This window comes from Collinsella sp. AM12-1, from assembly GCF_003472325.1.
GTDB lineage: Bacteria > Actinomycetota > Coriobacteriia > Coriobacteriales > Coriobacteriaceae > Collinsella.
Map to the genome: position 1 here is coordinate 57,672 of NZ_QRLS01000008.1, position 56,427 is coordinate 114,098.

A 56,427-nucleotide genomic window follows, 5' to 3' on the forward strand; every position below is an offset into this window, starting at 1 on the left:
CTGGAGGCCGTGAACATCCTGACCGACCGCGCCCCGGGCGCCGCACGCGAGCGCTGGGGCTTTGAGGGCTGGCAGCTGCACGATGCCGCCCTATGGGAGCAGTTGCTTGCCGAGGCACGAGAGCGCGAGGCGGCAGCGCGCGAGCGCCAGGCACGCATCGTCGCCGTGGACATTGACCCTGCCGCCCGCAAGACCGCCGAGCGTATGGCCAAGTGCGCCGGTTACAAGCGCTTTGTCGATTTTTGCGCCGCCAAGCCCGCCACCGTGCTGGACCATGCGGGCGCTGTCGCCGGCGCCGCCCTCGTCGCGGATACGACCGAGACACCGCTGTCGCTTATGCATGACGCCATGACGCTGGTCGGCGAGCTGCGCCGCGCGCCCGAGCTTGCTTCGGCACCGGTCGCCGCGCTCACCCGCGACGGCCTGCTGGCCCGCGCGCTCCATGCCGAGCCCGCGCGCTCCATTGCCGTCATGCCCAACAACGAAGAGGCGACTATCGAGGTTTGGCCCTCGCTCGACCACGCCGCCGCAGCGTTTGAGGCTGCGACCAGCGCGGATGCCGAGGCCGAGGTTGCGGATGCCAACGACGTCATCAGCGACGAAGCCGCCAGCACCCCCATGCCCGAACCTGCCGCCACGCTCGACCTGGGCGACGGCAAGCCGCTGCCCGTGCTCATCCCCGAATCCGAGCAGTTCGCCAACCGCCTGCGCAAGAACGCTCGCCTGCGCCGCAAGTGGGCCAAGCGCGAGGGCGTGAGCTGCTACCGCGTCTACGATGCCGACCTGCCCGACTACTCCGCCGCCATCGATCTGTACGAGGGTTGCCCGCAGACGCCGGGCCGCTGGCTCGTCATCGCCGAATACGCCGCGCCCAAGACCATCGACCCCGCACTGGCCCAGGCCCGCATGCTCGACATTCTGGCCATCGCGCCGCGCATCCTAGATGTTCCCGCCGAGCACGTGCACGCCAAGGCCCGCATGCGTTCGCGCGGCGGCTCGCAGTACGGTAAGCAGGGCGCCGGCAAGGGCGGCTCGGGCGAGCGCGCCAACATTGCGCGCCGTCGCCTACCGCTCATCGAGGAAGGCGGCCTCACCTTTGCCGTCAACTTTGACGACTACCTGGACGTGGGCATCTTCTTGGACCACCGCGTCACGCGCAATCTGGTGCGCGAGCACGCCAAGCAGGCGCGCCGCTTCCTCAACCTGTTTGCCTACACCGGCACTGCCACCTGCTATGCGGCAGACAGCGGCGTCGAGGAGACCGTGACGGTCGACCTCTCCAACACCTATCTGGACTGGGCCGAGCGCAACATGCGCCAGAACGGCTTTGTGGGGCCTCAGCATCATTTTGTGCGCGACGACGTGCTCGCCTGGATTCGCGACCAGCGCCAGACGCGCAACCGCTGGGACCTGATCTTTGTCGACCCGCCCACGTTCTCGAACTCGTCCAAGATGGGCCGTCGCACCTGGGATGTTCAGCGCGACCATGTTGAGCTTTTGGCCGGCGTATCGCGCCTGCTCGCGCAGGGCGGCCATGCCATCTTTAGCTGCAACCTGCGCGGTTTCCGCCCCGAGACGCGCAAGCTCGCGCGCGCAGGCGTGGTGCTGGAGGACATTACGGAGCAGACCATCCCCGAGGATTTCGCGCGCAACCAGAAGGTGCACCACTGCTACATCGTGCGCCGCCTGCCCATCGAGGACGCCATGGCCGAGGTCGGCTTTAGCGCCGAGGAAATTGCTGAGCGCGTCGAGGAACTGCGCAACCCCGGAGCCCGCAAGCCTCGCGCAGCATCGCCCGCGCACGCGCAGGCCGGCGTCCGAGGACCGCACGGCGACGACAAGCCCGCCTGCTCAGGCAAGCCCAAAAAGAAGAAGTTCTACGCCAGCAAGCCCAAGGGCAAATAAACAAAGTTGCGGTGGAATAGTCCCTAAAAATGCCTGGTAAAGGCCCAAACAGGAACTATTTCACCGCAACTCATATTGGGATGATGGTTGGCGATCTAGCCTTGGATGACCAGGCGGTAGCCGATGCCCACGTGCGTTTGGATATAGTGCGGGTGCGCGGGATCGGACTCGATCTTTTTGCGCAGCGTACCCATAAAGACGCGCAGGCTCGCCAGGTCGCTCTTGGTCGCCGTGCCCCAGATCTCGTGCAGGATAAATTGGTGCGTCAGCACCTTGTCGGCGTTGTGTGCCAGCAGGCACAAGAGCTTGTACTCGATCGGCGTCAGATGCAGTTCCTCGCCATCCATCGTGGCGATGCCGGCATCAAAATCGATATGCAACTCGCCGGTATCGAACGAGCCCTCGGAGACAACACCGCCCGCCTGCGCATACGAAAGGCGCCTGAGCGTGGTGCGAATGCGCGCGAGCAGCTCCTCGACCGAAAACGGCTTAGTCAGGTAGTCATCGGCGCCGGCATCGAGCGCTCGGATCTTGTCCGCGTCCTCGCTGCGTGCCGAGACCACGATGATCGGCATGCCCGACCACGCGCGCACCGACTCCACCACCTTGACGCCGTCCATATCGGGCAGGCCCAGATCGAGCAGCACAATGCTCGGCGCCTGCGACGAAGCGGCGGCGATGGCGGCGTGGGCGGTCTCCACAGCCATATGGCGCAAACCGTGCGCCTCGAGCGCGGCAACGATAAGGTTGCGGACGGCGGGATCGTCCTCAACGACCAAGATAAGCGGTTTCACAGCAGAGTTCGGCACAGTGTTACTCCTTATCAAACGAAACATCGGCGGCAGGAAGCTCAATCGTAAAGACAGAGCCGTGCGGGTCCGCCGCGGCAACCCCTATGCTACCGCCATGCGCCAGCGCAATGGAGCGGCAGAGCGAAAGCCCCAGACCCACACTGCGGCAGCTATCGGCTAGGCCATGGTTGGCGATATAGAACGACTCAAAGATTCGCTCGCGGTCCTCGGGCGCAATGCCCGGGCCGTCATCGGCAACCGAGCACGCCACGCATCCATCATGGACGCCAATCGAGATCACGATATGCGAGCCTGCGGGCGTATAGGTAATGGCGTTGTTCACCAGATTGACCACCAGCTGCACCATCAGGCGCGCGTCGACGTTGACGAGCGCCGGCTCATCGCACGCCACTACCTTAAGGTCGTGCTCACGTACGGCCGGGTTTACGTGGCGCAGCGCCTCCTCGACGATATCGTCCATGAGCTCGAGCGTGGTCGACAGATGCATGCCGCCGCCCTCGAGCTTGGTAATGGCGAGCAGGTTCTCGACGGTGGCGTTGAGCCATTGCGCGTCCGAGCGAATGGATAGGAGCAGGCCGCGGCGCGTCTGGTCGTCGAGCACGGCCGTGCCAGTCGAGCCCTGGTCGAGCAACACGTCGGCATTGCCCGAGATACTGGTAAGCGGCGTGCGCAGATCGTGCGAGATGGAGCGCAGCAAGTTGGCACGCAGCTGCTCGTTTTTAGCGAGCACCGCCGCCTCCTCGCGGGCCTCCATGGCGCGGGCGCGATCGAGAGCCAGCTCGCCTTCGCTCACGATGGCATCGGCAAGCGTCCGCTCCTCGGACGTCAGCGCATCGGGCTCGGCGACAATGGCGAGCACCCCCACCACCGAGGCGGGATCACCCGCGCGCACCATGGTGTCGCCCGAGTGCACGGTCAGGTATATGCCAAAGAACGCCGAGCCGCCATAGGTGGCATCGAGCGGCGTTCCCACATAGGCGGATGCCGAGAGCCGTGGCGGCATCTGCGGCGCCAGCTCGTGCACCGGCGCGGCATCGCCCACGGCCGTGTACATCGTGCGCGGCAGCAGGTCATCGTCGTCGACATCGGCGCTATACCACACGACCGGACAGTCCGAAAGACGCGCCAGTTGCGTTGCCATAGCATGCACAATCTGTTGCTGATCGCCGCACCGCTGCAGCATGCGGTTGGTCTCGAGCACCATCTGCGTGCGACGGTCGCTGGCGGCAGCCTGCGCCAAGGCGCGGCGCAGGGCCAGCGCAATCGAGCTCGACACGAGCGAGACCACAAACATGATAAAGAACATGCCGGGATAGACGCGGTCGATGAGCGACAGCGAGTAGCGCGGGTCGACAAACAAATAGTTGTAGAGCGCCACGGCGGCAGCCGAGCTCAGCAGGCAATACAGGCGGCTCCAGGTAAAGAATGCGCACAGCTGCACGGCAAACACATAGACGATCATGATGCTCGGCGCGAGACCCGGACGGTCGAGCAGCGCGCCCACAATCGTCGCCGCGACCAGCAGCCCCGCTGATACGCAGGCGTCATACAGAGGGCTGCGACGCGTCAGCGTCGTGCGCCGCCACCAAAAGTTCTCGGCAATATCGCCGTCCGTATGGACGTCCATCAGCGCACCGCCCCTCTCTCAAAAACAAAAACCACCACAAAGGGGACAGGCACCTTTGTGGTGGTGGCCTCCTTGTGGTGGTTTCAAGTGTATAGCCTTTGCAGCCCGCAGTCGCTAGACAAACAGCAGACGTCGACTACGGGCGCTCGTCGGGAGCCAGGCGCTGCATCTTGCTCACGGCCTTAAACTTGGTGAACAGCGGCACGTACTCAAAGCTCACGTTGGAGTTCTCCAGGCCGTACCAGCGCGCGGGAGTGCCGGCAGCGCGGCGGATGATGTACTTGAGCGTGATGGCCGTACGCTCGCTGGGCTCCACGTCGCTTTCGGGCGCCAGCAGCTTGCGGATCATGACGAACTTAAACGTGCCGATGTTGCCCGGATCCTTGTAGACCGAGTAGTCATGCGTCTGTGCCGGCAGCTCGCCGCTGGCAGCCAGATCCTGAACAACCTGACGCAGATAGGCATTGACGCGCTGGTTGATCTTGTAGCCCAGATACAGATGCACGCGGAACACGTAGTCGGTGCCGAACGTCTCGACCGAGTAGGCAAAGGTATGCGGCTCCTCCATGGTCTCGACATTCACGAACCACCAGGCGCGAGCGCGCTTGGGGTGCTTGTCCAAGATCGAGTAGACGATATCGCGGTCGATGTAGTCGGTATTGGTGTCCTTGGTCAGGTACACGATGTTGTCACTCATAAGCTCGTAGCGATCGTCGTCGCGCAGGCGCTTGAGCTGCGGCAGGTAGCTGCGCAGCGGCAGCAGCGTAAACTGGCGCTGCTCAACAGCCGTACCGTTGTACCAGCACACCATGATGCCCATGATGAGCGCGGCCATGAGGATGGTGAAATAGCCACCGTGGAAGAACTTGGTGAGTGAGCTCACGAAGAAGAAGCCTTCGAGCAAAAGGAAGAAGGCCGCGAAGATCCACGGAGCAACCTTGAGCTTGCGCTCCTCATGCAGGTAGAAGAAGAGCAGCAGCGTGGTGCACATCATAGTCAGCGTAATGGCAAGGCCGTAGGCGGCTTCCATATGCGCCGAGTTCTGGAACAGCAGCACCACGATGACGCAGCCGACAAGCATGACGTTGTTGACCATGGGGATGTAGAGCTGGCCCTTGGTCTCGGCAGGATAGAAGACCTGCATATGCGGCATGAGGTCCAGGCGGCTGGCCTCGGACACCAGCGAGAATGCGCCGGTGATGAGCGCCTGCGAAGCGATGATGGCCGCGACGGTGGAAAGGCCGACGGCAAAGGGACGCAGGCCCGGGGTGAGCATCTGGTAGAAGGGGTTGAGGTCGGCGATGCCCATGAGCTCCGGGTTGCCGGCGTTGTTGATAAGCCACGCGCCCTGGCCCATGTAGGACAGCAGCAGGCAGCACTTAACAAACGGCCAGGTGGCGTAGATGTTGCCGCGGCCCACATGGCCCATGTCGGAATAGAGCGCCTCGGCACCGGTGGTGGCCAGGAAGCAGCTGCCCAAGATCATGATGCCCGCATGGTTGTTGGGGCTCAGCAAAAAGCCGATGCCACGCAGCGGGTTGAGGCACAAAAGCACCGCGGGATACTGGAAGACAAAGAACAGACCCGTACCGCCCAGGAACAAAAACCACAGCGTCATGATGGGGCCAAAGGCGTGGCCAATCTTGGCCGTGCCGATGCGCTGCACCAAGAAGAGCGCGATGATGATGGCGAGCGTGATGGCGACAACGCGGCCCTGGTCGTCACCGAGCACGGCGTGGACCGCCGGAATGGTGCGCAGGCCCTCGATGGCCGTGGTCACGGTAACGGCCGGCGTCAGGATACCGTCGGCGAGCAGTGCCGCGCCGCCCAGCATGGCGGGGATGATAAGCCACTTGCCGCAGCGCTTGACCAGGCTGTACAGGGCAAAGATGCCGCCCTCGCCGTGGTTGTCGGCGCGCAGCGAGATCAGCACGTACTTGACGGTCGTCAGCAGCGTGACCGTCCACACGACAAGGGAGAGCGCGCCGAGCACGAACTCCTGCGTGACGCTTCCGATGCCGCCGTTGCCGGCAACGAGCGCCTTGGTTACATACATGGGGCTGGTGCCGATATCGCCGTACACCACGCCCAGCGTGACGAGCATCGCCGAGATGCTCACAGGAATCGCAGCGTGCGAGGCTACTTCCTTTGCCTTTTGTTCCATAAGCCAGTTTCCTCCCAATTTTAACGTTCGACGGGATTATAGGTAATCAGCCCATGTTTGAATGGTACTGTTTTCCCAGCTAAATAAACATTTATGCGGCCTTTAGGCCACCGCGGCGATATGGAATGTGACAAAGGGACAGTCCCTTTGTCACATTCGTCATTTTCCGAGCCAGTTCTTGAACCACCACTCCATGGAGCGGCTCATCTCGGCCATAAAGGGACTCGTGTGCTTACGGGTGTAGATATCGACGACGCGCTCGCCCACCTCGCGGGCGTGCGGGCGAAACATCGCGTCCATCTCGGCCACCTGCTCATCCAAGGTCGCGGCGTCGGCGCGACAATAACGCTCCTCATGCACCAGGTTCACCACGGGATGCGCGATCGCCGGGCGCTCCTTGCGGGGCGTGCCGATGATGAGCATCGACAGCGGCATGGTATAGGGAGGCAAGTCCAGCAGCGCGGCGACTTCCTCGGCGTTCTCGACGACATCGCCGATATAGCAGCTCCCCAGCCCCAGGGCCTCGGCGGCAACCACGGCGTTTTGAGCGGCGATCATGGCATCCTGTGCCGCGATGGCAAAGTCGCCCAGGCCCGGCGCACGACGGGGCGACTTGCCCGTGCGCTCGACAAACTCGGGCTCAAAGCAACCCACATGCTCAAACAGATCGATCCACTTGGCATAGTCGACTACAAATATGAGTGCCCAGGGCGCCTTGGCGATCATGGGCTGATGATCGCACAGGTCGGCCAGGCGGTCCAATGTGGCCTGCTCACGAATGCTCACGATGGAATACATCATCATGGCGCCTGCCGACGGCGCACGGCTCGCCGCATGCAGAATCGCCGCCCGCTGTTCGTCGGTCACCGCCACGGGACGGTCATCGTCATCACGCGCGAAGGCACGCGTAGACGAGCGATGCTCCAAGATGTCCAGCACCGCGTTGCCCGTAGTCTCGACCGGATAGCCGTATGTATCCACGACCGCAGCTCCGTCGCTGCCCATGTCCGCCTTGCAAACCTGCTCGCTCATCGCCCTACCCTCGCCATTTCTTTAAGAAGCCTTTACGTTTCCGTGTAATTCCCGTCCATTATCGCGCAGGTCGCCGCTACATTGCGCAACACCGCCACGCACGCGCGTTATTATGGCTGGTTGTTGTGCGCAGTCACCAAATGCAGCGCATATCTTGGTAACAATCGGGTAAACCCCCGCTTTCGTAGGTTTTAGTTTGTGAGGAGTCTCAGCATGTTCGCTGCCGCCATCTCGCTCGTCGGTCTTGCGGCGACCGTCTACCTTGTCTTGCGCGAGGCCAAGGCCATTCGCGCTCAGTCGGGCACCGTTGCCAAAAGCGCTCTTGGATGGAGCGTCGCCTTCGGCCTGTTCCAGCTCTTTTTGACCGTCTGGGGCGCCATTGGCCTCGTCGCCCAAAACGAGCCGCTCGCCTTTGTGATGCTCATCCTGACCAACGCCATCCTCACCGGCTGCGCTTGGGCCAGCATCGCCCGCGACCGTATCGCCCCGCGCGTCTTTGCGTTTGCCGCGCCCGATGCCCCCGCCCTCACCGGCAAGCTCGCCCGCCTGCGCGGCGCCTTTGTGGGCAAACCGCTCGTCGCCGCCGTCTTGTGCCTACTGCTCGCCGGCGTCTTTGCGCTGCTGGGCATGGAGGTCTCGTCCAACCACGACTTTACCTGGATCTACCCCCTGTGCATTCTGCTCGAATGGGCCATTATCACCGTGCTCATGGTCGGCTTGTTCTTCCTATTCCAGCGCCACGGCGCAGCTCCCGCGGTCCTGGCCTTCGCCCTCTTTGTCCTGGGCATTGCCGAGTTTTTCGTCATCACGTTTAAATCCATGCCCATCCAGCCGGGCGACCTTTCGGCCATCTCCACCGCCGCCGCGGTCGCCGGCAACGGCTACACCTTCTCGATCTCGCTGTTCTGCGTGCTGTCCATGGGCTTTACCGCCATCGCCATGCTGCTGTGCGAGTACGCCGGCCTGGTGGCACCGCACCGTCAGAAGGGTGCCGCCAACGCCAAGCGCATGCTGCTCACCAACCTGCTCGTGGCAGTGCTGTGCCTGGGCGGCGTAACCGCGCATGTCACGCTCATCGACTACTACAACACCCTCGGCATCACCGTCTACACCTGGCGCCCGCTCGAGAGCTACTGGCGCGAGGGCTACCTGCCCGCTTTCATTAGCGCAGCGCAGTCCATCAAGCCGCCCAAACCCGCCGACTACTCCGTCGACGATGCCAAGGCCACGCTCAAAAAGTACGCCAAGGCCTACGACAAGTCCGACGCGGCCAAGAGCGACGAGCGCGCCGCCGCAAAGGAGCAGTTCGACAGCGAGAAGCCCACGGTCATCGCCATCATGAACGAGACCTTCTCGGATCTGTCAATCTACCAGAACATGCGCGCCGGCTACGAGGGCCCGCAGTACTTTAAGAGCCTGTCCAACTGCCTCAGCCGTGGCAAGCTCTACGTGAGCGCCTACGGCGGCGGTACCGCCAATACCGAGTTTGAGTTTATGACCGGCAACTCCATGGCCAACCTGGGCTCGGGCGTGTACCCCTACACCATCTACAACATGGAAACGACCGGGAACCTGGCAGAGCAGTTCAAGTCGCTCGGATATTCCACCACGGCCATGCACCCCAACCACGCGACCAACTGGAACCGCGAGAACGTCTACAAGGACTTTGGCTTTGACCAGTTCCTGTCCATCAACGACTTCCAGGGTGCCGACACCCTGCGCGGCATGGTGACCGACCAGGCGACATACGACAAGATTCTTGAGCTGCTCGACCAGAACGCCGACCCGCAGTTCATCTTCGACGTGACCATGCAGAACCACTCGGGCTACGACACGGGCCTGCTGCCGGTCGACAAGCAGATGCACCTGAACATCGACACGACCGACCTGGATGCCAAGACCGTCGAGGATGGCACGCTGTCCGATGTCGACGAGTATGTCTCGTGCATCGAGCAGTCCGATCAGGCGCTGCGCTACTTCCTCAACGCCCTGAGCAAGCTCGACCGTAAGGTGGTCGTGGTGTTCTGGGGCGACCATCAGCCGTTCTTCCCGTCCAAGTTCAACGATAAGTGGTTTACCGGCGAGGACGACGCCACCCACCAGGAACGCTTGTGGCAGACCGACTACATCATCTGGGCTAACTACGACGTTGCCGGTTGCGACCAGACGAGTGAGGTCGACGACCTGTCCACCAACTATCTGTCCACCCAGCTGATGCAGCTGATCGGCGCACCGCTGACCGACTACCAGAAGGCGCATATGACATTGCGCGAGTCGCTGCCCGCCATCAACTCCGTCGGCTACGAGGACGCCAGCCTGCGCTGGGCGCTCTCCTCCAACGTCACCGGTGATGACGCCGTCGCCGCTGCTGCCACCAAGGCGCGCGAGGATTACGCCAAGATGCAGTATTACGAAATGTTCCGCGACGGCAAGAACGTCTACACCGAGCACTTCCAGACCGAGGCCAACGAAACCGACCCTAACTTGGCACCGGGTACGACCAAGATCAAATAGCGGCTAGCTGCGAGTTCATAACTGAAACGTCTGTCCGGGCGGAGGCATATAAGGTTCCCTGCTCGGACAGTCCTGCGCAAGACGAAGGCCACATTAAGTGGCCTTCTTTGTATTCGGAAAGTGTGTCCCGGAATCTGCCTTCGGAATGGGACGCAGTTTCCGCTTGAGGGCCTGTTGGGAAAGCGCATCCCACTTCAAGAGTAAATTCCGGGTCGCACTTTCCGCTAAGGCTCTCAACCGGAAAGTGCATCCCATTCCAAGCCTTAATTCCGGGACATAGTTTCCGGACAAGACATCAACCGGAAAGTGGGGACCACTCTGAGCGCCGATTCTGGGACACACTTTCCGAAACACCGCCCATCCGGAAAGCCCGTCCCACTCCGAATACATCCAGGCATAAAATCATCAGCTTATTAGGCCTTCTATCAATAAAGAGACACCCTCCCGAGCGGCGGGCTCGAAGTTCATCGCGAGTTCCGCACGCAAAGAAGGCCACTTAATGTGGCCTTCGTCTTGCGCAGGACTGTAGAGCAGGGAACTTCGTGCCAGCCGCCCGGGAGGGCGTTGCGTTTAGAAGATGGACCTAGTACTTATCCCTCCGGGACAAAAGTAGCGCGGCTATAAAAGCGATGCTGGCAAGAGTTAGCAAAACTAAAAGCAACGTGAGCGTGTTGTCGCCCGTTGCCGCCAGACCAAGCAAGCCGGGCTTCTTGCTGTCAGCAGACTGCACGGGAATCTTCTCGCCATCGTCCTCGGCGGTAATCTCCCAGCGAATGGTCTTGTTTGCGTCGGCAAGCTCGTTGCCCACCGACGTCGGAACGCTTAGCTGCAGATTAAGCACCGTGCTGTCATCGCTCGTAAACGTGGCGATTTGCGTGGGATAGGCGAACACGCTGCCCGGTGTTCCTGTCTGGAGCCAACCTGCAGAGGCATCGCCCACAGTCGCCGTTAAGGTGATGGGCGATAGCAGATGTGCCGTCTCGTGATCGACAACAGCCCGCACAAACACACGTACCTGGGACTTTACACCCGTGGTACGAACCCCAATCTGTTGCTCGCGTACATCGCCGGGCATTAGATCTTTAAAGGCTGGAAACAGATCGGGCTCCCCCGAGGAGTCCGTCGCTCCCGATACCGTTAGCTGGCGTGCATTTCCGTCATAGGCAATCGTGGGAACGTCAGCAAACGCACGTGCAGGAACGGCAAGCGCGATAAGGCAGACGATTGCCGCCATCACGCAGCGCAAGGAACACACAACGTCTTTACGAATCGGAGAAGCCATACCTACGCACCTCCATGCGGCGGCACCAGCACGCCATCCTTGACTGTACAGCCCCATGCCTCTGCAACTGCATCGTCGGGCGTGGATTGAATTGCTTGGGTCGAAATGTCAACGACCAGGTTCTTCCCATCTGCCTTCTGCTCAGTCACGCTCTTGATGAGCACATCGGTTTTGCCCATCGGAGCAACGGGAGACGTCCAGTAGTAGTACCCGTCGGACGCGACAACCCAAGACGAGGCGGTGTTGGAAGCAGATGCCTTGGACACACTGCCCCAGTCAATGACGTAGTCGGTGCCGGCAACTGGCTCATCCCACAGGCGTGCGCCATCCTGGTCCTGCCAGTAGATATCCACTGCAGCACGAATATAGGCGGGCGCAGTACCCGTGTTCTTCGCCTTGACATCGCTTTTCACTTTGCCGTTGAGCGTTTCCTGAACCGATGGCGTCACCGATCCGATGCCGAACTGGTTGACCAGCACGCCCGTAACCGAAAGCCAGGCCAACGTGCCTGCCGTACCGGCCAGGAGGATAACCCCCACCAGCAAGGCGATGATGCGCTTGCGCTTGGACATGCTAATCCTCCTTCTTTGCTACGTTGCCGTTGCTCCAAACGTTATGGGCACGATCGCTGCCGTCGATCCATTTGTCGTTCACACGCGTGTTCGTGCAGGTGAACGTGGCATCGTTCGCGCTCGATGCAGACGAAATCGTCAGCTCGGCAGTTTTACCGGGCGCCTTGCCCGGCGTGCTCAGCTCACCCTGGTAGCGCCATGCCCAAGCCGTATCTTCCTCGACGGTATAGATGCCAGCCGGAGCGGCGAACTGCACGCTGCCGACATAGCAAGTTTCACCGTTTTCGTCGCGCTGCTCGCTAACTTTCACCTCGACCATGCGCGTCTCGGCAGGAGAATCCTGCGACATCTTTCGCGTTACCTTAAAGCGGAACGTTTGCCCCATAGCGCTGGCATCGGTCGTCTTTTTAACGATCGTCAGCGCATGAGTCTGGGCAAAGTTGAACACGGCTTTGCCGGGGCCCTGATCGCCCTCGCCCGTCTTCTTGGACTCCAGACGGTTGGCCAGGTCGAACGAGCCGTCACCCGAACCAAGGCTGTAGAGCGAGACAAACTTGCCGTTTACGGGCTCTTCCGCCACAGAAACACCCTCTGTACCAGGCCCGTAGCTTGCCCGCATTACCGTAACGGTCAGCCGCGTTCCCATAAACGGCTTGGCAAAGCAGACCTTAAACGGCGCCTTGTCGGCACTGTCATCGACGGTGTTGGCGGCGGCGGGATCGAGCAGCCACTTAAGCTGGGCGGTCATGGTTTCGGACTTCGCGGGATCAGACGTATCTTTGGCAACCACGCGATATGTAACGGGATACAGGTCCATGTCGCCCTTAATTGGCTCGTCCTTAAACACATCCCAAGGCTTCGTATCACCATCGGCGCCCACATATCGCCACTCCAAGAAGAGCTCACGCATATCGCCATTGGCGGCCGCACGCTCATCGAGCAGCGCGACGATCTTGGAATGGGCGTCCGGGTCGTATGCCACGGACTTTTGCTCCATCATGGGATTCCCGCTGTTGTCATAGACGGGGCGGCCGTTCTCATCCATTTTGGGAACATCAACCGTATAGACGAAGCCGGACTTGCCGTCCTGCGCACGCTCGTCGCCCGAGTCGACCGTCGCCGTAAAGAGAACCGACCCGTCGACACCGTGATAGCGCACCTTATGCGGCGCAATCTTGTACACCGCAGTGTACATCGCGCTCTTAAAGGGCTCATTGCCCTCGAGGGGATACTTGTCGTCACCGGTCATCAGGGTGTACTTGTTATCGGATTCATAGTCACGCGACCAGCAGACAAAGTCGTACTTGGTGCCATCCTTGCCGACAACCTCAGTTGCAGCTTTTACCTCCAGCGAAATTTGATCACCAGAGTCGGTCCGCGAAAGATAACGCACAGAACCGGGGTCATCCAGATTGGCATCGATATTCGATTGAACACGCACCGCGCTGGCGCGGTAGACCGGATACAACTCCATGGGGGCCTTGACCACGGTGCTTTTATTCACCATGGAAACGTCGTCCGACCAAACGACATAACCGTTGCCAGCTACCGGCTTAGTTTCCGTCCAGCCCACGAAGGCATTGTATGCGTTTGTTGCAGCATCGATATCGCCGACGTTATACGTTGGCAGCGGGATGCCGTCCTTAAGGCTGCCGAGAGAATCGCCCTGCTGGGCTACCTTACCGTCCACATCCCTGGCATTGAGATGGTACACAACCGCCAACGGCGAATAGTACGCCACGAATGTATAGGCTCCGCCAGGTTCCACCGGATAAGAGCAAGTACCATGCTCCACATCGTAGGGAAGCGTCTTGATCTCGCCGTTCGGAAGCTCGATCTCAACCTTCTGCAACTTATACAGCTCACCGCCTGCTTTATAAACCGGCGTCGTAACGTCAGGGGTCACCGTTGCCGTAGCAGGATTGGTGTCCGCGTTGATAACGGGAGCGATGTTGTAGCTAGGCACATTGACCTTGTCCGTACCCTCAAAACCTGCGCGATGCAGGTTGGTGGTGTAGCTGACGTCGTACTTTGCGTAGACGGGATAGGCATCCTGCCACTGGGTGACCTTGGACTCGTCGGTCGCCAGATACGGCTCTGCCTTATCCGGATCACTCGTCACATAGGAGTCGCCGGCGACGTCGTAGATATACTTCCAGACGTCAGAATCCTTCTGAACCTCGGCGGTCGAAATCCAGCCCAGGAACTTATAGCCCGGCACGGCCATGTCGGCATCGGTCGGGGAAGCTTCGAGGGTCAGGGGGCTCTCATACGATCCCTTCTCACCATCTTCTGGCTTTTCGGCCACTTTAACCGACTTATTAACATGCGGGTAGTAATACGTGAACGTCGGATCCGCCCCGTTCACCTTGGTCTGCAGCAAGTTACTCTCATAGCGCCGCGTGGCAGTCCTCACGACATTATCGCCCTTGTTGTAGAAATTAACGTCCGTGGTAATCATCGCGCGAACGTAGTACTTCTTATCTGTACGCACCATGCTCTCGATGGGATTTTTCACATATGTCCAATATTCACCATCGCGCTCAAGCGTCCAGAAATTCAGGCGATAGCGATCATTCACCGGTTTGACCGTTACGTTCAGCGAAGCCGAAGTCCAAGTATCGCTTAGCGTTGCAGCGCCTGGAAAATCGGTATCGGCATAGAGGTTTTTTAGAGTATCGGCTCCCGTATCGTTTTTAACGTTGTGCGAGTACGCGTTAAGGGGACTCACGACAAGGGTTTCCTTCGTGAAGCGCGTGCCACACGTTTCATAACTATCCTTTATACCGTGGTCAACATGCTCCGGGCCCCAGTGGACGACGTTTTCACGCACGAAGGTACTACCGACGTTTTCCTCAAAGGGCGTTTGATAGCGATTCCAAACGGAACAAAGTAGCTTGCTGTCCGTAAACTCATGGTTGGTATAAGCCCGAACGTAATAATCCACTCGGTACTCAAAGCGGGCGATGTAGGTATGCGGCGCGGTTAAATCGACATCGGCGGGGAGCGTATAGCTGGGGTCGCGGCTTACGCGCACCTCGAGCGGGGCATCCTCGGTTCCCTTGTTTTCATACCAACCCAGGAAACGATAGCCGTCGGGCAGCTGGCCCTCCTCGGATATAGCTTTACCGGATACGTCGAGCACCTGTACGGTATACGCGCTTGTGCCATCTTCTGCAGTCTCAACCTTAACGTCAGTTTTGCCCACACCGTCGCGCCGAGTCTGATCGTCGGTTGCATCCTGCTCATTGCCCTCAAACACCGTCATGATGTTCGACACATAGTCGGTGTACACCGGATAAAAATCGGTAGGGCCAAGCACAGTGATCTCGGTGCCGGCAGGATAGAACGCACCGGCGTTTTTTAACTCGGCAAGCTCAGGCGAGGTGATGGCCGCGTAACCGCCATGCATCCCGGCCTCGCCACTCGGCTGCGTCGTCCAACCGATAAAGGTGGCGCTGGCAGAAAGAGTGCCGCGGTCCGCAGGGGCAGCCGGCGTTAAACCGACGCCATAGCGGTACCAGTCCGTCGACTTGTCGTGCTCCTCGCCGCTCTGCCACGCGAGCGTCTCGCCCTTGACGTTATAGAACAGTACCTGCGCCTCGTACGAAGCAATAAACAGGTCGTTGCCCTTAAAGGCCTCGGCCCCCTTCGCGTTATCGGCGGTATAGCTCGACGTTATCTCGTGCGCTTCGTTCTTCTGGACCTGCTTGCCAGCCTTAACGGCATCGGCATCGGTCTTGCCGTTAAACCAGGCGTTATCGGCATCGATACGGTTCACATTGACTCCGGGCTCACGGAACCAGCCCATAAAGCGGTAGCCGCCGTTGGCCTCGGTCAAACCCTCTGGCTTTGCGGAGGTATCCTGCTTAAACGTTACCGATGTATCGCCCTGGGCCAGGCCTTGGGCCGTTCCCGCCAGCACGGCGCTCACGGCAAAGGCGTACGGATCCGAGGTCGCCTGGTCTTTGCCAAGTTTGGTCTTCTCGATTGTCGCGGTGCCCGCACCGGGAAAATCGATCGTCGCCTTAACGCTTTGGCCATGCACGGGAATTTTCAGCTTGTAATCCATCGCCCACTCATTGGGGTGCGGGGCACCCAGGGCCTTGTCGTTAGCGGTCGAGCGCATGGTGCCGGCACAGAAGTCGTAGTCGTGCTCTTCCCACAGCTCGCGCGTGGTGTAGCGTTCGTCATCCCACGGACCATAGCCATCGCCCTTGATGATGCCGTCGCCGCCAAACGAGGGGATTTTCTTTTTGGCAGGGTTGCCCTGGCTGCTGCCGTTTAGGCTCACGCTCGGCTTAAAGTAGCATTCGGTAACCGTGGCGTCACCCTTGTTGGCGCGCGCAGCAATACCGCCCAGGTTCACATCGTTTTGAATGATGGGGATCACGGCGATGGGATTATACTGACGCGAGCTCAAGTCACCCGCAAAATGGCTTCGGACGAGCTCGTTGCCCTTTTCGGTTAGAATACGACCCGCCAAGCCACCCGTCCACGCGCGCGTCACGGCGACGACGCCCACGTACGACGCGGCATAGCTGTAGCACTGCGCCGTCGAGAAGCAGTCGATAATCTTGGCGTCACCCGCCATACAGCCCACAAAACCCGAGGCATACACGTTGTTGCCGCCCAGGGCGCCAATGGCCACGTCGTACTTATTGGTGACGTCGGTCATGCCCTTCTCGGCAATCGAGCCGTCGTCCTTACGCGTCGGCGTCACGCGGCAGTACTCGATAGTCGAGTTCTTAACGTAGCCGGCAAACGCCGCCATATACAGACCCTCACCGCCGAGCGCCTGCACGCCCGAGGTCGTATTGTTGACGGCACGGCCGCCACGGACCTCGCAGTTGTAGAGGGTGCAGCCGTCGAGCTCGCCGACGATGAGACCGCCCTCAAAGCCTGCGTTGGTAATGAGGTTGAGAGCATTGTTGGCGCAGGTCACGTGCAGCGTGCTCTCCATGACCATAACGTTTTCGAAGCGCGTATTGACGGCCTTGCCCACGATAATGCCACCGCGGAAGTCCGCCCACACGTTGGCGTCCTTGACCAGGAAGTTTTTGATGGTGGCACCGTTGGTCTCGGCAAAAAATCCCGTATCGCGCTCGGGGTCAAAAGCGTCTTTATCGTAGTTCAGGCCCTCAACGGTGTGGTTTTGACCATCGAACACGCCCTTAAACGGATGCTCCTTGTTGCCAAACGACAGATGCTTAACGGTGTGCGAGACAATGGTCTTCATGTCGTCATCATTAAGCACGATATCGTTATCGAGATAAACGTGCCAGCCGGACGTATCGCGCTCGCGCGACAGCGCCACGTACGCCAAAAAGTCAGCCTCGTTTTTGATGTGGAATTCGGTTTTGGCCTCGGGCACATCCTCGGCATGCACCGCCGTCGGCAGCGCCATAACGCAGCAAAGGGCAATCGCCGCGACGGCAACTAGCCTGCTAAGCACGCCCCGGTTCATGTTCTTGATCTTCATAGGCTAGTTCGCCTCCGGCCAACCCACGACGTCGAGAACGTCGAGGACGGTATCGCTTTCCTGCTGGTTTTTGGCCTGCACGGCCTGCACATCGATATCGAGCCTGAAGGAGCCGCCGCGCGCGGCATCGTGGTAGTCGTCCACAAAGCGCAGCGAGTCCATGAGGCTTTCCGTCATGGCGCCGGGGTCGAGCACGCCGCCACGCCCATCCAATCCGCGGTAGTAGTACCACCCATCGCCGCCATCGATCCACGGGGACCCCTCGCCCGCGTCCACATGAAACGCAACGTTGCCCGAGGCATCCGCGCACGAGCCGTCGGGTGCCACTGACTTCATGCGCAGGCGCGCGCGAACGTACTCAGGCTGCGAGCCGACGTTCTCCACGCGCACAATGCGGCTGATGTCAGAACCCCCGGCTTTGGTGTCGGGATAGTCCCCGTGCTCGTTGGGCTCAAACGGAATCTCCTCGCCCTGCTCGTTGAGGGTGTATTCGCAGACTCGTACCTTCACGCTGCCAAACGATAGAACGTTGTTCGCCGGAACCATATCAACGGTAAAAGCCAGCGTGCCGCACAGGCACGCCAGGGCCAACAGCGCCATCGCGGCAAGCGCCAAGGTGCGTTTCTGATTGTCGGAAAGATTATTGAGCATTACGTTCGCCAGTCGTCGATAAAAAGGGGGACCGAGATCCCGACCCGAGTATAGGGGTGGGAGCGGGCCGGGATCTCAGTGGAGGGGGTTGGATTACTACAGGCCCTTAGCCCAATCCTTGGCAGCAACCTCAGCAGACGCAGCCGAGCCCTCAGTGGTGCTGTCTGCAGCGTAAACGAAGCAGTTGACCGTCATCTTGGCATCCTTGGCGAAATCCTTTTGCTCGGTCTCCTTGGGCGTAGTCACATTGCTGAACAGCTCACCGGTCCACTTGTCCTCGGTCTTGCTGGCAATAAGCGGAGTTGCCTCGGTCCCATCGCCAACATAAACGAAAAGGCCACCGAGATAATGAGTCGGCTCTCCCTCAACGGTGGTCGCTTCAACGGCCTTCCAGCCAGAGTTAATGGTGAAGTAAGTCTTCCTGGAATTAGGAGTCCCAGCAGACGCCGTCTCGTTCTTCACGAAAACGTACACATAAGCGTTTTCGGATCCCTTGCCAATACCGACATTAGGATTCTTAGGAACAGACACGCCAGGGGCGAGCTTGGAGTTCGCAACCCAGTTAGTCTCGGTCAGGTTGCCGTTGACCTTAGTGTTATCATCCGGAAGCGGCTGACTCGGATGATCGGGATCGGTAGTGGGCTTGTTAATGCCCGCAGTAGTGAAGTTGTTGGGCAGGCTCGACTGCGCCGTCAGCCATGCATACGTTCCCACGCCGGCAGCCAATACCAGCAGCAACAGGGCGGCAATGATGCCGTAGCGCTTTTTCTTCTTGTTTTCCATCGTTCTCTTCCTTTCGAGAATCGTTTTCCCCGGCAACGGCCCCTACCGCCGCCGACGCTTTTCCCTGCCGCTATGAACGCCGCTCCCTCGCATGCGCGCGGGCATGCTTGCCCGCAGGCTCGTCGGGAACCACCCGATCGAGCACAATCGACGCCGCGACCAGCAGCGCCAGAACGGCCACCACAACAAGCAAACCGGGCATCGTCGTGCAATATGCGTTAACGAAGCCCAGGTAAGGGACACAAAAAGAAACGACACCGATCACGCGTGAAAAAGGCGTCTGCTCGGCGTCGTGCATGATGGTTCCATCTGCATTTTTGTTTGCGATTCCCTGCGTGCTAATCGTCTGCGCCACAGGGTCGATCTCGTACACCTGATGCGTCACCACGGCACCGTCCGATCGGTAAAAGGTTGCATTGTCGCCCACGGCAATATCCGCTGGCTCAACTTGGCGAACAAACACCATGGAGCCAACGGGAAGCTCGGGTTCCATAGAGCCAGAAAGAACAGCAAAGGGCGTGTATCCAAATGCGCGAGGCACAAAAGAAACAACGGCAAGGGCTATGACAAGCGCGAACGCCAAGCTACTCAAAAGTGCAATAAATCGTTTGAGTCTACGCGCAGCCAAAGTGATAATTCATCCCCCTTGAGGCCCTATTCGACCCATCCAAAGGTCAGCAAGTTTCAACAGGAACCGCAAGGCGCTTGAAAAGTGAGTTCGAAATAAGCCAATTTGGAATCTTTTCCTAATAAAAACATAGCGATGTGCTACACATTTTTCAATGTTTTGTCGTTAAATGCTACTTATTTTGGCGTAAGTGGTCATTTATCCCCAAATTAGTCTGTTTTATCCAATACTTACGACTAACCCCCTACGCAACTTCCCCATAGAAGGTTCGTTTTTTGCGAAACTAAAATAATGGTACCCCCCCCCCACATTAAAACAAACTACTGGAAGTGTCATTTATTTCCGACCCCCCTTTGCCGGAGTTTTATGACAGCCCCATGTAGTTCGCAGCCCATAATCCTCTGAGAACCGTGTCCCAGAATTCACGTCCGGAGTGGGATACGGCTTCCGCTTGTGCCCCCGTTGGGAAACCACATCCCACTCCGATCACAAATTCCGGGTCGCACTTTCCGCCAAGGCCCTCAACCGGAAACGGCATCCCATTTCTCGGCCGAAAACTGGGATGCGGTTTCCACAGAGCCCCTCAACGGGAAACCGCATCCCATTCCAAAGGCAAATTCCGGGACGCAGCTTCCGCAACCCCACCCATCCGGAAATCCCATCCCACTCCGCACACATCCGGGCATAGAACAATCAGCTTATTAGGCCTTCCATCAATAAAGGGGCGCCCTCGTGTCATGAAAAAAGCCCCGAGAATCTCGAGGCTTTCACGTTTGTACGATTGAACGCGCGGCACCGCAAGCGGCGGAGTTATTCGCCCAAAACGGCCTTTTTTGCGGCTGCAGCCATGTTATCCATATCTTCCTTGGTGGGATGGTCCTTCGCGGCAACCCAGTTGTCGAGCAGCATCTTAAATCGGGCGTTTTCGGGATCTTGCTCGAGCATTGCCTCGTAGCGCTGCTTAACCGCGGGACCCATCTTGCCCTGGCACATCGCCCAGCCTACAAGCTCGGCATCATTGGCCAAATTGGAGGTCACGCGATCGATAATCTGCTGATAATAGCTCTGGTCGGCACCAAAGCCGCAGGTGCCAAACAGGAAGACGCGCTTACCGTGCAAGGCGGAGAGCAACGCCGCGACCGAAGGCGTGCACGCGCCCTTGTCGCACCAAAAACCGACGAGCACCGTGTCGGCCGCGCAGGCGCCCTGCGCCTCGAGCGCAACCTGATCTGCGTCCGCATCGTCGCTCAACGCCGCGGCGTGGACAAACTCAACGCCCGCAGCCTGCAGAGCGCGCTTGATCGCCCCCGTAACCATCCTGGTATTACCGCTCTTGCTGTTGACCACCATAGAGCATGTCATAGTCACGTTGCCTCGTTTCCCCCGAAACTCGAGCCATTAATGCAATTTGTTAGAAGCATATCTTAGTACTAACGGCGCAGATGTAAACCATCTGCCGCTAATCGGTATTCCCTACTGGGCGAATTGGCTGCGGTAGAGCTCGGCATAGAAGCCGCCTGCCGCTAGCAGCTCGTCGTGCGTGCCGCGCTCGATAATCTCGCCGTCGCGCATCACCAGAATGCAGTCGGCGTTGCGGATGGTGCTCAGGCGGTGCGCCACGACAAAGCTTGTGCGACCTGCCATGAGCTCGTCGAATGCCGCCTGAACCTGCAGCTCGGTGCGGGTATCGATGCTCGAGGTCGCCTCGTCCAGCAGCAAGATCGCCGGGTCGGTGAGCATGACGCGCGCGATGCACAGCAGTTGTTTTTGACCCTGGCTAAACGTGCCGCCGTCCTCGCCGATTACCGTATCGTAGCCGCCTGGCAGCTGCACGATAAACTTGTGCGCATGCGCGCGCTTGGCAGCCTCGATAACCTGCTCGCGCGTGGCATCCGGGCAACCGTAGGCAATGTTTTCGGCCACCGTGCCCTCGAACAGCCAGGTGTCCTGCAGCACCATGCCAAAGGCGCGGCGCAGGCTTGCGCGCGTGTAGTCACGCGAAGACCGGCCATCGACCGCAATGCGACCGGCATCGATATCGTAAAAGCGCAGCAGCAAATTGATGAGCGTCGTCTTGCCGCAGCCCGTGGGACCAACGAGGGCAAAGCGCATGCCGGGCTTGGCCTCGATGCAAATGTCCTGCAGCAGCTTGCGGTCGTGAACGTAGCTAAAGTCCACATGTTCAAAGGCGACCTCGCCCTTCGGGGCGGCAAGCTCCGCGGCATCCGTCGCATCGGGCTCCTGCTCGCGCGCATCGAGCAGCGCAAACATGCGGCGCGCCGAGGCGTACGCGGTCTGGATCTGCGTAATGACGTTGGTGACCTCGTTGAACGGCTTGGTGTACTGGTTGGCATAGGACAGGAAAATCTGCACGCCGCCCACCGTAAGCGCCGCGGGCACGCCCGTGATCACGCCCACGCAGCCGATCACAGCGACCACGGCATAGATGATGTTATTGATAAAGCGCGTGCCGGGGTTGGAGAGCGAACCCATAAACTGCGCACGCTCGCCCGCGGTGTAGAGCTCAGCGTTGAGGGCATCGAAGCGCTGCTGGGCGTTGGGACCATAGGCAAAGGCGTCGACAAGCTTTTGCTCGCCTACGTACTCCTCGATATGACCACCGAGCTGCCCTTGAATACGCTGCTGTGCCGTAAAGCTTTTGTTGGAGAGCTTGGCAATAGCACCGGCTGCAAAAATGGAAAGCGGCGTGACGAGCACCACCACGAGCGTCATGGTCAGGTTGATGGAGAGCATAAACGCGAGCGTGCCCACGATGGTAATAACACCGGTGAAGAGCTGCGTGAAGCCCTGCAGCAGACCGTCGCCCACCTGATCGACGTCGTTGACCACGCGGCTCATAAGGTCGCCGTGGGCGTGGCTGTCGATAAAGCTGAGCGGCATACGGCTGAGCTTGTCGCTTGCCTCCACCCGCATGTCGCGCACCGTCTCGTAGGACAGGCGGTTGACGCAATAGCCCTGCAACCACTGGAAGGCCGCGGCTCCCACCACAACGAGCGCGAGTTTGGTGACGAGCGGCAGCAGTGCATCGAAATCCACCTGGCTCGCGGCAACAATCAGGTCGATGCCCTCGCCAATGAGAATAGGTGTGTAGAGCTGCAAGATAACGGAGATGGCGGCACTCACAAACGACGCCGCAAACGAGACGCGGCGCGGGCGAACATAACCCATCAGGCGGCGGGTCACCGCGCCCACGGGATAGCGCTCGGGATCGCCGGGCTGGCGTGGGCCGTCACCCAGGTCGTTGAGGTTATCGTTACCGGACACGTTTGCCGCCATCGTGGCGACCGAACCGGAGGAAGTGTACGGATTCATTTAGCAGCCCTCCTTTGCGCAGACAGATGCGGGGACGGTCGGAGCGGACGCGGGTCTTGGGGTGGGCGTGGGCGTCGTGCTCCCCTGCTGGCCCTCGAGCTCCTCGCGGCGCAGCTGCGACTGGCAAATCTCACGATAGAGTTGGCAGCTTGCATACAACTCGTCATGCGTGCCCAGGCCCGCGACCGAGCCGTGGTCGAGTACGCAGATCATGTCGGCGTCGTGCACGGTCGATACGCGCTGGCTCACGATGACGGTTGTCAGCGGCAGCCCGCCCTCGGCGGCACCGCGCACGCTGCGCTCGCGGATGGCATGGCGAAGCGCCGTGTCGGTCTTAAAGTCGAGCGCCGAGGCGGAGTCGTCCATGATCAGAATCTGGGGCGAGCCCACCAGGGCACGCGCGATGGTCAGGCGCTGGCGCTGACCACCGCTAAAGTTCTTGCCGCCCGCCTCGACCGGGGCGTCGAGCCCCTGCGGCTTGTTGCGCACAAACTCGCTGGCCTGCGCCATATCGAGCGCCGCCCAGAGCTCATCGTCGGTCGCCGCCTCGTCGCGCCAGGTCAGGTTACTGCGGATGGTGCCACTCACCAGCGACGCACGCTGCGGAACGGTTGCGACCACATGGCGCAGCTGGTCGAGCGGCCAGGCGCGCACGTCGGCGCCCATCACGCTCACGCTGCCGGTGCCCGCATCGTACAGGCGCGGGATAAGCGAGACGAGCGTGGACTTGCCGCTACCCGTACCGCCGATAATGCCGAGCGTCTTGCCCAGCGGGAGTTCCAGCGTCACACCGTTGATGGCATTTGCCGCGCCCGCGCCAAAAGAGAAGCTCGCATGGCTCAAGCTCAGCGCAGGAACTGGAGCGACATTGCCCGGCTTGGGCAGCGCGACCGGCTGGTTGTCCCCGTCGGTGATGCTCGGCTCGCAATTGAGCACCTCGTTGATGCGCGACGCGCTGGCGCTCGCCTTGGTAAAGACCACGACCAGGTTGGCGACATACACGATGGAGGTGAGGGTCTGCGTCATGTAGTTCACAAACGCCATGACCTGACCCTGCGTGAGCTCGCCCGCGTTGACCTGGATGCCGCCCACCCACAGGATGGCGCACACGCCCAGGTTCATCACCAAAAAGGTGACGGGGTTGAGAATCGACGAAAGCTTGCCCACCACGATGGCGGTATTGGCCTGGTCGTCGGCGGCCTGGGCAAAGCGCTCGCGCTCGTGGTCTTCGCGCACAAACGCACGAACCACGCGGGCGCCCGAAAGCCCCTCGCGGCAAATAAGCGCGATGCGGTCGAGCTTTGCCTGCAGCTGCCTGTAGTACGGAATGCAGCGCGCCATGACAAACCAAAACACCAGGCCAATGGCGGGCGTGCAAATCAAGAAAATCACGCCAAGCTTAAGGTCGATGGCAAGGGCCGCGACCATGGAGCCCACCGCCAGGAAAGGCCAGCGGATGAGCATGCGCACGCCCAGCGCCACGGCAAGCTGCACCTGGTTGACGTCGTTGGTAATGCGCGTGATGAGCGACGGCGTGCCAAAGCGATCGAGCTCAGCATAGCTCAGCTTGTTGATGTGCTGGTAGAGCGCACCACGGATATCGGTACCCATGCCCTGCGAGGTGAGCGCCGCCATCTTTTGGCAGACGAGCGTAAACGAGATGCCGATCACAGCCATGGCGCCAAGTACCATGCCGTAGTGGATAACGGCATTAACGTCGTGCGAGCCAATGCCCTTATCGATCATCTGGGCAATCACCAGCGGCGTCAGCAGGTCAAAGATCACTTCGATCAACTTGCACGCAGGGCCGATCACCATATATCGGCGAAACTTACCACCAAAACGCCTGAGCAGCTCAATCATAAAAAGGCGCTCCCTATCATCATCTCTCTTCAATCTGATTCATGATAGTACGGCGAACCCTGAAGATGCGTAAGCAACTCGTTACAGATGTAAGGGCAACGGCCGCTAGCGCCCAAGGCACGTAGCAGCCGATGTTTTGGCAACGCCAGCGAGCGACATAACGCCAGGGATTCAATTATCAGATAAATGTGACCCTGCCGGCACTCGCGGGTAGCCGCGGCACGAAAAAGCGCCTGCGCACTCGATGGATTCGGATGCCCGACAGAGGCTCCTTATGGCTGCTTCCTTCCGGACCTGACCAGATTCGGAACATGTCGTCATCCGAACCCATCGAACGCGCTAGGCGCTCGATATATCTTACCTGCTCCCGCCCGATGGGGCAAGACAGCTAATTTGGGACGGGGCTTTTTTGACTACTTTTTGACTGGGGACATCAGGGTGACGAAAGTAGCCAAGAAAGCCCCGTCCCAAAAAGACTGATCTGGTGCTGCGCCACGAAAAGGCCCCATCTACTACGTTTTGGTCGCAGGGGTCGACCATAGCCGACTTTTTCGGAAATCGGCAAGCTCTCTACCTGCGGTTTCATTTTTGCAAATTCCGAGATAGTCGAGGGTGGTCGGTTAAACGTAGTAGATAGCCGTGTTTCGTGGCAAACGGTCCGACTCGAAACCCATGTCGACCAGCCTCGGATGACCATTCACGAAGTTACGGTGGAATACGGACTGAATTGGCACCTTAAAGGCAAAAACACTCCGTATTTCACCGCAACTTATCGAGGGGATGGGTTTTAGAGGCGGGCGAGGTCGTAGGATCGAGCGGCAGACTCGCCGGCGCAGATAAGGTTGGTTATGGCTTCTTGGGGATCGAGCGCCAGCTCAAGGCCCATGGGCTTGCGGCAGATCGTCAAAACCAGGTCGACGCCCTGCTCATACACCGCATCCAGGTTGTCAGCGCGACCGCCCACGACGGCGACCACCGGCTTGCCATAGCGCTTGGCACGGCGGGCCACACCCACCGGCGCTTTGCCGGCGGCGGATTGCTCGTCCATATTGCCCTCGCCCGTTATGACCAGATCGACATCCCGCACGCGCTCGTCAAACCCAATCAGATCAAGCACCGTCTCCACGCCCGAATGTAGCTCTGCACCGAGCGCTAGCAGCGCGGCGCCCAGACCGCCAGCGGCACCGGCGCCGGGCACGCCGAGCACCGAGCCAAACGTCCGCGCACCCTCGGACACGCGCAGCAATCCCTGAGCCCGTACCTCGGCAATCGCCGTATCGAGCAGGCGGCCGTAGCCGACCATCCAGCCGTCGCACCCGCCCAGCGCTTCGACATCGTCTGTCGGCAGGCCCTTTTGCCCGCCAAACACCGCAAGTGCCCCGCGACGCCCCACGAGCGGGTTTTCGACATCGGAAAGCACCACGACACGCGCGCCATCCAAAGCCTGCAGCGCTGGCGCCAAATCAACGCTCGCCACCTGCTCAAGGCCCGCAAGACCGGGAGCGATATTGCAGCCACGGTCATCGACAAGACGCGCGCCCAGCGCTTGCAGCATGCCGGCGCCACCGTCGTTGGTGGCGCTGCCGCCCAGTCCCATATATAGGGTCCTCGCCCCCGCGCGAACCGCACGAAGCATCAGCTCGCCCACGCCATAGGTCGTCGCGGCCAACGCCGCCGACTCCGTGCACGGCGAGTACCCGATGCCCGCGGCTTCGGCCATCTCAATGACAGCCGACTCGTGCTCGCCGTCCACCAGCATCCGGGCAGCCACGCGCTTGCCCAAGGGACCCGCCACCTCGCAGGTCACAATCTCACCGCCGCACGCGGCAACGGCATCGAGCGTTCCCTCACCGCCATCCGCCAGCGGCAGCGCGCTTACTTGGGCATCGGGCCACACGCGGCGCACGCCCCCGGCAACTGCCGCCTCCGCCTGCGCGCTCGACACGCTGCCCTTAAAGGAGTCAATCGCCAGCAGCACACGGCGGGGCCGGCGGCACGCAGGACCAAAGTCAACTGCCGCGCCAGCATCCTCACCGGCACCTGCAAGCGCTGCGGCGTGAGCGGCGTGTGCTTCAAGATCGGCCCCACAACCGCAATCAGCGCCGCCCGCTCCGCGCAGACCGCCAAAATAGCTACTCAGCAGCTCGCGGCATTCATCCGCCAAGACCCCAGCCGTCACATTAAACCGATGATTCAGGCGCGAATCGGCATTGAGGTCGTATAGCGACCCCAGGGCGCCCGCCTTAGCATCGGCCGCGCCGTACACGCAGCGCCCCACGCGCGCATTAACCATAAGCCCCGCGCACATGCAGCAGGGCTCGAGCGTCACGTAGACCGTACAATCGGAAAGGCGCCAACGACCGAGCGACTGAGCGGCGGCGCATAGGGCCGCAAACTCGGCATGCGCCGAAGGATCCTGGTCGAGCTCGCGGCGATTATGCGCCCGCGCGACAATCTCACCCGCGCGCACCACTACGGCACCGATCGGCACCTCGCCCACCGCCGCGGCGGCACGCGCCTCCGACAGCGCCTCACGCATGAACTTCTCATCGATTCCGGTGCTCGTCATCGTTCGCCTCCCCTGTTGCAAATCCAAAACGATGCTATCATTACGACTCACGGAGAGATGGCAGAGCGGTTGAATGCGGCGGTCTTGAAAACCGTTGAGCGCGAGAGCGTTCCGGGGGTTCGAATCCCCCTCTCTCCGCCACTCTTAGTGACTCACCGGCGTCATGGTCCGCTCGAACAGCGCATCGACCACGTCGGCGATTTCGGATCGGCGCTCCAGTACGTGGCCCGATTCCCACCACATGGTGAAGAGCCGAATAATGCCGCCGGCGACAAACTCAGACGTCGTCTCGAGCGATACGGGCGCAAGCGCATCCTCGTCAAGCGCGCTCATCACGCGCCCGCGTATGGAGCGCGCGATGCGGTCGCAAATCATGCTGGTCAGCATGCCCGACATACTGCTCGCCAAAATGTTATCCATGAGCTGCTCATGCGCCAGAATCAGATCCATGGCATCGGCGAACACTTCGTGGCGAAGCGCGCGCACGTCCTCGGCGCCCTCCGCGCCATCCGCATCGGCCCGCTTTTGCGGCAGACCCGACATGAGTTCATCGATATAGAAGGCAAAGTAATCGTTTTTGTCGCGGAAGTGCTTGTAGAACGTCGTCCGACGAATCATAGCGCGGTCGCACAGCATGGCAACCGTCACGTCCTCAAACCGATGCTCTTCGAGCAGCTCAGTAAAGGCCTCGAACAGGGCCCGATAGGTTTTCTTGATGCGAAGGTCCATACGTATCGCCCTCCTCAAGGAAAAGACATCGCTCACTAATCTGTCGCATATCTTACACCTGTATCGCCCACCCCCTGGCGAACGGCCTCACCTTGGTGGAAACATAACGCTTACCGGAAAGTTCGGTATCGCCAAGGGTTGCGGGTATACTAGTAGCGTTACACCAACGGCAGCCGGCGGAAGACGCCGCGGCCATTCGAAACGGAGACACCATGATTCCCGTCATCATCGGTATCGTTGTTGTCGTTGTGATTGTCTGCGCCATCGCCGGCATCTACAACAACATGGTCACCAAGCGCAATCGCATTGATAACGCCTGGCAGAATATCGACACGCAGCTGCAGCGCCGCAACGACCTGATCCCTAACCTAGTCGAGACCGTCAAGGGCTATGCCAAACACGAGCAGGACACGCTTGCCGCCGTGGTCAACGCGCGCAACGCCGCCGTAAGCGCCACCACGCCCGAAGCCAAGATGGAAGCCGACAACGTGCTGACCGGCGCTCTGCGCCAGCTCTTCGCCGTGGCCGAGGCTTACCCCGATCTTAAGGCGAACACCAACTTTACGCAGCTCCAAGCCACGCTCGAAGACACCGAGAACAAGGTGAGCTACGCGCGCCAGAGCTACAACGACTGCGTGCTCAGCTACAACAACGCCATCCAGACGTTCCCTGCCGTCATCTTTGCCGGCATCTTCCAGTTTAAGGAGCGCCAGGGCTTCGAGGCCGCCGAAGCAGCCCGCCAGGCACCGACCGTCAAGTTCTAACAGGTTGCCAGCGCATCCTTAATCCGCTATATGCATAAACCGCCCCGTCGAATGCATACTTCGACGGGGCGGTTTCCTTTGTCGCGAAGGTCCCCCTCAAGGCGCCGTGCATTTTTGGGAGTATTCAGCATGCCCGACAGCTTCGAGCGCCACGATAAATGCCAAAGACCGCGAATATCCCTGCAAATCAAATGCTGTCAGCCCATAACCCCGCCCATCATTCGTAGAAAACATCGATAAATCCCGATTTTTCGCCCGAGGTCGGTATGCAAGGGCCTTCGATTGCAGAATACTCGCAAAAATGCACGTCGCCACCACCCCCACATGGCGCGAAGCAAAACAAAAGCGCGGCCCAAAAGGCCGCGCGCCATCTTTAATTCAGATTAATTATTGTTCGTTGTGACATCGCCGAGCCCGCAGGGCGGGTAAGACAAATTACGCGACGGTGTAAACCCAGTTGTGCTTATCCTCAACAGCACCAGACTGGATGCCCGTCAGGGTCTCGCGGAGCTTCTTCATCACGGGGCCGATCTCGGTGTAGCCAGCCGGGAAGGTCACGGTCTCATCGGCACCGTAAACCTTGTTGTCGATCTCGCCCACCGGGGAGATAACGGCAGCGGTGCCGCACAGGCCGCACTCAACAAAAGTGCCGGCCTTGACCTCGGCCCACTCAACGGGGCGCTGGTCAACGGTCATGCCCAGGTCCTGAGCAACCTGAACGAGCGAACGACGGGTGATGGAGGGCAGGATGGAGTCGGTGTGCGACTGCGGAACGACGAGCGTGCCGTCCTCCTTCACAAACAGGACGTTGGCGCCACCGGTCTCCTCGACATAGGTACGGGACTCGGAGTCGAGATACAGGTTCTCGGCATAGCCCTCGCGGTGAGCCTCCATCGTGGGCTTGAGGGACATGGCGTAGTTGAGGCCGGCCTTGATGTTGCCGGTGCCGTGCGGTGCGGCGCGGTCGTACTCGGAAACGCGCAGCTTGACGGGCTTAAGGCCGCCCTTAAAGTACGGACCGACCGGGGTCACGAGAATGCGGAACGTGTACTCAGGAGCGGGAGCCACGCCGATCACGTCACCGGAGCCGATCATAAACGGACGCACGTACAGGGTTGCACCGGAGCCGAAAGGCGGAACCCAGGCGGCGTTGGCAGAAACAACCTGCTTGACGGCCTCAACAAACTTGTCCTTGGGGAACGGGGGCATCTCGAGGCGCTGGGCAGAGTTGTACATACGCTCGGCGTTCATGTCGGGACGGAAGCAGACGATGCTGCCGTCCTCGGCGGTGTAGGCCTTCAGGCCCTCAAAGACCTCCTGGCAGTAGTGGAAGATGCCACCGCACTCGGAGACATGCAGGGTGTGGTCGGTGGTCAGGCCGCCCTCGTCCCACTCGCCGTCCTTCCAATGGGCCTCGTAGCTATAATCGGTCTTCATGTAGCCAAAGCCGAGGCTACCCCAATCGATATCCTTCTTCTCGACAGCCATATGTCGCTCCTTACATACACAGTTGCATACTCGCGAACCCGCACGCAAGGACCGAGGCCGACCGCGTCGCAACGTCGCACGCCCGGAGCGTAGTGCCGGACGGGACACGCGAACGGCATCAAAGCCGATGGCACGTCGATTCGCATGCACGAGATTGTACTCCGCACACGCGTCGGATAAAACGTTTTTCTTTAACTAACTAAAGTATTTTCATTTGACCGAAGCATAAAGGCCCGCCACCGTAATCGGTGACGGGCCTCAACGGCACGGTTTGCGCGCTGGTTCGAGCTACGCGTTCTATTTGCCCAGCTTTGCCTTAACCAGGCCGACCACGGTCGGGATAATCGACACGGCGACGATGCCGATAATCAGCAGCTCAAAGTGCTCCTGCACAAAGGGGATGCCGCCAAAGAAGTAGCCCAGCAGCGTAAAGACCGTCGACCAGGTAATGCCACCCAGCACGTTAAAGATGACAAAGTTGCGCCAGTGCATGCCGCCCATGCCGGCGATAAAGGGCACAAAGGTGCGAATAAACGGGAAGAAACGACCCAGGAAGATGGCCAGGTGACCCCACTTGTCCAAGAAATCCTCGGACTTTTTGATGCGCTCGGGCGTCATGGCCTTGACCTTGCCCGAAGCGATGATCTTTTTGCCAAAGAAGTGACCGATCATAAAGTTACACTGATCGCCCAGGATGGCTGCGGCCCATGCGGTGGCCAGAAGCGCCACGATGTTAAAGCCACCGTTGTGGGCAAAGAAGCCCGAGGCAAACAGCAGCGAATCGCCGGGAAGGAACGGGAAGAACACCACGCCCGTCTCGATAAAGATAATCAGGAACACGCAGCCGTAGGCCATAAGCGGGCCGGCGGCGATCCAGCTGGCGATCGCAGTGCGCGGATCCTTAAGCAGCTCGGCAATGAAATTGATGAAACCCATGAAGTAAAACCTCTCAGTTGTGGGCGCGGATACGTCCAAGTTGACCAGTATACGGTTGCGGCGCCCCCTCGTGCGCAACCCCACAAAAGCATGACTCCATTACCAGCAAGTTTGCATAACTGACACCTGTCACGCTAAGCATGAAAGATTGCTCTTCCTAATCCCTAGCGAATCGCTATACTTTATTGAATCGCATTGCCATGGCGCTAAGGGAGGGCGGCCGGTGAGCTTTATCAATACCATTCGCGAGGACATCAAGACCGTCCAAGCGCAGGACCCCGCCGCGCAAAACGGTCTGGTCATTTTCCTTTCGTACCCCGGTCTTCACGCCAAGTGGAATCATGTGCCCGAGCACTGGCTGTGGGAACACGGCCATCGATCGCTCGCCCGTGTGCTCTCGCAGCTCACCCGCCACATCACCGGCGTCGAGATTCATCCCGCTGCGCAGATTGGCAAGCACTTCTTTATCGACCACGCCATGGGCGTCGTCATCGGCGAAACCACCGTCGTGGGCGACAACTGCGTGCTCTACCAGGGCGTTACGCTCGGCGGCACCGGCAACGAGACCGGCAAGCGCCACCCCACCCTGGGCAACAACGTCACCGTGGGCACGGGCGCCAAGGTGCTCGGCAACATTCGCATCGGCAACAACGTCAAGATCGGCGGCAACTCGGTTGTCGTTAAGGACGTGCCCGACAACTGCACTGTCGTGGGCGTGCCGGGACGCATCATCAAGCGCAACGGCTGCCGCGTGTTCGAGGAGAGCTTTGACGCCAAGCAGCACCGCGAGTATATGCCCGACGATGCCGCCGAGCAGTCCGCGCTCAACCGCCAGGGCATCACCGAGAACGCCCGCCGCGTCAAGGAACTCGAGCGAGAGGTGACCGAGCTCAAAGCCCTCGTCGCCAAGCTCGCGGGCGAACGCTAGAGACGGACGGCCACCGACAACATTAACGCCAACGCAAAGGCGCGCCAGGGAATTCATCCCCGGCGCGCCTTGATTTGTGATGTGACAACGAGGCTGCCCCTTTGTCACCTTATGCGAACTGGCTTAGGTAGAGGTCGGCGTAAGCGCCCTCGGCTGCGAGCAGCTCCTTATGCGTGCCCTGCTCGACAATGTTGCCGTGATCCATGACCAGAATCAGGTCGGCATCCACGATCGTCGACAGGCGATGCGCGATCACAAAGCTCGTGCGCCCATGCATGAGAGCGTCCATGGCACGGCCGATGGCAAGCTCGGTACGTGTGTCCACGCTCGACGTCGCCTCGTCCAGGATGAGAATCGCCGGGTTGTTGAGCAGCACGCGCGCAATGGTCAGCAGCTGGCGCTGGCCCTGACTAATGCTCTCGGCATCGTTGGCCACCCGCGTGTCATAACCCTGCGGCATGGTGCGCACAAAGAAGTCGACCTGCGCGGCGCGGGCGGCAGCCACGACCTCCTCGCGCGTCGCCTCGGGGCAGCCGTAGGCGATGTTTTCGGCAATCGTTCCGTCGAACAGCCAGGCGTCCTGTAGCACCATGCCAAACTGCTGCCGTAGCTCGCCGCGATCCATGAGGCGCGTATCCACACCGTCAAGCGTAATGCGGCCGCCGTCGATCTCGTAAAAGCGCATGAGCAGGTTGATGAGCGTCGTCTTGCCTGCGCCCGTGGTTCCCACCACGGCAATCTTCTGGCCCGGCTCGGCGGTAAACGACACGTCGCGCATGAGCGGCTTGTCGGGCGAATAACCAAAGCGCACGTGCTCAAAGGAGACGCGGCCCTCCACGCGACCCGGCAGCTTGGCGGCCTCGCCCGGCTGCGGATCGGCCTCCATCTCGGGCTCATCGAGCAGGTCGAACACGCGCTCCGCACTCGCCAGCGCGCTCTGCAGCGAGCTGAAGGTAAACGAGAGCTGCGTCATGGGCTCGGACGCCTCGTAGATAAACTGGAAGAACGCCTGGAACACGCCGACAGTCATCTGACCGGCCACCAGCATGTTGCAGCCCACGAGCGCGATCACGATCTGCGCCAGACGACCGATAAAGCGAACCGCGGGTCCGACGGCGTTGATCATAAAGTCGGCCTTGGTGCTCACGCGGGCCAGCTCGCCCGAGGCCTCGTGCACCTCGGCAGAGCTCTGGTGCTCACGGTTGAATGCGCGAATCACCAAACGGCCCGAATAGCCTTCCTCGACCGCGCTCGTGATTTTGGACACCCACTCCTGACGCTCGCCCGTCACATCATGCGTACGGCGCGAAACCACCTTGGTCACCAGCAGCGATACCGCCGTAAAACCCAAAAAGATCAACGTGAGCCTAACGCTATAGACGAACATCATGATGATGGCGCCCGTCACGGTACCGATCGATACCAGCAGCTGCAGCAATCCGCGCTGCATACTCTCGGACATCTTGTCCAAGTCGTTGGTCGCGCGGCTGACCACCTCGCCGGGGCGATGCGCGCCAAAGTAGGCGAGCGGCAGGCGGCTGAGCTTCTGCGCGATGCGGTTGCGCAGACGCAAGTTGAGTCGCTCGGCGACGCTCGACATCAAAAAACTCTGCAGCGCATAGAACGATCCGGCGGCCGTCCAGATCAAGAAGTAGACAAAGATGGTCTTACCGCACTGGTCCCAGGTGATGCTGAAGGTGGTTCCGCTGGCAAACGCCACCTGTATATGGCCCCACAGCTCGTCGATAACATGGGCGCTATATGCCGGCGCGGCGGTGTTAAAGATGACGTAGAACACGATGCTCGCAAACACGATGTAGAAGCGCCAATGGTCGCCGGTAGCCTCGTTCCACAAACGGCGCACCGTCGCCCAGGTATCCCGAGGCGTCTCGTCCTCGTCTTCGTCATCCACGTCGCGCATGCGCTCCGCCTCGGCGCGGGCACGCTCGTCCTCGGCGCGCTCGTTTTCCTCGTAGAGTGCTTGGCGGCGAGCCTCGCGCTCCGCTGCTGCCTTGGCGGCGTCATCCAGCTCGGGTACCGCGGCAGCCGTTTCCTCAACCAGTCCCGCGGCAGCGGCGTCATCAACGCCGCCCTGTTTCTTGAGCTCCTCGGTCATGCTACTCACCTCCCTTCATCTGCGATTCCGCGATAGCGCGGTACACCTCGCAGGTTTCCATGAGCTCGTCGTGCGTGCCTAGGCCCACAACCTCGCCGTCCTTGAGCACCACGATCTGATCGGCGTGCAAGATCGTCGAGATGCGCTGCGCGATGATGAGCACCGCAGCGTCACGCGTCTCGTCTTGCAACGCATGGCGCAGGGCCGCGTCGGTCTTAAAGTCCAGGGCCGAAAAACTGTCGTCGAAGATATACAGGTCGGCGCGCTTCATGAGCGCACGAGCAATGGCCAGGCGCTGGCGCTGGCCGCCCGAAAAGTTCGTACCGCCCTGGGCAACCGGGGTATCGAGCCCCTGCGGCTGATCGAGCACAAAGGTGCTCTGGGCAACCTGGAGCGCATGAAGCATGTCGGCCTCAGTCGCGTCTTCGTTGCCAAAGCGCAGATTGCTTGCCACGGTACCCGAGAACAGCCATGCCTTTTGCGGCACATAGGCAATGCGCCCGCGAATCTCACCTTGCGAAAGGTCGCGCAGATCAACGCCGTCCAGGCGAATGACGCCCTTGGTGGCATCGTGGAAGCGCAGTAGAAGCTTTGCCACCGTCGACTTGCCCGAGCCCGTTGAGCCCACGATCGCGGTCGTCTGTCCGCGGCGACAAGTAAAGTTCAAATTGCACAGCGTGTCCTCGTCGGCGTCGTCAAAGCGAAACGACATGTGATCGAACACGGCGACCGCATCGGCCCCGTCCTTTGAGTCGGACGCGGCCGCATCGAGCGTACGCTGGCCATCGACGATGCTCGGCTCAATATCCAGCACCTGCTGCGCGCGGTTCAGACATGCGGCGGCACGCGGAAGCGTCAGCACCACCATCTGGGCCATCATCACAAAGAACAGGATCAGAAGCGCGTACTCCAGCACCGCCGAGATGCTCGCGATCTGCATGGCGTGGGCGCCCACGCGGTTGCCGCCCACCCACAGCACCGCCACCTCGGCGATATTCATCAAAAAGAAGGTGGAGCTGTCGAGGCCCACAAACAGATGGTTGACTTTGATGGCGTTGGCGGCGTAGTCGCTAAACACCTCGTCCAGGCGCCGCTCCTCATGGCGCTCCTTGTTAAACGCACGGATGACGCGCACGCCCACGATGTTTTCGCGCAGCACCACGTTCATGCGGTCGATAAAGCTCTGAAGGCGCATAAAAATCGGCGCGGCGTTAGCAACCGTAAAGACCGCCGCCACCAGCACGATCGCAACGACCACGCCCAGCAGCGTGCCCATAGCAGGATCGATGAGCCAGGCGAAGATGATGCCCGCCACGGCCAGGAACGGCACGGGCAGCACCAGCTGAATGGTCTGCAGAATCGCCTGCTGAATCACGTTGATGTCGTTGAGCGAGCGTGTGATCATCGAGCCCGTGCCAAAGCGCTCAAAGTCGCTGGCGGACAGCTCGAGCGACTTATCGTAGACGGCGTTGCGGATGTCGCAGGCCACATTGGCCGCCAGACGGGCCGAAAGGTAGCAGCCCAGCACCGCGCCGCCGCTGGCCATGCCAGTCGCGATAAGCATGTAGAGGCCGTTGCGCAGAATGTAGTCGACATCGCCCGTGGTGATGCCGGTGTTGACCATGTTCGCCAGCATCGTGGGAACCAACAGCGTACCGACGTTGTCGATTAGCAGCACCAACAACGTTACCGCGACAAGCCTGCGATACGGCTTCATAAACCTCATTAAGAGTCGCACGACTCCCCCTCACCTTGATTCTCGGCCTGGCTCTCGGCAGCGATATGCTGCTTAAAGGCATCGCACTCATCACCGAGCACATGGGAAAATTTTCCGATCAAGCGCATGATTTCGCGCTGCTCACACGGCTCAAGCGCGCCAAAGGCTCGCTGCTCGGCCTTGAGTGCCGGCAGCGCATAACGCTCGGCAAATCGCCTGCCCTCTTCGGTCAGGCTCACAACCTTGTTCTTACGGCTGCCTTCGGCAAACTCCAACGTTGCGAAGCCCCGCGCCGTCAAGGTTTTAATTGCCGAGTTGATAGTCTGCTTGCTGTAGAACCATTCGCTTGTCAGACGGCTTACGGCAACACTGCCGCCCGCCGTGCTGGTATCGACGAGCATCCAGTAAGCGCAGTCCGAAAGACCGCAGGCGCGCGAGAACTCCGAATAGATATGGTCGAGTCCATTGAGCAACCGGTCGAAGTCGACCAGTGTAACCGCACTATTCATCTATCCCACCATTCGATTGTCCGATTTTTGACCAATTTTATGTCTCTAGATTAGTCCGAGTTTTGACTATCGTCAACAGGCACTCCGCAAATGTTTGCACTTTTATGGCCTATCGGCAGAAAAAGACCGCCGGCGCGGGGGCAGCGCCAGCGGTCACGTGAAAATCGGGTTTTATTGCCTGTTAAGCGGCGACGGCCTCATAGACCGTAGCGCCCGAGAAGCTATCATGCAGGCTCTTGCCGGCAATCCACGGCAGCTCGACAACCTCGCAGACCGTGTTGACCAGCTCGGAGCAGTCAGTAAAGTGGCCCTTGTCGTTGAGGGCCTCGCAATCCTGAACACGCCAATAGCCATCGGTGTGCGTGATGTAGTACTCGTGATCGTTGATCGACACGAAAGCGCGCGTCTTGGAACGCAGCAGCTTCAGAAATCCTTCGAAATCGGTCTCGATGACATCTCCAGCCTGGAACATGATAGTTACCTCCTGGCCCGGCGCCACCACGGCGCGTTGATAAACGTTGGTACTCCTTTAGTAAAACCTTTATCAGAGGTTATGCGTTCGTCATTTAGGCAAGTGGTAAAAAACCGCAGGGTAGACGGGATAAAACGTTTAACCATCCCATTTGTTTGTCACATTCTGAAGGCACTTTTATGCAAACCTACTTTCCCAATTGGAATCTATCCTTTTGGCCGGGCAATTGACCGTCTATCGTTTGAGCCCGACGGGTATGAACGGGGCATCTGCAACGCCACCGCAAGGAGACACCATGGAGACTATCGAAGCGCTCATTCACCGCCGCAGCTGCCGCAAATACAGCGATCGTCCCGTCGAGGCCGAAAAGCTTGCACGTATTATCGAAGCCGGCCAATATGCACCGAGCGGCATGGGCCGCCAGCCGGTGACATTTGTCGCCGTCACCGACCCCGCGACCGTTGAGCGTCTCTCGAAGCTCAACGCGCAAGTCATGGGCAGCAACGGTGACCCCTTCTACGGTGCCAAAACCGTTGTGGTGGTGCTGGTTGACCGCAGCGTGCCCACACATCTGGAAGACGGCTCGCTCGCCATGGGCAACTTGCTCAACGCCGCCTATGCGCTGGGTGTCGATTCGTGCTGGATTCATCGCGCCCACGAGGTTTTCGATTCACCCGAGGGCCTGGAGCTACTGGCCAGTTGGGGTCTGCCCGCCGACGGAAGCCTACGCGGCGTCGGTCACTGCATTCTGGGCTATGCCGAGGACACGCTACCCGAGGCAAAGCCGCGCCGCGACAACGTGGTGTATGTAAGGTAACCCAGGAGCGTCAGCGGGGGTAGCTAATTTTGGACGGGGCTATTTTAGCTACCCCACTCGCAACTTATATTGACGTCGCCGTTGTCGTCGTTTCGTTCGTGTGAGTCGTTTCGGCGTCGTCGCCCTGTTCGTCCTCGTCCTTTTGCGCATCGGCGATGGTGGAGGCCGCCGCGACGATACCGCGTTGGGGCGCGACGCCCGTCTGGGCCTGAGCGCCCTCGACAACTTCTGTACCTACATGCGCGAGCTCGGGCGATTTAAACATTGCGTCCAAGTTGGCGCCACCGCCGGCGTAGCCAAGCGCAGCGAGCGCGATGACGATCACTGCAACGGCGGCCACGATCGGCACGTAGCGATGCCAGCCGGCGGGATTGAGCCCGCTGCGGCGAGCCGCCCCGCGGCTGATGTAGCCGAGCGTTCCGTCGTGCTTGAGCTTTGAGCCCACCACGCGTTTGCGGCCCAACAGCGAGGACTCTGCCTGCATTGCCAAGCGGGCGCTTGCCGAAGGATAGCCGTATTTAGTGCGCTTGAACGAGCCATCAAACCCCGAGGCGTGTTTGCCCCACGTCACCGATGTCGTGCGTCGGTTAACCGGCGCGGCACTCCGCCTTCTGCGGCTCGTTTTTGAAGTCTCAGCCATATGCCCTCGCACGCCGTAACCAAATCGAAACAATAACGCTTTGGACTGTAGCACACGCGTCGCGCGCGGTCACGGGCGCCTCGCTCAACGGTCATCGTCCTTCAGCAAGCGCCACAGCGTTGTACGGCTTATGCCCAGCACCTCCGCCGCACGGGTTCGGTTGCCGTGGAGATGATCCACAACCAGATGCGCGATATCTCGCTCGGTATCGGCCAGCGGTCGCAGGATATACAGGTCACTTTCGAGTGTCGGGGCGCCAAAGGTTGCGGTCTTAATCACGTCCTCTTGGGCGAGCACTTCCTCCGCCACAGCGCGGTCCACCGCTCCCGCCCCCACCAATATATACAGTCGTTCCGAGACCTCGCGGAGCTGCAGATAATTGCGCGGCCAGCGGTAAGCATCGAGCGTCTTCGTCGCCGCGGCAGACAGCGTGGGCGCTGCCGTCCCAAAAGCATCAGCGAGATATTCCAAATAGCACGCGACCTTCGTCGACGCGGCTCCCTGCTCGGCGATTGCCGGCGCCACGCTCACCGCACAGGCGAAGCGCTCGGTCACAAAAGCAGCCTGATCGCTTTCGCTGCCGCCCGGCATGTCATTCGCCGTCAGCACCACATGGCAGCGCGTCGCCAACGCGGTGTCAGCCATCGTGGAAACGAGCTCGCGGAGGCGCTGGGGGCCAACCGCATTCCAGCCCTCAATGCAAAGGGTCAGCCCCGTTTGGAACAACGGCGATTCGGCGCTTTTGAGCACGTGGCGCCAACCGCGCTCGGTGAGCTCATCGAGCGCGACGGAAACAAAGGGTTGATCGGCAAAAGGGCCATCCAGATAGAGGCGCATGGCAATCTCGACCTGGCCCGCGCCAAGCTCGCCCTCGAGCATAAGGGGCACCCCGCGCGCATAGCTCTCGGCAACCGGTGCAGCTACCGCAGCGGCACCCTCAACGATGCCGTACGCGCTCGATTCGTAGCGGGCCTCAACTTCGTCGGCGTTGAGCCACTCGATGCCCGCATGCGCCGCGGCACCGCGCACCTCGCGGACCACAACGACCCAAAGCCTCCCGCCCTCTTTGTCGGTGGGGCGAACGGTCAGGCTCAGGCGCGCACCCGCACGCCCCATAACCAGACGCGCGCCGTCTCCTATACGGTCGAGGCGCTCAGCGACAAAAGCCGCCACATCCCGCTCAAGCGCCGCGTCATTCATGGTCGAAATCGCGACGTTCCCACGCACATCGATTGCCAATGCCGAGGCCCCGACAGCAGCCAGGGCCTCGGTCAAGATGTTCAGCTTGGCATCGCTATCCATAATTTGCCCCTGTCCGCGGCGACGTGCAGCCGCCGACGGTCGCACGACCGAGTGTTTCAAAATTGAACGATATTGCTCACCAAACACTATAGGGCAGAAAGCGCCGTCCTGCGAGTATAGGTGTTGCCCCGCATCGCCATCCTGGCGGGGCGATAAGAGCTCTTCGGGACTTATAAACCTGCGGACAAGCCATACCCGCAAGAGCTCCTATCGCTCCACCGTGAGAATGCGCTCACCAGCACGCAGCACGCAGCACGCAAATAAGCTACTTCTCTACCAGATTCCCAGCACGTGCTGCATCCCCAAACTCATGCACGCAATGCCAATCCAGCAGCAAAAGCCCAGCGCGATGGGCTTGCCGCCCTTTTTGACCAGCTCGACGATATCGGTATTAAAACCAATAGCCGCCATGGCCATCACAATAAAGAACTTCGACAGCTCCTTGATGGGCGCCGTAAAGGACGCGGGAAGTTGAAGCACCGTGGTGATTACGCTCGCCAGCACAAAGAACAGCACAAACATGGGAAACGCGCGTTTAAGGGAGAACGTGCTTTTGGCGTCACCGCCGGCCTTGCGCGCCAGATGCATCTGCCAGCATGCGAGGACCAACGTGATGGGGATAATGGCCAGCGTTCTGGTGAGCTTGACCACCGTGGCGCTCTCGAGCACATTGGCGCCGGGATGCATGCTGTCCCAGGCGCTCGCCGCAGCCGTTACGGACGAGGTGTCGTTGATGGCGGTGCCGGCAAACAGGCCAAAGCCCTCGTTGGTCAGCCCGAGCATGCCGCCGAGCGTTGGAAACACGAGCGCCGCGATAACGTTAAACAGGAAGATGACCGAAATGGCCTGGGCAATCTCGCGATCGTCGGCATCGATGACGGGTGCGGTCGCGGCGATGGCCGAACCGCCGCAAATCGACGAGCCCACACCCACAAGCGTCGCGATCTTACCCGGCACATTCATAACGCGGCAGAGCACAAAGGCGATGACAAGCGAGGTCGAGATCGTCGCCACGATAATCGGCAGCGACTGGGCGCCCTTGGACAGGATCTGGGAGAGGTTCATGCCAAAGCCAAGCAGGATAACCGCGTACTGCAAGACTTTTTTGGACGTATAGGTGACGCCGGCGGCGAGCTGTTCGCGACGATTCTTGGGAAAGACGAGCGCCAGGACCATGCCAAAGAGGATGGCGAATACCGGACCGCCGACCACCTCAATTTGTTTGCCGAGCAACGTCGCGGGAACGGCGATGATCAGGCAGAACAAAACGCCTTTCCAGCGCTCGCGTACGATATTTGCCAGTTGCATATGGGATTCCTTCTTTCTATTTCAAGTTTGCGACGGCTTATGATACGGCAACATTGAGCGCAGCCTTACGCAAACACAGACTAAGATGCCGCAATAGTTCTCAGGCAACAGCCGAATTACCCACCGCGGAGAGCTGATTCGCGGCATAATTAACAGCTGACATATGAGTTTGATAGAACAGTTGCGAGGCGCTATGGAAGAATCGATGCACGTCGGCGAGCAGGAAACGAGCCTACAGGACCAGTCCTACCACACCATTCGACGCAAAATCGTCTACCTGGACTACAAGCCGGGCGAAAAGCTGGGCGTCAAGCAACTTTGCGACGACCTGGATATGGGGCGCACCCCTGTGCGCGAGGCACTGGTGCGTCTGGCGCAGGAAGGCCTGGTGCGCACCGTGCCCCAGAGCGGCACCTACGTCTCACCCATTAACCTCACCCTTGCCGAGAGTGCCTGTTACATCCGCGAGCATCTGGAAAAGCAGGTGATTGTGGAGTGCTGTGCGCGCGCCACGTCGGCCGGCATCGAGCAGCTCGACCGCGCCATCGCGCTGCAGGAAAAGGCCATGGCCGAAGAGGATCGCATCGGCTTCTTTTTGAGCGACAACCTCATGCATCACATGATTTTTAGCATCGCATGTCGCAGCACCGTGTGGTCGTGGCTCGAAGAGACCAATGCCGACCTGGAGCGCTTCCGCTGGCTGCGCGCCGCCACGCAGGTTCTCGACAATCAGGACATCGTGAACGAGCACAAGCAGATTCGCCGCGCTATCGCCGGTCGCGACCCCATCGAAGCGAGCTTTTTGGTCAGCAAGCACCTGCATATGATGTTCCGCAACCAGACCGAGGTTCTGGATCAGTTCCCCGAGTACTTCGAGACCAGCAAGCTCCGCTAACCTGCCAAAAAGGGACAGGTTTATTTTGGCAGGTTTTATCTGGGCAAATGCAGAAAAGGCCCGGCTCCGTCTTGATCAGGAGCCGGGCCTTGGTCGTTAGGACGGCGGAATATTAGTTATTCCACGGTCACGCTCTTGGCGAGGTTTCGAGGCTGGTCGACGTCGCAGCCGCGCAGGATGGCGACCTCGCGGGCGAGCAGCTGCAGCGGGACGCTCGCCGTGATGGGGCTGAACACGTCGCGGACTGTTGGCACGCGGATAATACAGTCGGCGATCTTGTTGATCTCCTCGTCGCCCTCGGTGGCAACGACGATGACCTTGGCGCCGCGTGCCTTGCACTCCATAAGGTTCGACACGGTCTTGTCGTAGGTGGCGCTCTTGGTGGCCACGGCGATGACGGGGAAGCCCGGGTCGATCAGGGCGATGGGGCCGTGCTTCATCTCGCCGGCGGCGTAGGCCTCGGCGTGCAGGTAGCTGACCTCTTTGAGCTTAAGCGCGCCCTCGTAGGAAATAGCGGCACCCATGCCGCGACCCACGAACAGTGCGGACTGCGCGTCCTTGCACAGCAGGGCGGCCTCATGCACGGCCTCGGTCTGGGTATCCAAAATCCACTGGATCTGCTCGGCCGTATCGGAAAGCTCGCGGAACAGCATGCGCGCCTGCTTGGTGGTCAGGCGGTACTTGACCTGCGCTAGCAGCAGAGCCAAAAGCGTAAGGCTCACGACCTGGCCGATGAAGCTCTTGGTCGAGGCGACCGCGATCTCCTTGTTGGCCTTAGTGTAGATGACGCCGTCGCTCTCACGCGCCACGGGGCTGCCCACCACGTTGGTGATGCCGAAGACCTTGGCACCCTTGATGCGCGCGTCGCGAATGGCGGCAAGGGTATCGGCCGTCTCGCCCGACTGGGACACGGCAACGACAAGCGTCGTCGGCGTAATGATGGGATTGCGATAGCGGAACTCGCTGGCCGCCTCAACCTCGGTGGGGATGCGAGCCCAGCCCTCGATGAGATTCTTGGCAATGAGACCGGCGTGATAGCTGGTGCCGCAAGCGATCACGTAGACGCGGTCGATGTCGTTGAGTTCCTCGAGCGAAAGGCCCAGTTCGTCGATGTCAAGCTCGCCGGCCGGCGTCATACGACCGACCAGCGTGTCGCGCACGACGCGCGGCTGCTCGTGGATTTCCTTGAGCATAAAGTCGGGATAACCGCCCTTTTCTGCCATGTCCAGGTCCCAGTCGATGTGGGTGACCTTGGGCTCGATAACGTTGCCAGCCTCGTCGGTGTACTCGACGCCTGCGGGCGTGAGCTTGGCAAACTGACCGTCCTCGAGCACCACGACATCGCGGGTGGCGTCGATGAGCGCGATGACATCGGAGGCGACATAGGCGCCGGTCTCGCCCGCGCCGACCACGATCGGGGAATCCTTGCGGGCCACGGCGATCACGCCGGGCTCGTCAGCGCACACGGCGGCCAGACCATAGGCACCGACCACGTGGGTGCACGCCTCGCGCACAGAGGCCATCAGGTCGTGCGTCTCGGCATAAGCCTCTTCGATCAGATGCGCGAAGACCTCGGTATCGGTCTCGCTCTTAAAGTGATGGCCGCGGCCCTCCAGCTCTTCGCGCAGCTCGGCGAAGTTCTCGATGATGCCGTTGTGGACGATGGCGATACGACCGTCGCAGCTGGTGTGGGGGTGAGCGTTAACGACGGAGGGCCTGCCGTGGGTGGCCCAACGGGTGTGGCCGATACCGCAGGTAGCGTCGCTGTCAATGTTGGAAAGCTCGCTCTCCAAGCCCGCGACCTTGCCCACGCGGCGGATGACGTCGAGGTGCGCCGCGGCGCCCTCGCCCACCTCGAGCGCGACGCCCGAGGAGTCATAGCCGCGATACTCCATGCGCTTGAGGCCCGTGACCAGGATGTTCTTTGCAATATCAGAGCCGGTGTAGCCGACGATTCCGCACATAGGATAAATCCCTTCGTTCGCGTGACTGCAAGACGTCCACGCACAAGGGGCGCTGAGACGCATAACGTTCGAGTATTGTACTCACGCAGGCGCAAGCTGATATACCAGATGTGGTATCTCAACTTAGATACCACCCGATACACACATGCCCAGCCGGTCCAAACCGCCACAATGGGGACAGGCACCTTTGTGGTGGTCGCGCTGGCAACGGCGTTTCCCCAGATAAAACCTGCCAAAATAAACCTGTCACTTTTTGGTTGGTTTAGGATGCTACAATCTGGCTTGTACTTGAAACGCATCAAAGGGGCCGCTATGGCAAAGGTTAAAATCAGCGACGTCGCGCGCGAGGCCGGGGTTTCGCTTGGCACGGTTTCCAACGCGCTCAACCATCCCGAGAAGTTGCGCCCCGAGACCCTCAGGCTCATCAACGAGACCATCAATCGCCTGGGCTACCTGCCCAACCAAAGCGCTCGTCAGCTCGCGGGCGGCGCCACCAAGTCCTTTGGCCTGGTGCTCCCCCGTCTCGACCACGGCTTTTCGCTCCAAATCGCCAGCGGCGCCCACAACGAGGCCCGCAAGCACGGCTACGATCTGCTCATCGCCAATGCCGATAACGACGATATTCTCGAGGATCATTACCTGCGCTATTTTATGGGCACGCAGATGTCCGGCGTCATGGTTCAGCCCATGGCGTCCCCCGACTGGCACCCCGCTATGACCAAGATGCCCGTGCCGATCGTCTATCTGGACATCCATTGCTCCGAGCCCGGTTACTACGTGGCCGCCGACAACGAGGCACAGGGGCGTATTATCGCCGAGCTCGCCATCGCCCGCGGCGCACGCCATATCACCGTTGTGGGCCGAGCGGCATTTATGCAGCTCGGCCTGCGCGTCCTTGGCATCCACAAGGCACTTGCCCTGCATCCTGATATCAAAATTGAGGTCATCGATGCCGGGGAGTGGAATACCGCAGCCGACGGCTACAGCATCGGTACCCAGATTGCCGAACGCCCTGCTGACGAGCGCCCCGATTTTGTCATCGGCCTGACCGACGTATTGGCCTCGGGCGTTATCTCGGCGCTGACCGACAAAGGCATTTCCGTCCCCGGCCAGGTCCGCGTGGCCGGCTGCGACGGCAACCCGCTCGCTTGGAGCGGATCGGTCCCGCTCACCACGGTAGCACCCCCAGGCTACGAGATTGGCCGCAAGGGCGTTCAGCTGCTCATGGAGCAGATCGAGGATAAGCCTGCCGCCAAGACCAAACGAGTCCGCATCGGCTCCGCCGCGCGCACCGTCACCACGGCCACGGCCGCCGAGGACATTAACCGTCAGGAGCTCGTGCGCCCCTTCTTGCTCGAACGTGTGAGCACCCAAAAGGCCGAGCAGCACCCGACGGGCCCATCCGCGGCCCCAATAACCGACATCAACCTGGGCGCCTACCTGTAACAAAAAACGCCGCAACGGGAACAGTCCCGCTGCGGCGTTTTGCTGGCCCCATGTTCCCTCCCCGTTTAGCCGGACCTGCGGCTACGGATATTTATAGAATGTAATCCATTTTTCATTAACTTTTTTGCAAAAATGGATTCAATTCCATTTTTTAGAACAGTGCCCCCGCGCGGTCACCGTTAGCGGCAAACGACCTCGACAGGCACTTTCAAAATCTTGGCGACCTTAAGGATCGCGTCGGCCTTGCTGCCTAGGCAGGCAGCCATATGGTGAGTCGGGCCGTCAACGTTCTCGCCCTCGACAACCGCAGACTTAAAGTTGCCGTCACCGTCCCGCGGGATCGGGCGCGGGACATGGCGACTCGCGTGCAAACGCTAGCGCACGGCCTTGACCGCCGCCGTCAGATCGAACAGCGTATCGAGCACGGCCTCGCAGCCATCCACCACGTCCTGCGGCAGCGGCACGATATCGGGAACGGCAAAGACGTGGCAGCCGGCCGTGATGCCCGAGACGCAGCCGTTGCGCGAATCCTCGACCACGGCACATTCCTCGGGGGCAAAGCCCGCGCGCTCGCAGGCAAGCAGATACATCTCGGGATCGGGCTTGCCGTGCACGACGTCCTCGCCGCAAGTCACCGTCTCAAACTTGTCAAAGAGGCCGACCATCTTAAGGTTGCGCTCGGCCGTAACGAGGCGCGACGACGTTGCAAGGCCCACGTGATAGCCCGCAGCCAGCAGCTCGTCTATGCACTCGGCAGCGCCGGCCTTAAGCTCCAGATCGGTCTTGACCATCTCGTCGCGAATCTCCTTGTGGCGATGATAGAGCGCCTCGGCGGTTTCTCTGCTGCCGCAATGCGCCTCAAGGATGTCCATGACATCGGGCAGTGTGCGACCGATAAATTGATGAATCAGCGTGTCATCAATCGCGACGCCCAGCTCAGCAGCGGGCGCTTTCCATGCCTTGATGCCCAGACGCTCGGTATCGACCAGCGTTCCGTCCATGTCAAAAATAACAGCCTTGATCATATCGGTCCCCTCACCGGATTGCGTTACTGCCGCTCTACCGCACTTTACAAACTTGTATATAACGTATATAGCATATTGCACTTTCGTTACATAGGTAGAAATCTTATGACAAGCAGCCCGGTAGGATTATAGTTTTCGACCGAGTACTCAACGATAAGGATCGTTTCATGATTTTAGACACCACGGCACCCGCAGAGGAGCTTCAGGACAAACTCGCAGCGCTCGAGCAGCTGCTTTTGGCATATGGACGCGTCGCCATCGGCTTTTCCGGCGGCGTCGACAGCAGCTTTTTGGCCGCGGTCTGCGCCCGTATCATGCCTGCCGACACGCTTCTCGTCCACCTCACCACGCCGCTCATCGGCACGCCCGAGCAGGCTTCGTTTGAGCGGTCCGTTGACGGGCAAGCCGAAGAAGGGCCGCATTTTAAGCTCCCTGCGCTCAACCTTTCGGTCGATCAGCTGCAGCTCCCCCAAGTAGCCTGCAACGATGCCGACCGCTGCTACCACTGCAAGCACGCCGGCTTTACCGCTATCGTCAACCACGCCAAGTCGCTCGGCTTCCCCACCGTCATCGATGGCAGCAATGCAAGCGATCGCGGTGACTACCGCCCCGGCATGCGCGCGGCAGAAGAGCTCGGCGTACGCTCGCCGCTTATGGAGGTCGGCTTTACCAAGGACGAAGAGCGCAAGCTGTTGCGCGCATGGGGCTACCCCGTTTGGAACCTGCCGGCAGGCGCTTGCTTGGCCACACGCGTCCCTACGGGCGAAGAGCTGACGCGCGAGAAGGTCAATCTAATCCGCGCCTGCGAGGACTACCTGCACGATCTTGGTCTGGAACAGGTTCGCGCGCGCTTGGTCGGCGGGTGCATGCATATCGAGGCCGCTCCCGCAGATGTCACTAAGATTGCCGCCCTCGGCAGTGCTGCCGTCGACGGCGAGGGCAAGACCCCGTTGCCCGCCGCCATCGAGTCCGCGCTGCGCGAGCTGGGCTGCGGCCACATCTCCTCCAAGGTCACCCCCTACATCCACGGCAACATGAATCTTTAAGTTACGCCGTTTTACAAACGGCGTAACCGCTCGGCGCTGCACAGGCCCCGGGCACGGCAATCTGACGTTCAACTGCACGGGCGCGACCAAAAGGCCAGCGCCCGCTTGTTTCACGTCATCTTGCCGCACCCGGAACCTGCTCGCTCGCGCATGCTCAACCTGAACACATAAATTGCCACCTTCCAAAAAGGGACAGGTTTATTTTGGCAGGTTTTATCTTGGGAAACGCCGAATAGCCCCACATTCACAACCGCCGCAGCTCCATATGAGGCAAATGAACCGGCGGCATTTGTCCCAAATCTTGAGTATTTGTTCGGCGGAGCGGCCTCAGCCGGCTCCTGCTAGACTGGTAGATTCCGAACCGTCCATCCAGGAGCCTCAATGTCGCGCAAGTCCGCCTACAAGCAAGTACTTTCCATCGGCACCGCCGTGGTGCTGGGGTTTGCGCTGTTTACGGGATCGCTCGACGGAGCTCCCAAGCTGCTCTCGCCGCAAAGCGATGAACAGGCGGCGGCTCTGGCCGAGAAGCAAAACGAGAGTCCCAACCGCACCGACAACGAGGCAGACCTGGTCGCCCGGCTCGAATCGGGAACAGCCAGCTCCGAGGACTCCGGCGATGGCTCTGAATCCGCCACGACCGACACCGCTGACGATGCCTCTTCAAACGTCACCCCCATCGACGAGGTCGAAAACCCCGATCTCGACCGCGCCCGCGGCGTATATCTCAGCAGCATTCCCGACTACGCCGGCAACCCCTACGTTGCCCTTCGCGCCGACAGCACGCACCCGTTGGGCACGCCATCATTCACGCTCGACGAATACGAGCGCGCTACCAAAGAGGGCTGCTTTAAGAAGTTCTCCAAGCTCGATAGCCTGGGCCGCACCCGCAAGGCACTCGCCTGCGTGGGTCCCGAATCGCTCGGTCAGGGCAAGCGCGGCGATATCTCGCGTATCCATCCCGCCGGGTGGCACCAGCAGCGCTACGACTTTATTCCGGGTCAGAGCCTCTACAACCGCTGCCACCTTATCGCCTGGTCGCTCTGCGGCGAAAACGCCAACCGCAAGAATCTGCTCACCGGCACGCGCTATCTCAACGAAACGGGCATGCTGCCGTTTGAAGAGCAGATCCTCGGCTACATCCACGACACAGGCAACCATGTGCTCTACCGCGTCACGCCCATGTACAACGAAGAGGAACTTGTCTGCCGCGGCGTGCGCCTTGAGGCGCAATCGGTCGAGGACCACGGCAAGACCCTGTGCTTCCACGTGTACTGCTACAACCTGCAGCCGCATGTGCAGATCGACTACGCCACCGGCCGCAACCAGACATCCGGAGACTAGCGCCGACCAGGCTGCCCCAAAACCTAAAATGATCCGTTTTCCTCCGTCCCCCAGGGATCAAAAAGGGCCGCCCTGGATTGCCCAGAGCGGCCCTTGCATCGGCATGCATGTTGCGGGCAACGCCACGCGCTACTTGGCGCGGCCCTCCTCATAGCGCTCGACCAGCTTGGCCTGAACGTCATAAGGCACCTGCTCATAGCCTGCGGGCTTCATGGTAAAGTCGCCCGTGCCGCGCGTGATAGAGCGCAGGCGCGTCGAATAATCCGTCAGCTCGGCCAGCGGGGCCTGGGCAATGACCACGGTGTCGCCGCGCTCATCGGTCTCCATACCCGTCACGCGACCGCGCGAGGCCGAGATGTCACCCATCACGGCACCGGCGTAGCTCTCGGGGATTGTCACCGTGATTTCCTCGATGGGCTCCAGCACCACCGGGTCGGCATCGGCGCATGCCTTGCGCAGGCCGATGCGAGCCGCCGCGCGGAACGCCATCTCGTTGGAGTCGACGCTGTGATACGAGCCGTCGTACACAGCCACGCGAATGCCCGTGAGCGGATAGCCGGCAATGATGCCGTCCTTCATGGTCTCCTGGACGCCCTTGTCCACGGCGGGAATCAGCGAGCGCGGAATGCGGCCGCCCACGACCTCGTCCACAAACTCATAGCCATCGCTCGTGCCGTCGGGCCCAATGAGCGGCTCCACGCGCAGCCAGCAGTCGCCGTACTGACCGGCGCCGCCGGTCTGCTTCTTATGGCGGCCCTGGGCACTTGCCGTACGGCGAATGGTCTCGCGATACGGAATGCGGATCGGCACACTCTTGGCAGCAACCTTGGTGCGATCCTCCAGACGGTTGAGTAGCACCGAAACCTGCGCCTCGCCAACGGCGGAGATAATGGTCTGGCCAGTCTCCTCGTCGCGGTCGATGCTCATGGTCGGATCAGCCTTGCAGGCCTTCTCGATAAACGTGTAGAGCTTCTCTTCGTCCCCGCGGTTCTCGGCCTCGATGGCAATGCGGTACTGCGAGTTGGGGAACTTAAACGCCGCAGCCTCGACCTTGCCGGTAATCGAGAGCGTATCGCCCGTCTCGGCCGCCAGCTTGGGTGCCACGATGATGTCACCGGCATAAGCGTGGCCAACCTCGGTCATATCGCGGCCGCACATCACATACAGGTGGGCCAGACGATCGCTCTTGCGGGTACGCGCGTTGATCAGCTCAAGGCCCGGCTCAAGCGTGCCCGTCAGCACCTTGATAAAGCTGATGCGACCCTGCTGCGGATCGGCCAGCGTCTTAAACACAAACGCCACCGGACGATCATCGTCACTCGAGATCTTAAGCGAATCGCCGTCGATAAGCGGCATCTCGCCGTAGTCGGTCGGCGCCGGGAAGTACGTCGCGATGTCGTCCATCAGCGAGTTGACGCCCTGCTCCTTAATGCAATCGCCCGCAAAGACCGGCACAAAGATGCGCTCGGCAATCGCCTTCGACAGCAAGCCCTCAAGCTCCTCCTGCGTCAGCGTCTCCTCGCCTTCCAGGTACTTCATCATCAGCTCATCGTCGGCCTCGGCCACCAACTCGCACAGATGGTCATGGGCTTCCTCGGCCTGGGCACGATACTCCTCGGGAATCTCCGACTCAACGGCTTCGGTGCCGTTGCAGTGGCGCGCCTTCATGCGCACCAGGTCGATAATGCCGTCAAAGTCCTCGCCCTCGCCCCAGGGAAGGGTCACGGCGCCCAGGCGCGTGCCAAAGCGCTCTTGCAGCAGGTCCATCGTGGTCGCAAAGCTGGCCTCGGAGCGCGACAGGCGGTTTACGAACACCGCACGCGCCAGACGCAGGTCCTCGGCGGCATACCAGAGCTTAACCGTCGTAGGCTGTGGGCCGGCCTCGGCGTCGACCACAAACAGAGCCGTCTCGCAGACGCTCATCGCGGCAAAGGCGTCGCCGATAAAATCGGGGTAGCACGGGGCATCAAGCACATTGATGCGCGCGCCCTTCCAGTCGATCGGCGCGATGGTCGTCGAGATGGAAAATGCACGCTTGACCTCTTCAGGGTCATAGTCGAGCGTAGGCTTGGTGCCGTCGTGGCCGCCCAGGCGGGCGGTCTTGCCGGAAAGGTGGAGCATGGCCTCGGCGAGTGAAGTCTTGCCCACCCCGCCTTGGCCTACGAGCACCACGTTCCTTACGTTACCGGTCTTGGGAGCACCCATGATGACCTCCTTGCAGGGCCGCGCGCATTGCGCGACGCCAACGGGGAGAGTTCGCGGTCGGTGCCATCCCGGGAGCAGCATGGTCGGCAGCCGAGCCGACTCACCCTCCAAATGTCCTATGCCACCACCCTACCCTTGCAGCCGCCCATCCATGCACACCTTTCGGCACGCGTATGAATACAGACGGCGAGAGGAAGAGACAAGCTTGTGGGGCAATTATTGAACCCCGTCGATGTAAACAAAAAGCCGCCACAGACCGTAAGACCTGTGGCGGCTTCGCCTCAATTAATAGTTGAGTAAATACCTGAGTCTATCCCTCGATACGGCTCAAGAACTCACGCGTGCGCTGCTCGCGCGGATGGTCGATAACCTGCTCGGCAGATCCCTCCTCGACAATGCGACCGCCGTCCATAAAGACCACGCGGTCGGCAACATCGCGCGCAAACTGCATTGCGTGGGTCACGATTACCATCGTCATATTCTGCGCCGCCAGGTCCTTAATGACACGCAGCACCTCGGCCGTCAGCTCGGGATCGAGCGCCGAAGTCGGCTCGTCAAAGAATAAGATTTCCGGATCGAGTGCCAGGGCGCGGGCAATACTCACGCGCTGCTGCTGACCGCCGGAAAGCTCACACGGCACCTTGTTCTCGTTGCCCGTAAGCCCCATCTGCACAATCAACTCACGCGCACGCGCCTCCGCCTGCTCGCGCGGGCGCTTGAGCACGCGGATCGGGGCATCGGTAATGTTTTTCATCACCGTATAGTGCGGGAACAGATTGTAATTTTGGAACACCAGGCCGAATCGCGAGCGCGCCTGCTTGGGCACATCGCCCTTCGCATAGACCGCGCCCGATCCCGCATCCGTCGCAACGGCAAGGTCGCCAAACGAGAGCGAGCCTCCGTCGAGTGTCTCGAGCAGCGTGGCACAGCGCAGCAGCGTGGACTTACCGCCGCCCGAAGGCCCGATAATCGCCACGACCTCGCCACGCTTTACCTCGAGTGAGATATCCTTGAGCACCTCATTGCCGCCAAACGCCTTGCGCGCGCTTTCGATTTTCATCACTGAGTTAGTCATGATAATAGTCCAGCTTCTTTTCGGCGGCACCCAGCAGCATCTCGACCACAAAGTTAAAGACCCAGTAAATCAGCGCCGCAATCGCAAACGGCACCATGCTCACCTGCGAGGCAACCAGCGCCTTGGCCGTCGAGAACATCTCGCCCACGCCAATGGCAAACGCCAGCGACGTGTCCTTGACCAGCGTGATGATCTCGTTGCCCATCGCCGGCAGAATACGCTTGGCGACCTGCGGCATCACGATATACAGAAACGTCTGCACGCGCGAATAGCCCAGCACCTCGGCAGCCTCGTATTGACCGCGCGGAATGGACTGCAAGCCCGAGCGATAGATCTCGGCAAAGTAACCGGCGTAGTTGATGATGAACGCCACGACGCACGCCGTCCACTTGGAATCGGGCGTGAGCGAAATGCCAAACACGTAGTACGGGGCAAAGTAGATGGCAAACATCTGCAGCATGAGCGGCGTACCGCGCATGACCGAAATGTAGATGCGCGCAATCCAGCGGAGCGGCGCAATTTTGCTCATGCGCATAAACGCCACGGGGATTCCCAGCGGAATCGACCCCAGCAGCGTCAGCACAAACAGCTGCAAACTGACCAAGAATCCCTGGCCAAGCATCTGCATCATGACCTGAATAGACAACCCAAGCTCTCTTTCACAGTAACGGAACAGCGAACCCAATGCTAAAGCGGGTTTTCCAGGTGCCCGAGTTTGCCGTGAAAGAGGAGCGCCGCGTACTAAATGTACGCAAGCGACGGTTTGAGCGGCAAAATCGGGTGCCTGGGAAAGCCGCTATTTCAGAACCCAGTTGTCGAAGGAAAGACCGTATTCTGCATATTTATCGCACAGGTCCTTGACCGCACCGTCCTCGTAGAGCGCCTTGAGCGACTCGGTCACGGCATCGGCGGACTTGGTGTCGCCCTTCTTAAAGCCGACGGCGTAGTGCTCGCTGGACAGCGGCTTGTCGAGCTGCGTATAGGCATCGGGCTTGGCGGCAAGCTGATACTGGGCAATCGAAAGGTCGCAAGCCACGGCATCGACCGCGCCGCTCTCGAGCTGCATAAAGGCCGTGTTGTACTCGCCGATGGTATCGAGCGTGGCAAACGTCGCGGCCAGATCCTTCTGGTCGCCCTCGAGCACATCCTGCGCAGCGGAATCGGTCTGAGTGATCACGGTCTTGCCAGCGAGATCGTCCCAGCTCTTGATACCCGCGTCCTTCTTGACCACGAGCACTTGCTCGTTGAGCATGTACGGCTCGGAGAACGTGTAATCGTCCTCGCGGCCCTCCATGGTAAAGCCGTTCCAGATGCAGTTGATGGCACCCGAGTTGAGCAGCGTGTCCTTGGCATCCCAATCGATGGCCTCGTATTTGACCTCCCAGCCCTGCTTATCGGCAACAGCCTTGGCCAGATCGAGATCAAAGCCGGTGTACTCACCATCGTCGCCCACAAAGCCGTACGGAGGATAGGACTTATCAAAGCCCACCACGAGCTTCTTGGACTCCGCAGCACCCTTCACATCCTTGGCCGCGGCAGAACCAGCAGCGGAGCCCTTGCCGGCACCACCGCCGCAGCCGACAAGACCAAGGCCAAGCACCGTGGCAAACAAGCCGGCTAGACCAACAAACTGACGACGAGACATATCGGTATTCATGGTATTCCCCCTTGGTGGCACTTTAGTTAAGTAAAGTGAGTCATGTAACGTTCAGAATCATACACTTTAGCGTGATAGAGCACAAGGCGAGTTTGCCCGCCGCGTGAGGGGTGTGGGGGGTTAAGTTTCCTGCTCTACAGTCCTGCTCACGACGGAGGCCACATTAAGTGGCCTCCTGTTCGTGCGGAACTCGCGATAAACTTAACCCCCCACACCCCTCACGCGGCGGGCAACCGTCGTTGGGCTTATCACTGACACGAATAAACCGCTTGCATATCGTCTGCTGGCTTGGCACGGTACAATACTTGCAGCTTAAATTCATGAATTAGTGGAGTTATTGATGGCAGAATCTCGTGCGGAGCGTAGGGCTCGTCGTGCTTTGGTGGAAGCGGCTGAGGGGTCAAAGGAGGAGAAATCTTCTACGAAATCCAAGTCTTCTAAAGCCGCAAAAAGCAAATCGGCCAAGGGCAAGGCTAAGGCCAAGCGTCCCGGCTCTCGTCGGAGCGGGGACAAGGCACCTCAGACTCGCTCCAAGCGTTCGCATAAAGATCAGGTTTCGCCTGCGCGTAAGGCTGTGGACCCCAAGTCTCCCTGTTCCATCATGAAAGCCTGCGGTGGGTGCACGGCGCTCAATCGTCCTTATAAGAAGCAGCTCGCCGCCAAGCAGACTGCTATGGAGGAACTTTTTGCCTCGCTTTGCGAGCGTGAGGGCATTGCTGTCGACCCCATTCGTGGTATGGGTGTCACCTTGGGCGACCCGGGAAAGTATCCTGCGCCGCGTGGTTTTCGTCATAAGGCTGCCACCCCCTTTGCTCCCGGCAAGGAGGGCGCTGTCCGCTGCGGCTTCTTTGAGCGCGGTTCGCACAGAATCGTTGCCGTGCCCGAATGCCCCGTCGAGGCGCCGGGAGCCCGCCAGATTCTCAACGGCATCGCTCGCGAGGCCGAACGTCTGCATATTCCTGCCTTTAACGAAGACAAGCATCTGGGGCTGCTCCGCTATGCCGTCGTTCGCTGCGGTTGGCGTACCGACCAGATTATGGTCACCCTCGTGACCGCTCAGCGCGACTTGCCGCATGCGCAGGAGTTCTTTGAGGCTGTCGCCGCACTCGATCCGCATATCGTCACCGTTGCCCAAAACATCAACGGACGCCCCGGTAACGCCATCTTGGGTGAGGAGACTCGTATCGTCTATGGCGCCGAGTGCATGCGCGACCAGCTGCTCGGTTGCGAATTCGATATCTCCCCTACCGCGTTCTACCAGACCAACCCGCAGCAGACCGAGCTGCTCTACCAGCTCGCTATCGATGGCATGGATCTGCGCCAGGGCGATGTGCTTATGGATGCCTACTGCGGCAGCGGCACCATCGGTCTTTGCGCAGCTAAAGAAGCCCAGAACAAGGGTATCGGCATCATGCTGCTCGGTGTGGAGCGCAACCCGGCGGGCATTGCCGACGCACGCCGCAATGCCGAGCTCAACGGCCTCACCCGCAGCGCTTGGTTTATGGCCGACGACGCCACCGATTACATCCTGGACGCTGCCGATAACAACGAGCGCGTTGACGTTCTCTCCATCGACCCGCCGCGCGCCGGCTCCACACCCGAGTTCCTCGAAGCCGCCTGCGCACTTAAGCCGCGCCGCATCACCTATATCAGCTGCAACCCCGTGACCCAAGAGCGCGACCTGCACCAGCTCCTCGACGGAGGCTATCGCCTGCTCAAGATCACGCCCGTCGACATGTTCCCCCATACCGACCACACCGAAACCGTAGCGGTCCTCGAGCGCCGCTAATCCACCCCGGTAGATTTTCGAGACAAGAAAGGGGGCGGCCCGTCTAGACCGCCCCCTTCGCTTGGTTTATGAACTCCGCTACATCCCCTTGCGCAGGTCACACACGCCGGCTGCCGCCATCTCGCGCAGCAGCGTCTCGCGGTCGCGCGTCACGATCAAATCCAGCGGGAAGTGAATCTCGTCAAGCATCTTGCGCGCGTGATCGAGTTTGCCAATGGCCATGCCAATGTGGGCATCGGTCGACACGCCAATACCCACGCCCAGCTCGGCGCAGCGCTCGGCGATCTTGCGGCATACGGCCCAATGCTCAGTGTCGACACCGTGTTCAAGACTATGGTTGTTGATCTCGATAATCTTGTGCTTGGCCTTGGCCGCCAGCAGCACCTCATCGATATCGAACGGCACGCCCGAGCGCCCCGCGTGGCCCAGCATGAATACCTTGGGGTGTTCCAAGGCATTGATATACATCTCGGTTGTCTGGGCGAGCGTCGCGCCCTCAGCAATCTGCGGATTATGCACGCTTGCAACCAAATAATCCAAATTACGCGTAACCAAATCGAACAGCGAATGCTGACGGCTGTACGAATCGCCGGCGATATCGAGCGTGACAGGAGTGTCCTCGCCAAACAGGCTTCCGTCCAGCGAAACGATATCGGCCTCGGCACCACGCAGCACCAGCACGCCGCTCCAAATGCGCGGCCAGATATCCTGGTTGATAAAGAATTGGTAACTGCGCAGGTCATTGGGGCAAGCCGTAACCATAGAGCTCAGATGGTCGGCAGATCCGAGTACCTGCAGACCACGCTCTGCCGCCCAGTACACATTCTCCTCAATGGTCGAATATGCATGCGCAGAGAACATCGTATGGGTATGAATGTCACAAGAAAGCAGGTAGGGCATCAGGTCTCCTTATCTGGCACGGCCGTCGCTTATATTCATTGTACGCATAGCCTTCGATAGTCGTAAAACCACTCCATCCCAAAGACACAACGTCCATGCACCTTGATTATCGACTTTATCCGAACACCTCCCACATTCATA

At 60.2% G+C, this 56,427-nt stretch carries 42 protein-coding genes, 1 tRNA gene and 1 other RNA gene (1 of these 44 cut by a window edge); 11 read left to right on the top strand and 33 right to left on the bottom strand.

Features of this window, described 5'->3' with window-relative positions:
• Window positions 1-1,905 carry the 3' portion of a bifunctional 23S rRNA (guanine(2069)-N(7))-methyltransferase RlmK/23S rRNA (guanine(2445)-N(2))-methyltransferase RlmL gene (gene rlmKL, locus DW136_RS05550; protein WP_117629820.1) on the top strand. It extends 666 nt beyond the left edge of the window, so only the last 1,905 of its 2,571 coding nucleotides appear in the window; its start codon lies off the left edge, out of view; its stop codon occupies window positions 1,903-1,905.
• A gap of 95 nt (window positions 1,906-2,000) precedes the next feature.
• Here the strand turns inward: rlmKL and DW136_RS05555 are convergent, their stop codons facing one another.
• From DW136_RS05555 to DW136_RS05570, 4 genes are all read right to left on the bottom strand, one after another.
• Complete coding sequence (locus tag DW136_RS05555; protein WP_233505700.1) at window positions 2,001-2,714, bottom strand: response regulator; 714 nt, start codon at window positions 2,712-2,714, stop codon at window positions 2,001-2,003.
• A 4-nt stretch (window positions 2,715-2,718) separates the two neighbouring features.
• Window positions 2,719-4,344 carry an ATP-binding protein gene (locus tag DW136_RS05560; protein WP_117629822.1) on the bottom strand — a complete coding sequence of 542 codons (1,626 nt, stop codon included), beginning with the start codon at window positions 4,342-4,344 and terminating at the stop codon, window positions 2,719-2,721.
• Window positions 4,345-4,480: 136 nt separating this feature from the next.
• Window positions 4,481-6,508 carry a KUP/HAK/KT family potassium transporter gene (locus DW136_RS05565; RefSeq protein ID WP_117629823.1) on the bottom strand — a complete coding sequence of 676 codons (2,028 nt, stop codon included), beginning with the start codon at window positions 6,506-6,508 and terminating at the stop codon, window positions 4,481-4,483.
• A 159-nt stretch (window positions 6,509-6,667) separates the two neighbouring features.
• Window positions 6,668-7,540, bottom strand: a complete 873-nt coding sequence (locus DW136_RS05570; RefSeq protein ID WP_118289249.1) for a nitroreductase family protein — start codon at window positions 7,538-7,540, stop codon at window positions 6,668-6,670.
• Between the two features lie 213 nt (window positions 7,541-7,753).
• Between DW136_RS05570 and DW136_RS05575 the strand changes: the two genes are divergently transcribed.
• Entirely contained in the window at window positions 7,754-10,054 is a 2,301-nt protein-coding gene (locus DW136_RS05575) for an LTA synthase family protein (protein WP_117629825.1), read from the top strand.
• Window positions 10,055-10,637: 583 nt separating this feature from the next.
• Here DW136_RS05575 and DW136_RS05580 read toward each other — a convergent pair.
• The 11 genes from DW136_RS05580 to tadA all read right to left on the bottom strand — a co-directional run bounded on the left by DW136_RS05580 (window position 10,638) and on the right by tadA (window position 27,217).
• The gene (locus DW136_RS05580) at window positions 10,638-11,336 is read right to left on the bottom strand and encodes a hypothetical protein (RefSeq protein ID WP_117582959.1); all 699 of its coding nucleotides are present in this window, start codon (window positions 11,334-11,336) and stop codon (window positions 10,638-10,640) included.
• A gap of 2 nt (window positions 11,337-11,338) precedes the next feature.
• Complete coding sequence (locus DW136_RS05585) at window positions 11,339-11,908, bottom strand: hypothetical protein (protein ID WP_117582958.1); 570 nt, start codon at window positions 11,906-11,908, stop codon at window positions 11,339-11,341.
• 1 nt (window position 11,909) lies between these two features.
• Window positions 11,910-17,390 carry a hypothetical protein gene (locus DW136_RS05590; RefSeq protein WP_118289250.1) on the bottom strand — a complete coding sequence of 1,827 codons (5,481 nt, stop codon included), beginning with the start codon at window positions 17,388-17,390 and terminating at the stop codon, window positions 11,910-11,912.
• 3 nt (window positions 17,391-17,393) lie between these two features.
• On the bottom strand, window positions 17,394-18,041 hold the full coding sequence (locus tag DW136_RS05595) for a hypothetical protein (protein ID WP_118289251.1): 648 nt from the start codon (window positions 18,039-18,041) through the stop codon (window positions 17,394-17,396).
• Between the two features lie 96 nt (window positions 18,042-18,137).
• Entirely contained in the window at window positions 18,138-18,824 is a 687-nt protein-coding gene (locus tag DW136_RS05600) for a SipW-dependent-type signal peptide-containing protein (protein ID WP_117582955.1), read from the bottom strand.
• Between the two features lie 70 nt (window positions 18,825-18,894).
• Window positions 18,895-19,452 (bottom strand): signal peptidase I, encoded by a 558-nt coding sequence (locus DW136_RS05605; protein ID WP_369831368.1) that lies wholly within the window; start codon window positions 19,450-19,452, stop codon window positions 18,895-18,897.
• 810 nt (window positions 19,453-20,262) lie between these two features.
• Complete coding sequence (bilS, locus tag DW136_RS05610; protein WP_117629831.1) at window positions 20,263-20,814, bottom strand: flavodoxin family protein BilS; 552 nt, start codon at window positions 20,812-20,814, stop codon at window positions 20,263-20,265.
• A 111-nt stretch (window positions 20,815-20,925) separates the two neighbouring features.
• The gene (locus DW136_RS05615; protein ID WP_118289252.1) at window positions 20,926-22,785 is read right to left on the bottom strand and encodes an ABC transporter ATP-binding protein; all 1,860 of its coding nucleotides are present in this window, start codon (window positions 22,783-22,785) and stop codon (window positions 20,926-20,928) included.
• Window positions 22,786-24,648 (bottom strand): ABC transporter ATP-binding protein, encoded by a 1,863-nt coding sequence (locus tag DW136_RS05620; RefSeq protein ID WP_118289253.1) that lies wholly within the window; start codon window positions 24,646-24,648, stop codon window positions 22,786-22,788.
• Between the two features lie 238 nt (window positions 24,649-24,886).
• Window positions 24,887-24,982: signal recognition particle sRNA small type (gene ffs / locus DW136_RS05625), an RNA gene on the bottom strand.
• 453 nt (window positions 24,983-25,435) lie between these two features.
• Window positions 25,436-27,217 (bottom strand): tRNA adenosine(34) deaminase TadA, encoded by a 1,782-nt coding sequence (gene tadA / locus DW136_RS05630; RefSeq protein WP_118289254.1) that lies wholly within the window; start codon window positions 27,215-27,217, stop codon window positions 25,436-25,438.
• Window positions 27,218-27,268: 51 nt separating this feature from the next.
• Between tadA and DW136_RS05635 the strand changes: the two genes are divergently transcribed.
• Window positions 27,269-27,358, top strand: a tRNA-Ser gene (locus DW136_RS05635).
• Between the two features lie 3 nt (window positions 27,359-27,361).
• On the opposite strand, the gene DW136_RS05640 is transcribed toward DW136_RS05635, so the two are convergent.
• Window positions 27,362-27,946, bottom strand: coding sequence for a TetR/AcrR family transcriptional regulator (locus DW136_RS05640; RefSeq protein ID WP_117757518.1), 585 nt, complete (start codon window positions 27,944-27,946; stop codon window positions 27,362-27,364).
• 212 nt (window positions 27,947-28,158) lie between these two features.
• Between DW136_RS05640 and DW136_RS05645 the strand changes: the two genes are divergently transcribed.
• On the top strand, window positions 28,159-28,710 hold the full coding sequence (locus DW136_RS05645) for a LemA family protein (protein ID WP_089573514.1): 552 nt from the start codon (window positions 28,159-28,161) through the stop codon (window positions 28,708-28,710).
• Window positions 28,711-29,145: 435 nt separating this feature from the next.
• Here DW136_RS05645 and DW136_RS05650 read toward each other — a convergent pair whose 3' ends face one another.
• The gene (locus DW136_RS05650) at window positions 29,146-30,198 is read right to left on the bottom strand and encodes a branched-chain amino acid aminotransferase (protein WP_118081696.1); all 1,053 of its coding nucleotides are present in this window, start codon (window positions 30,196-30,198) and stop codon (window positions 29,146-29,148) included.
• A 297-nt stretch (window positions 30,199-30,495) separates the two neighbouring features.
• Window positions 30,496-31,134: a DedA family protein gene (locus DW136_RS05655; protein WP_118081698.1), complete on the bottom strand. Its 639-nt coding sequence runs from the start codon at window positions 31,132-31,134 to the stop codon at window positions 30,496-30,498.
• Window positions 31,135-31,357: 223 nt separating this feature from the next.
• Between DW136_RS05655 and cysE the strand changes: the two genes are divergently transcribed.
• On the top strand, window positions 31,358-32,062 hold the full coding sequence (cysE, locus tag DW136_RS05660) for a serine O-acetyltransferase (protein ID WP_118289255.1): 705 nt from the start codon (window positions 31,358-31,360) through the stop codon (window positions 32,060-32,062).
• Between the two features lie 109 nt (window positions 32,063-32,171).
• Here cysE and DW136_RS05665 read toward each other — a convergent pair whose 3' ends face one another.
• The 4 genes from DW136_RS05665 to DW136_RS05680 all read right to left on the bottom strand — a co-directional run bounded on the left by DW136_RS05665 (window position 32,172) and on the right by DW136_RS05680 (window position 36,876).
• A complete protein-coding gene (locus DW136_RS05665) occupies window positions 32,172-34,178 on the bottom strand; it encodes an ABC transporter ATP-binding protein (RefSeq protein WP_118289256.1) in 2,007 nt (668 codons plus the stop codon).
• A 1-nt stretch (window position 34,179) separates the two neighbouring features.
• Window positions 34,180-35,904, bottom strand: coding sequence for an ABC transporter ATP-binding protein (locus DW136_RS05670; protein WP_118289257.1), 1,725 nt, complete (start codon window positions 35,902-35,904; stop codon window positions 34,180-34,182).
• Window positions 35,904-36,404 (bottom strand): MarR family winged helix-turn-helix transcriptional regulator, encoded by a 501-nt coding sequence (locus DW136_RS05675; protein ID WP_118289258.1) that lies wholly within the window; start codon window positions 36,402-36,404, stop codon window positions 35,904-35,906. Before DW136_RS05675 ends, DW136_RS05670 begins: the two co-directional genes overlap by 1 nt.
• Window positions 36,405-36,585: 181 nt before the next feature.
• The gene (locus tag DW136_RS05680) at window positions 36,586-36,876 is read right to left on the bottom strand and encodes a CDP-alcohol phosphatidyltransferase (RefSeq protein WP_199409023.1); all 291 of its coding nucleotides are present in this window, start codon (window positions 36,874-36,876) and stop codon (window positions 36,586-36,588) included.
• Window positions 36,877-37,171: 295 nt separating this feature from the next.
• On the opposite strand from DW136_RS05680, the gene DW136_RS05685 reads away from it, so the two are divergent.
• Window positions 37,172-37,693 (top strand): nitroreductase, encoded by a 522-nt coding sequence (locus DW136_RS05685; protein ID WP_118289259.1) that lies wholly within the window; start codon window positions 37,172-37,174, stop codon window positions 37,691-37,693.
• 64 nt (window positions 37,694-37,757) lie between these two features.
• On the opposite strand, the gene DW136_RS05690 is transcribed toward DW136_RS05685, so the two are convergent.
• From DW136_RS05690 to DW136_RS05700, 3 genes are all read right to left on the bottom strand, one after another.
• A complete protein-coding gene (locus DW136_RS05690) occupies window positions 37,758-38,333 on the bottom strand; it encodes a hypothetical protein (RefSeq protein ID WP_147351644.1) in 576 nt (191 codons plus the stop codon).
• 84 nt (window positions 38,334-38,417) lie between these two features.
• The gene (locus DW136_RS05695) at window positions 38,418-39,635 is read right to left on the bottom strand and encodes a helix-turn-helix domain-containing protein (protein ID WP_118289261.1); all 1,218 of its coding nucleotides are present in this window, start codon (window positions 39,633-39,635) and stop codon (window positions 38,418-38,420) included.
• 273 nt (window positions 39,636-39,908) lie between these two features.
• Window positions 39,909-40,943 carry a YeiH family protein gene (locus DW136_RS05700; protein ID WP_118289262.1) on the bottom strand — a complete coding sequence of 345 codons (1,035 nt, stop codon included), beginning with the start codon at window positions 40,941-40,943 and terminating at the stop codon, window positions 39,909-39,911.
• A 193-nt stretch (window positions 40,944-41,136) separates the two neighbouring features.
• Here DW136_RS05700 and DW136_RS05705 point away from each other — a divergent pair, with 193 nt between their 5' ends.
• Entirely contained in the window at window positions 41,137-41,838 is a 702-nt protein-coding gene (locus DW136_RS05705) for a GntR family transcriptional regulator (RefSeq protein WP_226790702.1), read from the top strand.
• Between the two features lie 116 nt (window positions 41,839-41,954).
• Here the strand turns inward: DW136_RS05705 and glmS are convergent, their stop codons facing one another.
• Window positions 41,955-43,802 carry a glutamine--fructose-6-phosphate transaminase (isomerizing) gene (glmS, locus tag DW136_RS05710; RefSeq protein WP_117790465.1) on the bottom strand — a complete coding sequence of 616 codons (1,848 nt, stop codon included), beginning with the start codon at window positions 43,800-43,802 and terminating at the stop codon, window positions 41,955-41,957.
• A gap of 312 nt (window positions 43,803-44,114) precedes the next feature.
• Here glmS and DW136_RS05715 point away from each other — a divergent pair, with 312 nt between their 5' ends.
• Window positions 44,115-45,248, top strand: a complete 1,134-nt coding sequence (locus DW136_RS05715; RefSeq protein WP_233504676.1) for a LacI family DNA-binding transcriptional regulator — start codon at window positions 44,115-44,117, stop codon at window positions 45,246-45,248.
• Between the two features lie 179 nt (window positions 45,249-45,427).
• Here DW136_RS05715 and DW136_RS05720 read toward each other — a convergent pair whose 3' ends face one another.
• Both DW136_RS05720 and DW136_RS05725 read right to left on the bottom strand, forming a co-directional pair.
• The gene (locus DW136_RS05720) at window positions 45,428-45,619 is read right to left on the bottom strand and encodes a hypothetical protein (RefSeq protein WP_118289263.1); all 192 of its coding nucleotides are present in this window, start codon (window positions 45,617-45,619) and stop codon (window positions 45,428-45,430) included.
• Between the two features lie 3 nt (window positions 45,620-45,622).
• Window positions 45,623-46,273: an HAD family phosphatase gene (locus tag DW136_RS05725; RefSeq protein ID WP_118289264.1), complete on the bottom strand. Its 651-nt coding sequence runs from the start codon at window positions 46,271-46,273 to the stop codon at window positions 45,623-45,625.
• 167 nt (window positions 46,274-46,440) lie between these two features.
• Here DW136_RS05725 and DW136_RS05730 point away from each other — a divergent pair, with 167 nt between their 5' ends.
• A complete protein-coding gene (locus DW136_RS05730) occupies window positions 46,441-47,319 on the top strand; it encodes an ATP-dependent sacrificial sulfur transferase LarE (protein ID WP_118289265.1) in 879 nt (292 codons plus the stop codon).
• Window positions 47,320-47,700: 381 nt separating this feature from the next.
• Window positions 47,701-48,660 (top strand): DNA/RNA non-specific endonuclease, encoded by a 960-nt coding sequence (locus DW136_RS05735; protein WP_118289266.1) that lies wholly within the window; start codon window positions 47,701-47,703, stop codon window positions 48,658-48,660.
• A 129-nt stretch (window positions 48,661-48,789) separates the two neighbouring features.
• Here the strand turns inward: DW136_RS05735 and DW136_RS05740 are convergent, their stop codons facing one another.
• The 4 genes from DW136_RS05740 to DW136_RS05755 all read right to left on the bottom strand — a co-directional run bounded on the left by DW136_RS05740 (window position 48,790) and on the right by DW136_RS05755 (window position 53,597).
• On the bottom strand, window positions 48,790-50,865 hold the full coding sequence (locus DW136_RS05740; protein WP_117770573.1) for a translation factor GTPase family protein: 2,076 nt from the start codon (window positions 50,863-50,865) through the stop codon (window positions 48,790-48,792).
• Between the two features lie 310 nt (window positions 50,866-51,175).
• A complete protein-coding gene (locus tag DW136_RS05745) occupies window positions 51,176-51,940 on the bottom strand; it encodes an amino acid ABC transporter ATP-binding protein (protein ID WP_117877169.1) in 765 nt (254 codons plus the stop codon).
• Entirely contained in the window at window positions 51,933-52,586 is a 654-nt protein-coding gene (locus tag DW136_RS05750) for an amino acid ABC transporter permease (protein WP_006235606.1), read from the bottom strand. Before DW136_RS05750 ends, DW136_RS05745 begins: the two co-directional genes overlap by 8 nt.
• 150 nt (window positions 52,587-52,736) lie before the next feature.
• Window positions 52,737-53,597 carry a transporter substrate-binding domain-containing protein gene (locus DW136_RS05755; RefSeq protein ID WP_118289267.1) on the bottom strand — a complete coding sequence of 287 codons (861 nt, stop codon included), beginning with the start codon at window positions 53,595-53,597 and terminating at the stop codon, window positions 52,737-52,739.
• 340 nt (window positions 53,598-53,937) lie between these two features.
• On the opposite strand from DW136_RS05755, the gene rlmD reads away from it, so the two are divergent.
• Entirely contained in the window at window positions 53,938-55,386 is a 1,449-nt protein-coding gene (gene rlmD, locus DW136_RS05760; RefSeq protein ID WP_118289268.1) for a 23S rRNA (uracil(1939)-C(5))-methyltransferase RlmD, read from the top strand.
• A 78-nt stretch (window positions 55,387-55,464) separates the two neighbouring features.
• On the opposite strand, the gene DW136_RS05765 is transcribed toward rlmD, so the two are convergent.
• Complete coding sequence (locus DW136_RS05765; protein WP_118289269.1) at window positions 55,465-56,286, bottom strand: phosphatase; 822 nt, start codon at window positions 56,284-56,286, stop codon at window positions 55,465-55,467.
• Window positions 56,287-56,427: the final 141 nt, after the last annotated feature.

Bases quoted from the DNA above. Each gene is read 5' to 3' on its own strand.
- DW136_RS05560 (WP_117629822.1), bottom strand. From the start codon at position 4,344: ATGGACGTCCATACGGACGGCGATATTGCCGAGAACTTTTGGTGGCGG.
- DW136_RS05565 (WP_117629823.1), bottom strand. From the start codon at position 6,508: ATGGAACAAAAGGCAAAGGAAGTAGCCTCGCACGCTGCGATTCCTGTG.
- DW136_RS05570 (WP_118289249.1), bottom strand. From the start codon at position 7,540: ATGAGCGAGCAGGTTTGCAAGGCGGACATGGGCAGCGACGGAGCTGCG.
- DW136_RS05575 (WP_117629825.1), top strand. From the start codon at position 7,754: ATGTTCGCTGCCGCCATCTCGCTCGTCGGTCTTGCGGCGACCGTCTAC.
- DW136_RS05580 (WP_117582959.1), bottom strand. From the start codon at position 11,336: ATGGCTTCTCCGATTCGTAAAGACGTTGTGTGTTCCTTGCGCTGCGTG.
- DW136_RS05585 (WP_117582958.1), bottom strand. From the start codon at position 11,908: ATGTCCAAGCGCAAGCGCATCATCGCCTTGCTGGTGGGGGTTATCCTC.
- DW136_RS05590 (WP_118289250.1), bottom strand. From the start codon at position 17,390: ATGAAGATCAAGAACATGAACCGGGGCGTGCTTAGCAGGCTAGTTGCC.
- DW136_RS05595 (WP_118289251.1), bottom strand. From the start codon at position 18,041: ATGCTCAATAATCTTTCCGACAATCAGAAACGCACCTTGGCGCTTGCC.
- DW136_RS05600 (WP_117582955.1), bottom strand. From the start codon at position 18,824: ATGGAAAACAAGAAGAAAAAGCGCTACGGCATCATTGCCGCCCTGTTG.
- bilS (WP_117629831.1), bottom strand. From the start codon at position 20,814: ATGACATGCTCTATGGTGGTCAACAGCAAGAGCGGTAATACCAGGATG.
- DW136_RS05615 (WP_118289252.1), bottom strand. From the start codon at position 22,785: ATGAATCCGTACACTTCCTCCGGTTCGGTCGCCACGATGGCGGCAAAC.
- DW136_RS05620 (WP_118289253.1), bottom strand. From the start codon at position 24,648: ATGATTGAGCTGCTCAGGCGTTTTGGTGGTAAGTTTCGCCGATATATG.
- tadA (WP_118289254.1), bottom strand. From the start codon at position 27,217: ATGACGAGCACCGGAATCGATGAGAAGTTCATGCGTGAGGCGCTGTCG.
- DW136_RS05640 (WP_117757518.1), bottom strand. From the start codon at position 27,946: ATGGACCTTCGCATCAAGAAAACCTATCGGGCCCTGTTCGAGGCCTTT.
- DW136_RS05645 (WP_089573514.1), top strand. From the start codon at position 28,159: ATGATTCCCGTCATCATCGGTATCGTTGTTGTCGTTGTGATTGTCTGC.
- DW136_RS05650 (WP_118081696.1), bottom strand. From the start codon at position 30,198: ATGGCTGTCGAGAAGAAGGATATCGATTGGGGTAGCCTCGGCTTTGGC.
- DW136_RS05655 (WP_118081698.1), bottom strand. From the start codon at position 31,134: ATGGGTTTCATCAATTTCATTGCCGAGCTGCTTAAGGATCCGCGCACT.
- DW136_RS05665 (WP_118289256.1), bottom strand. From the start codon at position 34,178: ATGACCGAGGAGCTCAAGAAACAGGGCGGCGTTGATGACGCCGCTGCC.
- DW136_RS05670 (WP_118289257.1), bottom strand. From the start codon at position 35,904: ATGAGGTTTATGAAGCCGTATCGCAGGCTTGTCGCGGTAACGTTGTTG.
- DW136_RS05675 (WP_118289258.1), bottom strand. From the start codon at position 36,404: ATGAATAGTGCGGTTACACTGGTCGACTTCGACCGGTTGCTCAATGGA.
- DW136_RS05680 (WP_199409023.1), bottom strand. From the start codon at position 36,876: ATGTTCCAGGCTGGAGATGTCATCGAGACCGATTTCGAAGGATTTCTG.
- DW136_RS05685 (WP_118289259.1), top strand. From the start codon at position 37,172: ATGGAGACTATCGAAGCGCTCATTCACCGCCGCAGCTGCCGCAAATAC.
- DW136_RS05690 (WP_147351644.1), bottom strand. From the start codon at position 38,333: ATGGCTGAGACTTCAAAAACGAGCCGCAGAAGGCGGAGTGCCGCGCCG.
- DW136_RS05695 (WP_118289261.1), bottom strand. From the start codon at position 39,635: ATGGATAGCGATGCCAAGCTGAACATCTTGACCGAGGCCCTGGCTGCT.
- DW136_RS05700 (WP_118289262.1), bottom strand. From the start codon at position 40,943: ATGCAACTGGCAAATATCGTACGCGAGCGCTGGAAAGGCGTTTTGTTC.
- DW136_RS05705 (WP_226790702.1), top strand. From the start codon at position 41,137: ATGGAAGAATCGATGCACGTCGGCGAGCAGGAAACGAGCCTACAGGAC.
- glmS (WP_117790465.1), bottom strand. From the start codon at position 43,802: ATGTGCGGAATCGTCGGCTACACCGGCTCTGATATTGCAAAGAACATC.
- DW136_RS05715 (WP_233504676.1), top strand. From the start codon at position 44,115: ATGGCAAAGGTTAAAATCAGCGACGTCGCGCGCGAGGCCGGGGTTTCG.
- DW136_RS05725 (WP_118289264.1), bottom strand. From the start codon at position 46,273: ATGATCAAGGCTGTTATTTTTGACATGGACGGAACGCTGGTCGATACC.
- DW136_RS05730 (WP_118289265.1), top strand. From the start codon at position 46,441: ATGATTTTAGACACCACGGCACCCGCAGAGGAGCTTCAGGACAAACTC.
- DW136_RS05735 (WP_118289266.1), top strand. From the start codon at position 47,701: ATGTCGCGCAAGTCCGCCTACAAGCAAGTACTTTCCATCGGCACCGCC.
- DW136_RS05740 (WP_117770573.1), bottom strand. From the start codon at position 50,865: ATGGGTGCTCCCAAGACCGGTAACGTAAGGAACGTGGTGCTCGTAGGC.
- DW136_RS05745 (WP_117877169.1), bottom strand. From the start codon at position 51,940: ATGACTAACTCAGTGATGAAAATCGAAAGCGCGCGCAAGGCGTTTGGC.
- DW136_RS05755 (WP_118289267.1), bottom strand. From the start codon at position 53,597: ATGAATACCGATATGTCTCGTCGTCAGTTTGTTGGTCTAGCCGGCTTG.
- rlmD (WP_118289268.1), top strand. From the start codon at position 53,938: ATGGCAGAATCTCGTGCGGAGCGTAGGGCTCGTCGTGCTTTGGTGGAA.
- DW136_RS05765 (WP_118289269.1), bottom strand. From the start codon at position 56,286: ATGCCCTACCTGCTTTCTTGTGACATTCATACCCATACGATGTTCTCT.